The sequence below is a fragment of the Pantoea sp. B65 genome, assembly GCF_047308185.1.
Classification (GTDB): Bacteria; Pseudomonadota; Gammaproteobacteria; order Enterobacterales; family Enterobacteriaceae; genus Erwinia.
In genome coordinates this window covers 461,371-514,557 of the sequence record NZ_JAHXPU010000015.1, presented here as the reverse complement: position 1 = coordinate 514,557, position 53,187 = coordinate 461,371, and the positions used below count along the sequence as shown (strand labels likewise).

The following is a 53,187-nucleotide window of genomic DNA, read 5'->3' as shown; positions in this document are numbered from 1 at the left end:
GTCACCAGCGCGGAAGCCACACTTCAGAATGCGAGTGTAACCACCGGCACGGCTCGCGAAACGCGGGCCCAGCTCGTTAAACAGTTTTGCCACGATCTCGTTATCACGAGTACGGGCGAATGCCAGACGACGATTAGCTACGCTGTCGGTCTTGGCAAGAGTAATCAGCGGCTCAACTACGCGACGCAGCTCTTTCGCTTTCGGCAGGGTCGTCTTGATGATCTCATGACGAACCAAAGAGCCAGCCATGTTGCGGAACATAGCCTGACGATGGCTGCTGTTGCGGTTCAGTTGACGACCACTCTTACGATGGCGCATGACCTTATCCTTCTCAGTGAAACCTTAACCTGTGATCGGGTTATTCATCAGCAATGCTAGCTGGTGGCCAGTTTTCCAGGCGCATGCCCAGAGACAGACCACGTGATGCCAGCACGTCTTTAATCTCGGTAAGAGATTTTTTACCAAGGTTAGGCGTTTTAAGCAGCTCAACCTCGGTACGCTGTACCAGATCACCGATGTAGTGGATAGCTTCTGCCTTAAGGCAGTTAGCAGAGCGGACAGTCAATTCCAGATCGTCAACAGGGCGCAGCAAGATCGGATCGAATTCTGGTTTCTCTTCTTTAACTTCCGGCTGACGAACATCACGTAAGTCAACGAAAGCTTCAAGTTGTTCTGCCAGGATGGTGGCCGCACGGCGGATCGCTTCTTCAGGATCAATAGTGCCGTTGGTTTCCATTTCGATGACCAGCTTGTCCAGGTCAGTACGCTGTTCAACGCGCGCTGCTTCAACATTGTAGGCTATACGGTCTACAGGGCTGTAGCAAGCGTCGACTAACAGACGACCAATCGGGCGCTCATCTTCTTCCGAATGAATTCGGGCAGACGCCGGCACATAACCACGACCGCGCTGAACTTTGATACGCATATTAATAGCTGCGTTCTCATCGGTCAGATGGCAGATCACGTGCTGCGGCTTGACGATTTCGACATCACCATCATGGGTGATATCGGCTGCAGTCACAGGGCCAATGCCAGACTTATTCAAGGTGAGAATAACTTCATCTTTCCCCTGAACTCTTACCGCAAGCCCTTTCAGGTTGAGAAGGATTTCCAGGATATCTTCCTGTACGCCCTCTTTGGTGCTGTACTCATGCAGTACACCATCAATTTCAACCTCGGTCACCGCGCAACCCGGCATGGATGAAAGCAGAATACGGCGCAGTGCGTTACCAAGAGTATGGCCAAAGCCACGCTCTAAAGGCTCAAGGGTCACCTTGGCGTGCGTCGAACTGACTTGCTCGATATCTACCAGGCGCGGTTTTAGAAACTCTGTCACAGAACCCTGCATTGTGTCCTCTCTTTGGTACTAAGCTTTACTTGGAGTAAAGCTCGACGATCAGGTGTTCGTTAATGTCCGCGGACAGATCAGTACGTTCAGGAATACGTTTGAACACACCTTCCATCTTAGTTGCATCAACTTCCAGCCAGGTTGGCTTTTCACGCTGCTCAGCCAGCTCCAGAGCGGCTTTAACGCGAGACTGCTTTTTGGCTTTCTCACGGATGCTAACAACGTCATTCGGAGTTACCTGATAAGAAGCGATGCTAACAACGCGACCGTTTACCAGTACAGATTTATGGCTAACCAACTGACGTGCTTCTGCACGAGTGGCGCCAAAGCCCATACGATAAACTACGTTATCCAGACGACCTTCCAGCAGGGCCAGCAGGTTTTCACCTGTGTTGCCTTTCAGACGAGCGGCTTCTTTATAATAGTTACGGAACTGGCGCTCCAGTACACCGTACATACGGCGAACTTTCTGCTTTTCACGTAACTGCACACCATAGTCAGACAGACGCGGTTTACGCGCACCGTGCTGGCCAGGAGCTTGTTCAATCTTACACTTGGTATCAATCGCGCGAACGCCAGACTTAAGGAACAGGTCTGTACCCTCGCGACGGCTCAGCTTGAGCTTAGGACCCAAATATCTTGCCATTTTCTTTCTCCAACATTCCTAAAAACGGGGCGTTATACGCGACGTTTTTTCGGCGGACGACAACCGTTGTGAGGGATCGGAGTCACATCAGTAATATTAGTGATGCGGAAACCAGCAGCGTTCAGAGCACGAATCGTAGATTCGCGGCCTGGACCTGGACCCTTAACCATAACTTCCAGGTTCTTAATACCGTAATCTTTCACGGCTTCTGCGCAACGTTCTGCAGCGACCTGCGCAGCGAACGGCGTAGACTTACGAGAACCACGGAAACCGGAACCACCGGCCGTTGCCCAACCCAGCGCGTTACCCTGACGATCGGTAATAGTCACGATGGTGTTGTTAAAAGAAGCATGGACATGAGCCACGCCATCAGAGACTTGTTTTCTTACACGTTTACGTGCACGAACTGGTGCCTTTGCCATTATTCAATCACCCCGATTATTTCTTGATCGGTTTACGCGGACCCTTACGGGTACGTGCGTTAGTCTTGGTACGCTGACCGCGAACCGGAAGACCACGACGATGACGCAAACCACGATAGCAACCAAGGTCCATCAGACGCTTGATGCTCAGGGTGACTTCACGACGCAGATCGCCTTCAACGACGAACTTAGCAACTTCATCACGCAGCGTGTCAATTTGTTCTTCAGACAGCTCACTGATCTTAACATTTTCAGCGATACCCGCAGAGGCGCAAATGGCCTGGGAGCGAGTCTTGCCGATACCGTAGATCGAAGTTAATGCGATAACGGTGTGTTTCTGATCAGGAATGTTAATGCCTGCTATACGGGCCACTATGCACTCCTACTATTTAAATATGCGCCCCATGCCGAAAAGCCCGTTTCAGGATACTCAAATGGCAGCGCATAGACATACAAAAGATTGGCTGGCTAATCTAGCCAGCTCAACCCGACTTTGCAAGAAAAATATGTGAAAATCAGCCTTGGCGCTGTTTATGCTTTGGCTCGGCACTACAAATCACACGAACGACACCTTCGCGACGCACGATTTTGCAGTTACGACATAATTTCTTGACGGAAGCACGAACTTTCATTTTTTCTCTCCGTAACTTCTTCAAGCGCCTGATTAACGGCCGTAGCCTTTCAGGTTTGCTTTCTTCAATGCAGACTCGTACTGACTTGACATCATCAGAGTTTGCACTTGAGCCATAAAGTCCATGATGACCACGACTACGATCAGCAGTGATGTACCGCCGAAGTAGAATGGAACTTTCATCGCATCACGCATGAACTCCGGGATTAGGCAGATGAAAGTAATATACATAGCACCGACCAAAGTCAGGCGAGTCATTACTTTATCGATATACTTCGCCGTTTGCTCTCCCGGACGAATTCCTGGTACAAATGCACCAGACTTCTTCAGGTTATCTGCTGTTTCACGAGGGTTGAAAACCAACGCGGTATAAAAGAAACAGAAGAAGATGATTGCAGTCGCATAGAGTAACACATACAACGGCTGACCTGGTTGTAAATACATCGAAATTGTCGTTAACCAGTTCCAACCGGTACCGCCCCCGAACCAGGACGCAATGGTCGCTGGAAACAGGATAATGCTGGAAGCAAAGATAGCCGGGATTACGCCCGCCATATTCACTTTCAACGGTAAATGCGTGCTCTGCGCAGCATAGACACGACGGCCTTGCTGACGTTTCGCATAGTTCACCACAATGCGGCGTTGACCACGCTCAACGAAAACAACGAAGAAGGTCACTGCAAATACGAGAACTGCAACCAACAGCAACAGGAGGAAGTGCAGGTCGCCTTGCCGCGCTTGCTCGATGGTATGGCCAATGGCCGGCGGCAATCCCGCAACAATACCAGCGAAGATAATGATCGAGATACCGTTACCGATACCTCGTTCAGTAATCTGTTCGCCCAGCCACATCAGGAACATTGTCCCGGTAACCAGACTCACAACAGCGGTAAAGTAGAATGCAAAGCCTGGATTTAACACCAGGCCCTGCATACCAGGCATATTCGGTAAACCGGTAGCAATACCGATTGACTGAAATACCGCCAGTACCAGAGTACCGTAACGGGTGTACTGGCTTATCTTACGACGGCCAGCCTCCCCTTCTTTCTTGATCTCTGCCAGGGCAGGATGAACCACCGTCAGCAGCTGGATAATAATCGATGCCGAAATATACGGCATGATACCCAGGGCAAAAATAGAAGCACGGCTCAGAGCACCACCAGAGAACATGTTAAACATTTCAATGATGGTGCCACGCTGTTGCTCAAGCAGTTTGGCAAGTACAGTGGCATCGATACCAGGGATCGGAATAAAAGAGCCAATGCGGAAGACAATCAGCGCACCAATCACAAACAGAAGTCTGCGTTTGAGTTCGCCAAAACCACCCTTGGCACTTTGAAAATCTAATCCCGGTTGCTTAGCCATCTGCTACTTATTCCTCAATTTTACCGCCAGCAGCTTCGATTGCAGCACGAGCGCCTTTAGTGACACGCAGACCACGAACCGTTACCGGAGCAGAAACTTCGCCAGACAGAATGACTTTAGCGAATTCAATCTGAATACCGATAATGTTGGCCGCTTTCAGCGTGTTCAGGTCGACGATCCCGCCTTCAACTTTCGCCAGGTCAGACAGACGAACTTCGCCTGTGATCATCGCTTTGCGAGAGGTGAAACCGAATTTCGGCAGACGACGGTACAGAGGCATCTGACCACCTTCGAACCCGCGACGTACGCCACCGCCAGAACGAGAGTTCTGACCTTTGTGACCACGACCACCGGTTTTACCGAGGCCAGAACCAATACCACGACCCAGACGTCTCGGTGCGTGCTTAGACCCTTCGGCCGGAGACAGAGTATTTAAACGCATCTGTTACTCCTCCACTTTAACCATGTAGGAAATCGCGTTAACCATGCCGCGTACAGCTGGCGTGTCTTCACGCTCTACGGTGTGGTTAATACGACGCAGACCCAGGCCAAGCAGCGTTGCCTTGTGTTTTGGCAGACGACCGATTGCACTGCGGGTTTGAGTAATTTTAATAGTCTTTGCCATGGTCATTACCCCAGAATTTCTTCAACGGATTTACCACGCTTGGCAGCGACCATTTCCGGGGAACTCATATTGGCCAGACCATCCAGAGTTGCACGAACCACGTTAATCGGGTTGGTGGAACCATAGGCTTTAGCCAGAACGTTATGAACCCCAGCGACTTCCAGGACGGCGCGCATTGCACCACCGGCGATAATACCGGTACCCTGGGAAGCTGGCTGCATGAACACGCGGGAACCCGTATGCACGCCTTTAACAGGGTGCTGCAGGGTGCCGTTGGTCAGCGCGACGTTAATCATATTGCGACGGGCTTTTTCCATCGCTTTCTGGATCGCTGCTGGAACTTCACGCGCTTTACCGTAACCAAAACCGATGCGACCGTTACCGTCACCTACCACAGTCAATGCTGTGAAGGAGAAAATACGACCACCTTTAACAGTTTTAGATACACGGTTTACCGCGATCAGCTTTTCCTGCAGTTCGCCAGCTTGTTTCTCGATGTGTGCCATCTTACACCTCTACCTTAGAACTGAAGGCCAGCTTCACGAGCAGCATCTGCCAGTGCCTGGACGCGACCATGATATTGGAAACCGGAACGGTCGAAAGAAACATCTTTGATGCCTTTTTCGAGAGCGCGTTCAGCCAGTGCTTTACCCACAGCAGCCGCAGCGTCTTTGTTGCCGGTATACTTCAGTTGTTCAGTGATAGCTTTTTCTACAGTAGAAGCAGCAACCAAAACTTCAGAACCGTTCGGAGCAATGACCTGTGCGTAAATATGACGCGGAGTACGATGTACTACCAGGCGAGTTGCACCCAGCTCTTTGAGCTTGCGACGTGCGCGGGTCGCACGACGGATACGAGCAGATTTCTTATCCATAGTGTTACCTTACTTCTTCTTAGCCTCTTTGGTACGCACGACTTCGTCGGCGTAACGAACACCCTTGCCTTTATAAGGCTCAGGACGACGGTAGGCGCGAATATCCGCTGCAACCTGACCGATCAGCTGTTTATCAGCGCCCTTGAGCACGATTTCAGTCTGAGACGGACATTCAGCAGTGATTCCCGCTGGCAGCTCGTGGTCAACAGGATGAGAGAAGCCCAGGGCCAAACTCACCGAGTTGCCTTTAACGGCCGCACGATAACCTACACCAACCAGCTGCAGCTTCTTAGTGAAGCCTTCGGTAACACCGATAACCATTGAATTAAGCAGCGCGCGAGAAGTACCCGCTTGCGCCCAGCCATCAACGGAACCTTCGCGTGGAGCGAAAGTGAGAACGTTGTCAGCATGTTTAACTTCAACAGCATCATTGATAGTACGAGTCAGCTCGCCGTTTTTACCTTTAATCGAAATTACCTGACCGTTGAGTTTTACCTCTACGCCGGCAGGAATCACGACTGGTGCTTTAGCAACACGAGACATTCTTTCCTCCGATTAAGCAACGTAGCAGATAATTTCGCCGCCAAGACCTGCCTGGCGCGCTGCACGATCAGTCATAACACCTTTAGAGGTAGAAACAACGGCGACACCCAGTCCTGCCATAACTTTTGGCAGTTCGTCTTTGCGTTTATAAATACGCAGACCTGGACGGCTTACACGTTGAATGCTCTCTACCACAGCTTTACCCTGGAAATACTTAAGAGTCAGTTCCAGTTCTGGCTTGGTGTCGCCTTCGATTTTAAATTCTTCAATATAGCCTTCTTCCTTCAGCACGTTGGCAATCGCCACTTTCAGCTTGGAGGAAGGCATGGTGACCGCAACTTTGTTCGCGGCCTGACCGTTACGGATACGGGTCAGCATATCCGCGATCGGATCTTGCATGCTCATCTGTCTTTACTCCCGTGATTCAATTGGTGACAATTACCAGCTAGCCTTTCTAAGACCCGGAATTTCACCGCGCATAGCGGCTTCACGGACCTTGATACGGCTCAACCCGAACTTCCGCAGGAAAGCGTGCGGACGACCAGTTTGGCGGCAGCGGTTACGCTGACGTGACGGGCTGGAATCACGCGGCAGAGTCTGCAGCTTAAGAACAGCATCCCAACGTTCTTCGTCGGATGAGTTCACACTAGAGATAATAGCTTTCAATTCCTCGCGTTTAGCGCGGTATTTATCAGCCAGTTTTACGCGAACGACTTCGCGTGCCTTCATCGATTGCTTAGCCATGAAGTAACCCTACCTTACTTGCGGAACGGGAAGTCAAAGGCAGCCAGCAGAGCACGGCCTTCATCGTCAGATTTCGCAGTAGTGGTAATGGTAATATCCAAACCACGAACGCGATCGACTTTGTCATAGTCGATTTCTGGGAAGATGATCTGCTCACGAACGCCCATGCTGTAGTTACCACGGCCATCGAATGACTTAGAGGACAAGCCACGGAAGTCACGGATACGTGGAACAGCAATAGAGATCAGACGCTCAAAGAACTCCCACATGCGCTCGCCACGCAGAGTTACTTTACAGCCGATCGGATAGCCCTGACGGATTTTGAAGCCTGCAACAGATTTGCGTGCTTTGGTGATCAACGGCTTTTGACCGGAGATTGCTGTCAGATCAGCTGCTGCATTGTCCAGCAGTTTCTTGTCAGCGATCGCTTCACCCACACCCATATTCAGGGTGATCTTCTCGACCCGAGGGACTTGCATGACAGAATTGTAGCCAAACTCAGTCATGAGTTTTTTGACTACCTCGTCTTTGTAGTAATCATGCAGTTTCGCCATCGTACTACTCCAAATTACTTGATAGTTTCGCTGTTAGACTTGAAGAAACGGACTTTTTTGCCGTCTTCGAATCTAAAGCCTACACGGTCTGCCTTACCGGTAGCCGCATTGAAGATCGCAACGTTAGAAACCTGCACAGCAGCTTCCTTTTCAACGATGCCACCTGGTTGGTTCAGGGCCGGAACAGGCTTCTGATGTTTTTTAACCAGGTTGATACCTTCAACAATGACCTTACCAGAAGTCAGGACATTCTTAACTTTACCGCGCTTACCTTTATCTTTACCGGTCAGCACGATAACTTCGTCATCGCGACGGATTTTAGCTGCCATTGCTCGCTCCTTAGAGTACTTCTGGTGCCAGAGAGATAATTTTCATGAACTTTTCATTACGAAGTTCACGAGTTACCGGCCCAAAAATACGCGTACCGATTGGTTGCTCGCTGTTATTATTTAAAATAACGCATGCATTACCATCGAAGCGAATGACAGAACCGTCCGGGCGACGAACACCCTTCCTGGTGCGCACCACTACCGCTTTCAGCACATCACCCTTCTTAACCTTACCGCGAGGAATTGCTTCCTTGATGGTAATTTTGATGATGTCGCCTACGCCTGCGTAGCGACGGTGCGAGCCACCCAGAACCTTGATACACATTACGCGACGTGCACCGGAGTTGTCGGCGACGTTCAGCATAGTCTGTTCTTGGATCATTTTAGTGCTCCGCTAATGTCAACTACTACTTCGGGACCTGATACAGGTCGTTAGAAAGCCCCATAATTGAGGGCGCGGCATTATAACACCGGTTCCCGCATATGGGTAGAAAAAATAAACGGCTCGACCAGGCCGAGCCGTTTATCTTATTTTTTTACCGTTCATCATTCAGGCTACAGAAGTGTTGTTTCCCGCACCCTGAAATCTGTTGGGTAAATAAGAGGGCAGATTCTATTACAGAATCGCTTTCTCTACAACGCGAACCAACGTCCATGACTTTGTCTTGGACAGTGGACGGCATTCGCGGATTTCAACCACGTCGCCGATACCACATTCGTTGTTCTCGTCATGTACGTGCAGTTTGGTCGTACGTTTGATGAACTTACCGTAGATAGGGTGTTTCACAAAACGTTCAATCGCAACAACGATGGATTTCTCCATTTTGTCACTCAGGACACGACCTTGCAGAGTACGGATTTTATCGGTCATTACGCACCCGCCTTCTCAGTCAGTAAAGTCTTAACGCGTGCAACATCACGACGTACCAGCTTCAACAGATGAGTCTGTTGCAGCTGGCCGGATGCTGCCTGCATGCGCAGGTTAAACTGCTCACGCAGCAGATTAAGCAGCTCAGTGTTAAGCTCTTCAACGCTTTTTTCACGCAGCTCTGTTGCTTTCATTACATCACCGTCTTAGTTACAAAGGTGGTTTTGATAGGCAGTTTTGCTGCTGCCAGCTTGAATGCTTCACGGGCCAGCTCTTCTGATACGCCGTCCATTTCATACAGGACTTTACCAGGCTGGATCAAGGCAACCCAATACTCCACGTTACCTTTACCTTTACCCATACGCACTTCCAGCGGCTTCTCGGTGATCGGTTTGTCCGGGAATACACGGATCCAGATCTTACCTTGACGCTTAACTGCACGGGTCATAGCACGACGTGCTGCTTCGATCTGACGGGCAGTCAGACGACCACGGCCAACAGCTTTCAGACCGAAAGTACCGAAGCTAACATCCGTACCCTGCGCCAGACCACGGTTGCGGCCTTTGTGCACTTTACGGAATTTCGTACGCTTTGGTTGTAACATCAGCGACTCTCCTTACTTACGGCCTTTACGCTGCTGCTTTTTAGGTTGAGCAGCCGGTTCCGGTTGTTCAACAGCAGCCATACCACCCAGGATCTCACCTTTGAAGATCCATACCTTAACGCCGATTACACCATAAGTGGTGTGCGCTTCAGAGGTGTTGTAGTCAATGTCAGCACGCAGGGTGTGCAATGGCACGCGGCCTTCACGGTACCATTCAGTACGCGCGATTTCTGCACCGCCCAGACGGCCACTAACTTCAACTTTAATCCCTTTAGCGCCCAGACGCATTGCGTTCTGTACAGCACGCTTCATAGCACGACGGAACATCACACGACGCTCCAGCTGTGAAGTGATGCTGTCAGCAACCAATTTAGCGTCCAGTTCCGGTTTACGGACTTCGGCGATATTGATCTGTGCAGGAACGCCAGCGATATCCGCTACGACCTTGCGCAGTTTTTCTACGTCTTCGCCTTTCTTACCGATAACGATGCCAGGGCGAGCGGTGTGAATAGTCACACGGATGCTCTTAGCCGGACGCTCGATAACGATACGAGATACGGACGCTTTGGCCAGTTCTTTAGTCAGGAACTGACGCACTTTAAAATCGCTGTCCAGGTTGTCAGCGAATTCAGCGGTATTTGCGAACCAGGTAGAGTTCCAGGGTTTAACAATACCCAGTCGAATACCATTAGGATGTACTTTCTGACCCATTGCTAGTCTCCAGAGTCTCAGCGATCGGACACAACCACAGTAATGTGGCTGGTGCGCTTCAGGATGCGATCTGCACGACCTTTCGCACGCGGCATAATGCGCTTCATGCTTGGGCCTTCGTCGACGAAAATTTTCGTCACTTTCAGATCATCAATGTCAGCGCCATCGTTGTGTTCGGCGTTAGCAATGGCAGATTCCAGGACTTTCTTAACCAGTACAGCCGCTTTCTTATTGGTGTAGGTCAGAATATCCAGAGCCTGCGACACTTTCTTACCGCGTACAAGGTCAGCCACCAGGCGAACCTTTTGAGCAGAAGAACGAGCGTGGCGATGTTGAGCTAAAGTTTCCATCTCTTCCTCCTGCCTTAGCGTTTCTTGGCTTTTTTGTCGGCCGCGTGTCCGCGATAAGTACGAGTCGGCGCAAATTCACCCAGTTTGTGACCAACCATTTCGTCGGAAACAAAGACTGGAACGTGCTGACGACCATTATGGACAGCGATGGTCAAACCGATCATGTTAGGAAAGATCGTTGAACGACGGGACCAAGTGCGCAGGGGCTTCTTGTCACCGCTTTCCACCGCTTTCTCTACCTTCTTCAGCAAGTGCAGGTCAATAAAAGGACCTTTCTTGAGAGAACGTGGCATGGCTTATCCTCTAAAATTATTTGCTACGGCGACGTACGATAAATTTATCGGTACGCTTGTTGCTACGGGTCTTCTTACCTTTGGTCTGAACGCCCCACGGGGTTACCGGGTGCTTACCAAAGTTACGACCTTCACCACCACCGTGCGGGTGATCGACTGGGTTCATCGCAGTACCGCGAACGGTAGGACGAACACCACGCCAACGAGTTGCACCAGCTTTACCCAGAACGCGCAGCATATGCTCAGCGTTACCGACTTCGCCCAGCGTTGCGCGGCAGTCTAATTCGACTTTACGCATTTCACCAGAACGCAGACGCAGGGTAGCGTAGGAACCTTCACGCGCAACGATCTGCACGTAAGCACCAGCGGAGCGAGCAATCTGACCGCCTTTGCCTGGTTTCATTTCTACGTTATGTACGGTAGAACCCACTGGAATGTTACGGATCGGCAGAGTGTTACCTGCTTTGATCGCAGCATCAACGCCAGATTGAATCTGATCGCCAGCTTTCAGGCCTTTAGGGGCCAGGATATAACGGCGTTCGCCATCTTTGTACACAACCAGCGCGATATTCGCGGAACGGTTAGGATCGTACTCAAGACGTTCAACAACTGCCGGGATACCATCTTTGTTGCGTTTGAAGTCAACAATACGGTAAGCCTGCTTGTGACCACCACCGATATGACGGGTAGTGATACGACCATTGTTGTTACGGCCACCGGTTTTGCTTTTCTTCTCAACCAGCGGGCCGAAAGGCTTGCCAGTATGCAGCTCTGGGTTCACCACTTTAACTACGTGACGACGACCCGGAGATGTCGGTTTACATTTAACAATTGCCATTGTTCTTCTCCTCCGACTTACTCAGCGCCGCCGACGAAGTCCAGATTCTGGCCTTCTTTCAGGGTGACGTAAGCTTTTTTCCAGTCGCTACGACGACCAATACGCTGTCCGTGACGTTTAGTTTTACCCTTAACAACCAGGGTATTAACGACTTCGACTTCAACTTCGAAAAGTTTCTGCACAGCGGCTTTGATTTCTGCTTTGGTCGCGTCTTTAGCAACTTTGAGAACGATGGTATTGGTTTTTTCCATCGCAGCAGATGCTTTTTCAGATACGTGCGGCGCGCGCACTACTTTCAGCAGACGTTCTTCACGGATCATGCCAGCATCTCCTCAACTTGCTTAACTGCATCAGCAGTCATAACGACTTTGTCGAAGGCGATCAGGCTAACTGGGTCGATACCGGCTGCATCACGAACGTCAACCTTGTACAGGTTACGTGCGGCCAGGAACAGGTTCTCTTCCAGTTCGCCAGTGATGATCAGCACATCTTCCAGAGCCATGTCTTTCAGCTTCTCTACCAGCAACTTAGTTTTCGGTGCTTCCAGAGAGAACTGCTCGACAACGATCAGACGTTCCTGACGTACCAGTTCGGACAGAATGCTTTTCAGCGCGCCGCGGTACATCTTTTTGTTTACTTTTTGACTGTGGTCCTGTGGCTTCGCAGCGAAGGTTACGCCACCAGAACGCCAGATCGGGCTCTTCACAGTACCTGAACGCGCACGGCCGGTACCTTTCTGGCGCCACGGCTTTTTGCCGGAACCAGTTACTTCAGCACGAGTCTTCTGAGCACGGGTACCTTGACGGGCACCTGCTGCATAAGCAACAACAACCTGGTGTACCAGCGCTTCGTTGAAATCACGACCGAAGGTAGTTTCGGAAACAGTCAGCGCGCTTTGCGCGTCTTTCAATACTAATTCCATGGCTATCCCCTTACGCCTTCACAGCTGGTTTAACGATCAGGTCGCTACCGGTAGCACCGGGAACTGCACCTTTAACCAGCAGCAGGTTGCGCTCAGCGTCAACACGCACAACGTCGAGGCTCTGAACGGTTACGCGCTCATTACCCATCTGCCCTGCCATTTTCTTGCCTTTGAACACTTTGCCCGGAGTCTGGTTCTGACCGATAGAACCCGGAACACGGTGAGACAAGGAGTTACCGTGGGTAGCATCCTGAGTACGGAAGTTCCAGCGCTTAACAGTACCGGCAAAACCTTTACCCTTGGACGTACCAGTCACGTCAACTTTTTTCACGTCAGCGAAAATATCGACATTAATGCTCTGACCTACGGTGAATTCATCGCCTGAAACAGTGCGGAATTCCCACAGACCACGGCCAGCTTCAACACCAGCTTTAGCAAAATGACCTGCTTCAGGCTTAGTTACACGGTTTGCTTTTTTAGCACCGGTAGTTACCTGAACAGCAGTGTAACCTTCGTTTTCCAGGCCTTTGACCTGAGTAACGCGGTTTGCTTCAATTTCGATCACGGTTACTGGGATAGAAACGCCATCTTCAGTGAAGATACGGGTCATGCCCACTTTTTTACCGACTAAACCAATCATTGTTTCAACCTCTCAATCGCTCAATGACCTGATTAACCCAGGCTGATCTGCACGTCAACACCGGCAGCCAGATCCAGACGCATCAGAGCATCAACCGTTTTTTCGGTTGGCTCAACGATGTCAACCAGACGCTTGTGAGTGCGAATTTCATACTGATCGCGCGCGTCTTTGTTAACGTGCGGGGAGATCAGAACGGTAAAGCGCTCTTTGCGGGTTGGCAGCGGGATTGGACCACGAACCTGCGCACCAGTGCGCTTGGCAGTCTCAACGATTTCCGCAGTTGATTGATCGATCAGACGATGATCAAACGCTTTAAGACGGATACGGATTCTTTGGTTCTGCATGAGACCAGAGCTCCAATTATTTATAAACGAAAAGAATTACTACCCACATCCATTACGATTGATGGAGGAGTGTAATCGTCGGTACGTAACTCCCCAATCGGGAGTATTGTCTGGCCAGATGCGTTAACATCCGCCGTGCGATTCCAGTTGAATCGCGCCTGACATAAATGACAGGCCCGCGCATTATACGTAAATCTGCTCAGGAAGCAACCCATATTCACCATTCGGCGCTAAAACGCGGATAACTGGGATCGACCGCAAAGCTGCTGCTGTAATCATGGCGGTTATCATCTGCCGCTGTGTGCGGTATTCGCGTTACGCCATCTCGCCGCTATCACCGCGTGACAAGCCCTTTTCTGCTGTTTTATGCTGCCCGGCAGTGTACCGGGAGGCATTTATGGATAAGTGGCTGGTGATCCCCGCGCTGCTGGGTGGCGCCCTGCTGGGCAGTTTTCTCTGTCTGGTGATTGAACGTTTTCCTGCCGGCGTCAATGGCCGTTGCTGGCTACAGCGTATCTGCCGGCCCCCTTCCCGCTGCGGCTCCTGTGGCCATCGGCTCCGGCTGGCGGACCTGCTGCCGCTACTCAGCTGGCTGTGGCTGCGTGGCCGCTGCCGCTATTGTCAGCAGCTGATTACCCGCTACCCCTGCTATATCGAGCTGACCAGCGCACTGTTGCTGGCGGTACTGGTGTGGCATTGCTATCAGCGCCCTGCCCTGCTGGCATGGCTTACGCTCTTCAGTGCGGTGGCGCTGGTACTCAGTGAAATCGATCGGCGGCATCTGCTATTACCTGACGCCCTGACGCTACCGCTGGTGTGGTGCGGCCTGCTATTTAATCTGCACCTCTCTCTGCACCAGCTGCAACAGGCGGTTCTGGGGGCGATGTTTGGCTATCTCACGCTGGCTTCGCTCTGGTGGCTCTACTATTTACGCCGGCAGCGCGAGGGGATCGGATGGGGGGATATCAAATATTTCGCCGCGATTGGCGCCTGGACTGGCCTGTCTGCTTTGCCGCTGGTGGCAACGCTGGCAGCAGTGCTGGGGATTGCCAGCTGGCTGGCGGGGCAGGCACGGCGAGAAAAAACCATCCAGCAACCGTTCGGGCCATGCCTGTCGATTGCCGGATGGTGGGTTCTTCTGCTGCAACATGGGGAGACTGACTGGTTTAACTGGCTTCTTTGATCTGTGACTGCAAATAGTTCTGAACACCTATTTTCCCGATAAGATCGAGTTCTGTCTCGAGAAAATCGATGTGATGCTCTTCATCCGCAAGGATTTCGATCATCATATCGCGACTGACATAATCATAAACCTTATCTGCGTAAGCAATTGCCTCGCGCAGATCCTTAGCCCCTTCCAGCTCGAGCGCCAGATCGGATTTCAGTATCTCTTCCACATCCTCACCAATGCGTAACCGGCCAAGATCCTGCAGGTTGGGAATGCCTTCGAGAAACAGGATGCGTTCAATATATTTGTCCGCATGCTTCATTTCATCAATTGACTCGTGGTACTCAACGTCATTCAGGCGCATCAGTCCCCAATTTTTGAACATCCGCGCATGCAGGAAATACTGGTTGATGGCTACCAGTTCATTTCCTAATAATTTGTTGAGATGATTTATGATTTTACTATCGCCCTTCATTTTGCTTCCTCCGCTTCCAGTTAATATCAGCGTAGATGCGGATTGAAGGATGTCAAAATTCCACGACTAAATTCAGGGTTATTATCAGGCGATCTCTTTGTACTGCGGGGAGTGCTGTAGCTCTTCATCCATAATTTCGCGCGCGGCGCGAATGCATTTACCGCACTGCTTACCGACCGGGACTAACTGGCGAAGATGCTGAATAGATTTGGGCTGATAACGACGAACCGCTTCACGGATGGTTTTATCACTGACGGCATTACACAAACAGACGTACATTTAAGCACTCCAGTACAATTTCTGATCAATAGTGTAAATGCGAATCGTTTTTATTTCAATGGTTAGTACAGCAATTCGTTGCGGTCAATCAGCCGTCTGACAGGCAAAAAAAAAGAGCACCGAAGTGCTCTTTCTTATTGCTGTGGCAGGTTACCCAACCACGTTAAAGCATCAGCAATTAAGCGATAACTTTAGCAACAACGCCGGCGCCTACAGTACGGCCGCCTTCACGGATTGCGAAACGCAGACCGTCATCCATCGCGATTGGGTGGATCAGGGTAACAACCATTTTGATGTTGTCACCAGGCATTACCATCTCAACGCCTTCTGGCAGTTCGATGGTACCGGTCACGTCAGTAGTACGGAAGTAGAACTGTGGACGGTAGCCTTTGAAGAACGGAGTATGACGGCCGCCTTCGTCTTTAGACAGGATATAAACTTCAGACTCGAACTGAGTGTGAGGTTTGATAGAACCTGGTTTAGCCAGAACCTGACCACGTTCGATATCTTCACGTTTGATACCACGCAGCAGAACACCAACGTTCTCACCAGCACGGCCTTCGTCCAGCAGTTTGCGGAACATTTCAACGCCGGTACAGGTTGATTTCGCGGTAGGTTTGATACCAACGATTTCAACTTCTTCACCAACTTTAACGATACCGCGCTCTACACGACCGGTAACAACTGTACCACGACCGGAGATGGAGAATACGTCTTCGATAGGCAGCAGGAAAGGCTTATCAATCGCACGTTCTGGTTCAGGGATGTAAGAATCCAGGAAGCCAGCCAGTTCGATGATTTTAGCTTCCCACTCTGCTTCGCCTTCCAGCGCTTTCAGAGCAGAACCGTGAACGATTGGCGTGTCGTCGCCTGGGAAGTCGTACTGTGACAGCAGGTCACGTACTTCCATCTCAACCAGTTCCAGCAGCTCTTCGTCATCAACCATGTCGCATTTGTTCAGGAACACGATGATGTAAGGAACGCCAACCTGGCGACCCAGCAGGATGTGCTCACGGGTCTGAGGCATTGGGCCGTCAGTCGCAGCAACAACCAGGATAGCGCCGTCCATCTGTGCAGCACCAGTGATCATGTTTTTGACGTAGTCGGCGTGTCCCGGGCAGTCAACGTGCGCGTAGTGGCGAGACGGGGTGTCATATTCAACGTGAGAAGTGTTGATGGTGATACCACGAGCCTTTTCTTCCGGCGCGTTATCGATCTGGTCGAATGCACGAGCAGAACCGCCGTAGGTTTTAGCCAGTACGGTGGTGATAGCTGCAGTCAGGGTAGTTTTACCGTGGTCAACGTGGCCGATAGTACCAACGTTAACGTGCGGTTTTTTACGTTCAAATTTTTCTTTAGCCACGGCGATATTCCTTACTTGCTGTGCTCTCCCCTGTGGAAAGGAGAGCACGGGATCAATTGTTTAAACCCGAAACTTATTTACCACGGGCTTCGATAACGGCCTGAGCGACGTTATTCGGCGCATCATCATACTTCAGGAATTCCATGGAGTAAGATGCACGGCCTTTGGTGATAGAACGCAGCTGCGTTGCGTATCCAAACATTTCAGACAACGGAACTTCAGCATGGATCACAACGCCAGTGACGTTGGTTTCCTGACCGCGCAGCGTACCACGACGACGGCTAAGGTCACCGATAACATCACCAGTGTTCTCTTCTGGCGATTCAACTTCAACCTTCATGATTGGCTCAAGAAGCACAGGTTTTGCTTTCTTAAAGCCATCTTTGAAGGCGATAGATGCTGCCAGTTTAAACGCCAGCTCAGAGGAGTCAACGTCATGGTAAGAACCGAAGTGCAGACGCACGCCGAGGTCAACTACCGGATAACCCGCCAGAGGACCAGACTTCAGCTGTTCCTGAATACCTTTATCAACCGCAGGGATGTATTCGCCAGGAATAACACCACCTTTAATGTCGTTGATAAATTCGTAACCTTTCGGGTTTGAACCCGGCTCAAGTGGGTACATGTCGATAATGACATGACCATACTGACCGCGACCACCAGACTGCTTGGCGTGTTTACCTTCGATATCGGTAACTTTCGCACGAATCGCTTCACGGTAAGCAACCTGAGGTTTACCTACGTTCGCTTCAACGTTGAATTCACGCTTCATACGGTCAACGATGATGTCGAGATGCAGCTCACCCATACCAGCGATAATAGTCTGGTTAGATTCTTCGTCAGTCCATACGCGGAAAGACGGGTCTTCTTTCGCCAGACGACCCAGAGCCAGACCCATTTTTTCCTGGTCAGCTTTGGTTTTTGGTTCTACTGCGATGGAGATTACCGGTTCAGGGAATTCCATACGCTCCAGAATGATCACGTGGTCTGGATCACACAGGGTATCACCAGTGGTCACGTCTTTCAGACCGATTGCCGCTGCGATATCGCCTGCACGAACTTCTTTAATCTCTTCACGTTTGTTGGCGTGCATCTGAACGATACGACCAAAACGCTCACGTGCTGCTTTCACGGAGTTCACTACGGTATCACCGGAGTTAACCACGCCTGAGTACACGCGGAAGAACGTCAGGTTACCCACGAATGGGTCGGTAGCAATTTTGAACGCCAGTGCAGAGAAGGGTTCTTCATCAGAAGCGTGACGAACTGCCGGGGTATCTTTACCATCGTCCAGCATACCATTGATCGCCGGAACGTCAGTTGGTGCTGGCAGGTATTCAACAACCGCATCCAGCATCGCCTGAACGCCTTTGTTCTTAAATGCAGAACCACAGGTGACCAGAATGATTTCGTTGTTCAGCACGCGCTGACGCAGTGCGCCTTTGATCTCTTCTTCAGTCAGTTCTTCGCCGCCGAGGTATTTCTCCATCAGCTCTTCAGAAGCTTCCGCTGCAGATTCGATCAGGTTCTGATGCCATTCTTCAGCCAGATCGGCCAAATCAGCTGGGATCTCTTCGTAAACGAAGGTCACGCCGGCATCATCATCGTTCCAGTTGATCGCTTTCATTTTCACCAGGTCAACAATACCGGTGAATTTTTCCTCTGCGCCAATTGCCAGCTGCAATGGAACAGGGTTAGCGCCCAGACGAGATTTAATCTGACCAACAACTTTCAGGAAGTTCGCACCCATACGGTCCATTTTATTAACGAACGCGATACGTGGAACTTTATATTTGTTTGCCTGACGCCATACGGTTTCAGACTGTGGCTGAACGCCACCAACTGCACAGTAAACCATTACTGCGCCGTCGAGAACACGCATGGAACGTTCTACTTCGATGGTGAAGTCAACGTGTCCAGGGGTGTCGATAATGTTGATGCGGTGTGGCTCAAACTGCTTCGCCATACCAGACCAGAATGCTGTGGTCGCTGCGGAGGTGATGGTAATACCACGCTCCTGCTCCTGCGCCATCCAGTCCATGGTGGCCGCGCCATCATGCACTTCACCGATTTTGTGGTTTACACCGGTGTAGAACAGAATACGTTCGGTAGTTGTGGTCTTACCGGCGTCGATATGTGCACTGATACCAATGTTACGATAGCGTGCAATAGGTGTTATACGAGCCATTTGATTCCTCTGATTCTCAGACGTTCATGGTTAGTTAACCCAAGCGGGTTGGCCAGTTCAGGCGCCCGCCTGGTTAGCTTAACTACTACCTGGCGATTACCAGCGGTAGTGCGCGAACGCCTTGTTAGCTTCAGCCATACGGTGAACGTCTTCACGTTTCTTCACTGCAGTACCTTTGTTCTCTGCAGCATCAGAAAGTTCGTTCGCCAGGCGTAAAGCCATAGATTTATCACCGCGTTTACGAGCAGCTTCAACGATCCAACGCATTGCCAGAGCATTACGACGAACCGGACGGACTTCAACTGGTACCTGATAAGTAGAACCACCAACGCGGCGAGACTTAACTTCTACAGTCGGGCGCACGTTGTCGAGAGCGACTTCGAAAGCTTCCAGTTCGTTTTTACCAGAACGCTGAGCCAGGGTCTCCAGCGCGGTATAGACGATTGCTTCTGCAGTAGATTTTTTACCATCTACCATCAGGATATTTACAAATTTAGCCAGCAGCTCTGATCCGAACTTAGGATCCGGCAGAATTTTACGCTGACCAATAACGCGACGACGTGGCATGGAAATACTCCGTTGTTAATTCAGGATTGTCCAAAACTCTACGAGTTTATTTTGACATTTAGTTTAAAACGTTTGGCCTTACTTAACGGAGAACCATTAAGCCTTTGGCTTCTTCACGCCATACTTGGAGCGAGCCTGCTTACGGTCTTTAACACCTGAGCAGTCAAGCGCGCCACGAACGGTGTGGTAACGCACACCTGGCAAGTCTTTAACACGACCGCCACGGATCAGGATCACGGAGTGTTCCTGCAGGTTATGACCTTCACCACCGATGTAGGAGGTAACTTCAAAACCATTGGTTAAGCGAACACGACATACTTTACGCAGTGCGGAGTTCGGTTTTTTAGGAGTAGTAGTATATACGCGAGTACATACACCACGTTTTTGCGGGCAGGCTTCCAGCGCAGGCACGTTGCTCTTTGCAACTTTGCGTACGCGTGGTTTGCGAACCAGCTGGTTAACTGTTGCCATTAAATAGCTCCTGGGGTTTGCTTTTGCTTCGTAAACACGTAATAAATCGCCTCGTAGTATCACGAGGACGCAGAATTTTAGGGCTGAGCTTAAAAGGTGTCAAGAAATAACCAGGATTACCGTACTTACCAGGTTATTTGCTGTGGGTGTTTCACCGCCAGCGCAACGAAATCATTATAGCTTACTGGCGTCACTTTGGCGGAGATTTGCGCAAAAAGGCCGCGTGCGTCAACGTCCTCGCGCAAAACGTAGAGTGTAACGGGCGCCGCTAATAGCGCGGTCAACGGCTGGCTTCCTTCCAGCGCGGCCAAAACCCCATCCTGCAGCAATAACAGCTCATCGCCGGTTTTCAGCATGCGCAGCATCAGCGCGAAGTCGCACTGAAAGGGAGAATTCATCAGCGTATGCAGCATCGCTGTTCCTTAAAAGGTCAAAACGTCACGATCCGATCAAATTGCCCAAGGCGCTCACGCAGTGCGGCGCTGCTTAATACTTCAGCTGGCAGCACGCGCGGGTCCTTAGCGGATAAGCCACGCTCGGCAAGCGAATCGGCGCAAAGATAGCACTGCCCGACATCATACAACGACAATATACCGAAGGTGGCGATATAGTTGCGGGCGAGGATCTTTTCCGGCTGCTGACCCGCAGTTAACTGCAGTACGCCATCGCCGATAAAAAACAGCGCAATATTGTCGCTCAGCGCCGAGGTCGCCAGCACCGCATCCAGCCCCTCGCGTCCGGCGCTGGTGCCATGCGGCGCATGGGAAAAGATAAAGGCGATCGAATTCATCAGAATTGCACCAGCCGTTCACAACTTAACGCCGCTTCCGCCAGCGAACCTAATCCGGTCAGTTGAAAGCCCGGCTGCAGATTGGCGCCGGGCAATGCCAGACTTTGCGCCTGCTGCTGGTCAGTCACCCCACGCCGCAACGCCGCCGCCACACAAATATGCAGCGCCGTACCCTGCTCCGCCTGTAACTGCTGCCAGCCGCGCACCAGATCAAACTCATCACTGGCCGGCGCCGTCAGCTGATTCGCATTCAGCACGCCTTCACGATAGAAGAAGACGCTGCTCAGCGTATGTCCCGCAGCAAGTATGGCTCTGGCAAACAGCCATGCGCTGCTGGCTTGCTGGGTGCCGTAAGCCGGACCGGTGACCAGTAAAGTAAACTGCATTAGCGGTCATGCCCCTGAAAATCGCCGCTTTTGAACTGGCGAATGTAGAGGTAAACCGTGTGCTTAGAGATATTCAGGCGATCAGCCACCTGATTAATCGCATCTTTAATATCGAAAATACCTTTCTCATACAGATTGAGCACAATCTGACGGTTCTTGGCATTGTTCGATACATTACGATCCGCACTCACCTCTTCAATGGTGAACTCCAGTGTTTGCATCACCAGATCATCAACCGAAGAGGCAAAGTTGACCGATGACGCCACCTCTTTGATTTCCGGCGGCATAAACGTCGACATAATCTGCGAGAAGGGCACATCAAGGTTCATATTAATACACAGCAGCCCGATTACCCGCTCATCGCGATTGCGAATCGCAATGGTCACCGATTTCATCAGCACCCCGCTCTTGGCGCGGGTAAAATAGGCTTTGGAGACATTACTGTCAGCGCCGGTCATATCATGCAGCATACGTAAGGCGAGGTCGGTAATCGGCGAGCCGATTTTGCGTCCGGTATGTTCACCATTGGCAATCCGCACCGCTGAGCATTTTAAATCTTCCAGCGAGTGCAGCACGATTTCACAATGCGAGCCGATCAGCATCGCCAGACCATCAACTACTGCTTCATATGACTGCAGAATATCGTGATCGGTCTGCACGAATGGCCGTCGCTCCAGTAAGTCTGATTCGATCATCTCACTGGGACTGAATGGATTAGACATGGAAGAGACACCCTAATATTGGCTGGAGCCTGTCTCAGCGCGGCCTGGGCAGACTCATCATACAGAATTTTGCGCGATCGATAGTTTAGCAAATCCGGGAAAGCTGTGTCCCGACCTTTGTTGCTAATTGCGGAGAATGATGAAAAGTGATGACGCAGAACAGTAATAACAGAACCGCCGCAGTGATTGCGGCGGCTTTTCCCGCTGATTGCGGGGGATGATAAACCTGCGTCAGGTAATTACTGCGCGGGTTTCTCAGTTGCCGGCGCTTCAGCCGGAGCCTGAGCATCAGCTTTTGGCGCTGGTTTGATATCCAGCAGCTCTACGTCAAATACCAGCGTGGAGTTAGCCGGAATACCCGGCACGCCATTTTTGCCGTAAGCCAGTTGCGGTGGGATCACCAGCTTAATTTTGCCGCCTTTCTTCACGTGCTTCAGACCTTCGGTCCAGCCAGGGATCACGCCATCAAGACGGAAAGAGAGCGGTTCGCCACGGGTGTAGGAGTTATCAAACTCAGTTCCGTCGATCAGCGTACCTTTGTAGTTGACGACTACGGTATCGCTATCTTTTGGCGCATCGCCGGCACCCTCTTTCTCAACCTGATACAACAGGCCAGACTCGGTTTTCTTCACGCCTTTCTCTTTGGCGAATTTCGCCGCGTAAGCGTCGCCTTTACCGGCATTCTCTTTCGCGTCTTTTTCCATTTTCGCCTGAGCGGCGCCCTTCACACGGCCTTCAAAAGACTGCAGGGTTTGCTCAATTTCCTGATCGGTGAGTTTGCTTTTACCGGCAAACGCATCCTGAACACCGGCGATCAGCTGATCTTTATCCAGCGCGATGCCCAGCTTCTCTTGTTCCTTCAGAGAGTTTTCCATATAGCGGCCCAGCGATGCGCCCAGCGCATAAGCCGACTGCTGGTCATCATTTTTGAATGCGGCATTCTTAGGAGCCTGAGGCGCGGCCTGTTGAGCAGGTGCAGTTTCTGCAGCCATTGCCAGCGGTGCATTCAGCGCTACGGCCATGGTGGTGGCTAACAATGTAACTTTAAACAGTGATTTCATCCATTTCTCCAAAACCGAAGCCTCTCACCTCGGGAATAATTTTTAACCTTGCGGTCAGTACTATAACTGTGTGCGAAGAAACTACCTACTCCCGCAACAAAATTACTAAGTTAACCTACGACTACTGCAAGCGCGTTAAGTTTCAAACAGTACGTATAGCCAACATAACTCTTTTTCAATCGTTCTGGCGAAATTAGCCGCTTTTACCTGGTGAATACTATGCTTTTACCGGTAGAATCAGAGAATTCGCCGCAATGTGGTTCGCATGCGGTAACAAGAGGAAATAGTATGCAACAATCATTGTTTGAACAGCGACTGGAAATACTGGAAAGCAAGCTGGCTTTTCAGGAGCACACCATTGATGAGCTGAATCAGACGGTGGTGCAGCATGAATTAGAAATGGCGAAAATGCGTGAACAGTTACGTCTGATGCTGGATAAGCTAAAAGCCGCAGCGCCATCAATGATTGCCTCGCAATCGGAAGAGACACCGCCTCCGCACTACTGATTTTCAGCATGGCTGCGTTGCTGTCGCTTGCACATTCTTCGTATGAAAAATCCATAAAAACAAAAAGGCCGCATTAAGCGGCCTTTTTTAATCAGCATCGAATACTTAGTGGTGACAACCACAACCACCGTTACCACCGCAACCACCTTTACCATGGTCGTGATCATGGTCATGGTCATGGTCGTGATCATGGTCATGATGATGGCCATCTTCGCCGTGAACGTGGCCATGGGCCAGCTCTTCAGCGGTCGCTTCACGAATCGCCATAACTTCAACGTTGAAGTTCAGGTTCTGACCCGCCAGCATATGGTTACCATCAACCACAACATGCTCATCTTCAACTTCGGTGATTTCTACCGGTACCGGACCCTGATCGGTTTCTGCCAGGAAACGCATACCAACCTGCAGCTCATCGACGCCCATAAATACGTCTTTCGGTACACGCTGCACCAGATTGTCATCATACTGACCATAGGCATCATTTGACGCGATATGCACATCAAATTTATCGCCAACCACATGATCTTCCAGTGCCTTTTCCAGACCAGAAATCAGGGAACCATGACCGTGCAGATAGTCCAACGGTGCGCTCACCGGAGACTCATCAACCAATACACCGTCTTCTGTACGTACCTGATAGGCCAGGCTAACCACCAGGTCTTTTGCTACTTTCATGATATCTCCTAACCGTTGAGAACTGAGATCCTGCCTCATTGGTCTATTTTTGCGTGCAATAATACCAACCAGAAAGGTTCTTAATTGCGCCGATTGTAACGGAATTCAACCCCGCTGTACGCTTAAGCTTAAAAAAAGCTGGGGTATTACGCTAGTCAGGATGAAAAATACCGATCACTTGCTCGTTAGTGCGAACCTGATCGCGTACCTGCTTATCCGCTTCGCGCATTTGATGGCCGCACTTCACACACTCAACGACATCAACATTGTTTTCGCGCCACAGCGCGAGTGTATCTTTTTGCTGGCAATGCGGACAAACCGCACCGGCGATAAAGCGTTTACGCATTATGTCTACCCATCAACATTTTTTGGCGTCAGCCAACATTATTCAAAGCCGTCCCAGCCGTCATACTGCCGCTTCTCATGCTGCATCTCCATCTGGAAAATATCCTCCAGCTCGCGCCTTGCTTCTTTCACGCGGGAAATTTGCGCGCTGTCGCCATGGTTCGGCATCAGTTCGCGCAGCATGCGCATATCCAGACGGCGAAAGTGTAACTGCGCGCGATGCGCCTGATGCGGATGCATACCGACAGTCATCAACGCTTTACGCCCTAACTCCAGCGCACTGGAGAAGGTTTCACGGGAGAATTGCGTCACCCCCGCCTGCAACAGTTCATGCGCTTCTACGCGCCCACGCGCCCGGGCAAGAATTTGCAGATGCGGGAAATGTTGCTGACACAGATGCACAATCGTCATCGCATCTTCCGGCGCATTGCAGGTAATCACTATCGATTGCGCACTTTCCGCCCCGGCCGCCCGCAACAGCTCCAGTTCCGTGGCATCCCCATAGTATACTTTATAGCCATATTTGCGCATCAGACTTACGGCGCTGATATCACGTTCCAGCACCGTAATCCGCTTTTTATTCGCCATCAGCAGACGAGCAACCACCTGACCAAAGCGGCCGAAACCCACCACAATCACCTGTGGCTTATCATCTTCAACAAAGGGTTTCTCATCGTGGTCATCCACTTCATTAAAGCGGCGCATCAGGATGCGGTCGATCCCCTGCATCAGTAGCGGCGTAGTCATCATCGACAGGGTGACCGTCACCAACAGCAGTGGCAGCTGGTCGCCGCTAAACAGCCCGGCTGACGAAGCCGCCGAAAACAGCACAAAGGCAAACTCCCCACCCTGGCTTAACACGCCGGAAAACTGCAGACGTTCCGAACTGCGCAGGCCGTAAATACGCGATAACAGATACAGTACGGCAATTTTCACCGCCACCAGCCCGATAACGCCAAGCAGGATCTCAATAATATGGGTATAGAGCACCCCGAGATTCAGCGCCATGCCGACTGAAATAAAGAACAGGCCAAGCAGCAATCCTTTAAACGGCTCAATGGCGATCTCCAGCTCATGGCGGTATTCACTCTCCGCCAGCAGGATCCCGGCGATAAAAGTGCCGAGTGCCATAGAGACGCCAAGCAGATCCATAAACAGCGCCGAGCCCAGTACCAGCAGCAACGCGGCGGCGGTAAATACTTCACGTACCCCGGAAGCGGCAATATAACGGAAGATCGGCCGCAGTAAATAGCGACCGCCGATCAGCATGCCGACAAATGCCAGCACCTTCATGGCGACTTTTATCCAGTCGATATGACCACTGTCGCCGCCTGCCAGCAGCGGCACCAGCGCCAGCGCCGGGATCACCGCGATATCCTGAAATAACAGCACCGAAAAGCCGAGCTGCCCGGATTCACTACGGTTCATCCCTTTGTCGCGCATCAGTTGTAACGCCATCGCCGTTGACGACATTGCCAGACCAATACCGCCAATCATCGCCGCCTGCCAGGAAAAATGGGTCAGCCACAACAGACCGCCGAGTACCGCGGCGCTGAAAATCACCTGCGCCGCGCCTACGCCAAAGATCGAGCGGCGCAGTTGCCACAGCTTGGCGGGGTTCAGCTCCAGGCCAATGATAAACATCAGGAACACCACGCCGAGTTCCGAGAAGTGCAGGATCTCATCAACATCGCTGATAAATCCTAATCCCCAGGGGCCAATGGCAATGCCGGCCAGTAAATAGCCCAGTACAGCGCCAATCCCCAGTCGCGCGGCAATCGGCACCGCGACTACGGCGGCAAACAGATAGAGAACGCCGGCAGTCAGAAGGGTTTGTCCTTCCATTTATAAACCTCCGTGCGGCAACGGTGACGCCAGCCAGTCACCATAAGCACGCGCATAATTTTTCATCATATCTGGCGTTTGACGACGCGCCCAATAGATGATCATCGGCGTCATCCAGTGCATACGGCACAGCTGTGCCGTCAGCTCAAAGGGACGCATAATTTCGGACATCGGATAGCGGTTCAGCCCATCCTGATGATAGGCCGCTTCTGGCTCACCGGTGGTAATCACGCTACGCCAGTATTTGCCCTCCAGCACGTTGCCATCAACGCCGCTGGCGAAGCCACGCGATAAAACGCGATCCAGCCACTCTTTTAACAGCGCCGGGCAGCTGTAGGTATACAGCGGATGCTGAAAGACTATCACCTGATGTTCACGCAGCAGTTGTTGTTCGTAATTCACATCAATAAAAAAATCAGGATAGTGTGCATAGAGATCGTGCACGGTGACATTGGCTAACTGCCTGGCCGGCTGCAACAAAACACGATTGGCAATCGAATCTTGTGATTCCGGGTGGGCATAAAGCAGCAAAACTTTAACTGGCTGCGACATCTATTCCCCTCCAGTCGTCGTCATGGTGCGCGTTTTCCGCTACCATGCACGTCGCAACGGAATTGGTCATTCCGAAATTATGATTATACCCGTGATACTTCGGGCTGCAGGTACGCTGGCTTCAGCCGCTCTCATAGTTATCTGCAACCCGCGGCATTTAGGGTTTAGATGCAATAATTTAACATATTCTGACGATACGGCGCTTATGATTGTATTCTCCTCGTTACAAATTCGCCGCGGCATCCGCGTGCTGCTGGACAATGCTACTGCCACCATCAATCCGGGCCAAAAAGTCGGGCTGGTGGGTAAAAACGGCTGCGGAAAATCTACCCTGCTGTCGCTGCTGAAGAACGAGATTAGCGCCGATGCAGGTAACGCCAGCTTTCCAACTAACTGGGCGCTGGCCTGGGTAAACCAGGAAACACCGGCACTGAACGTGCCGGCAATTGAGTATGTTATCGATGGCGATCGTGAATATCGTCAGCTGGAATCTGAATTACAACAGGCTAACGACATCAATGATGGCCATGCTATCGCTACCCTGCATGGCAAACTTGATGCGATTCAGGCCTGGACTATTCAGTCGCGCGCTTCCAGCCTGCTGCATGGTTTAGGCTTCAGTCAGGAGCAGCTACAGCGCCCGGTCAGCGACTTTTCCGGTGGCTGGCGGATGCGTCTGAACCTGGCGCAAGCCCTACTGTGTCGTTCCGACCTGCTGCTGCTCGATGAACCAACCAACCACCTCGATCTCGACGCGGTGATCTGGCTGGAGCGCTGGCTGAAAAGCTATCCCGGCACACTGATTCTGATTTCGCACGACCGTGATTTCCTCGACCCGGTGGTGGATAAAATTCTGCATATCGAACAGCAAACTCTGTTTGAATACACCGGCAACTACAGTTCGTTTGAACGTCAGCGCGCCACCAAGCTGGCGCAACAGCAGTCACTGTTTGAGCATCAGCAAGAAAAAGTGGCGCACTTGCAGAGCTATATCGACCGTTTCCGCGCCCAGGCCACTAAAGCCAAACAGGCGCAGAGCCGTATCAAGATGCTCGAACGCATGGAGCTAATCGCCCCGGCCCACGTCGATAACCCCTTTACTTTCAGCTTCCGCGCCCCGGAGAGCCTGCCTAATCCGCTGTTAAAGATGGAAAAGGTGAGCGCCGGTTATGGCGAACGGGTCATCCTGAACTCCATCAAGCTCAATCTGGTGCCCGGTTCGCGCATCGGTTTACTGGGGCGCAACGGCGCGGGTAAATCGACGCTAATCAAAATGCTGGCCGGTGAACTGGCGCCACTGCAGGGTGATATCGGGCTGGCTAAAGGTATTAAGCTTGGTTACTTCGCTCAGCATCAACTGGAATTCTTACGCGCAGATGAATCTCCGTTACAGCATCTGGCGCGTCTGGCGCCGAAAGTGCTGGAACAACAGCTGCGTGACTATCTCGGTGGCTTTGGCTTTCAGGGCGATCAGGTGACGGAAATCACCGAACGCTTCTCCGGCGGCGAAAAAGCGCGGCTGGTACTGGCGCTGATTGTCTGGCAGCGCCCTAACCTGCTGCTGCTTGATGAACCAACCAACCATCTCGATCTCGATATGCGTCAGGCGCTGACCGAAGCGCTGATCGACTTCGAAGGCGCGCTGGTAGTCGTCTCGCACGATCGTCATTTACTGCGTTCGACGACTGACGATCTGTATCTGGTGCATGACGGTAAGGTGGAAACCTTCGAAGGCGACCTGGAAGATTATCAGCAGTGGCTGAGCGACCTGCAAAAACAGCAGGCGCAGCAGGATGCGGCGCCGAAACTGGATAACACCAATAGCGCCCAGGCGCGTAAAGATCAGAAGCGGCGCGAAGCGGAATTGCGTAGCCAAACGCAGCCGCTGCGCAAGCAGATTACTCAACTGGAAAAGCAGATGGAGAAGCTGAACGCCCGGCTGGCTGCCGCCGAACAGCAACTGGCTGACGCCGCCATTTACGAACAAAGCCGCAAAGCGGATTTAACCGCCGCGCTGCAAAGTCAGGCAGAGAGCAAATCAGCGCTGGAAGAGTGTGAAATGGCGTGGCTGGATGCCCAGCAACAGCTGGAAAATATGCTGGCATCATAGTCGTAGGGGCGCGATTTATTCCGCCCACCGTCTTATGCAGTATGGGAGCCATCACTGGCTCCCATACTGATGATTTTCACTCGCCCTTCGGTACGAAATGCCGCAGCTACGCAGTCGCAGCCCGGTACGGACATTTTAATAAGGTTTATCGCCGACAATCGTCGCCCGATGCATAACCCGCCTTTGCGGCAAATAATCCGCGTTGGCGTAATGCTGTGTCACCCGATTATCCCAAATCGCCACATCATCCTTTTGCCAGCGCCAGCGCACCTGAAACTCCGGTTTGGTAATATGCGCGAACAGAAAATTTAGCAACGCATTGCTCTCTTTCCGGGTTAAATCAACGATACGGGTGGTGAACCCCTCATTGACAAACAGGGCCTTTCTGCCACTTACCGGATGGGTACGCACCAGCGGATGCAGTACCGGCGGGTTGCTGGCCACCGCTTTTTTCCAGCGCGCATGCTCCTCTTCGCTACCCTGATATTTATACTCCGGGAACGCTTTGGTGAAGTCATGTTCCGCCTGCAAACCCGTCAGCAGCGTCTTCAGCGGAGCGGAAAGGGCCTCATACGCCGCAATACCGCTGGCCCAGAGAGTATCCCCGCCGGTTTCTGGCAGCTGTTTCGCCGCCAGAATCGCGCCGGCTGGCGGCGTGGCGATAAAAGTGACGTCAGTATGCCAGTTATCGTTATCTGGCGGATTATCGTTATGGGTATCCAGTACGATAATCTCCTCCACACCTGCTGCCTGAGGATAGACCGGATGAATATGCAGGTCGCCAAAACGCATCGCCAGCGCCCGCTGTTGTTGCGGTGTTAACGGCTGATCGCGGAAAAACAGCACCTGGTGACGGATCAGTGCATGATAAAGCTGCTCGAACTGACCGTCACCCAGCGGACGGCTCAGATGCAGATTACTGACCAGCGCCCCGATATAAGGGCCCAGTGCGGTGATAGTCAGACGTTCGTTCATTGCGTAACTCCATGCCAGGGCGTCAGGCGGCGCTGTAGCGCACGCAGACCCAATTCTAAAGTAAAGGCGATCACGGCAATCACCGCGATACCTGCCAGCACCACATCAGTGGCGAGAAATTCGCCGGCGGATTGCACCATAAAACCCAGCCCGCGCGTGGCCGCAATCAGTTCCGCCGCCACCAGCGTCGACCAGCCGACGCCCAGCCCGATACGTAACCCGGTAAGAATTTCCGGCAGCGCCCCCGGCAATACCACATACCACAACACCTGCCAGCGGCTGGCCCCCAGCGAACGCGCCGCGCGCAGTCGCACCTGTTGAGCGCTTTTGACCCCGGCCAGCGCCGACAGCGCTACCGGAGCAAAGATCGCCAGATAAATCAGTAAAATTTTCGAGGTTTCGCCAATCCCAAACCAGATCACCATCAGCGGCAGATAGGCCAGCGGCGGCACCGGACGATAGAGTTCAATTAGCGGGTCGAGAATGCCGCGCACCGTGGCATTGAGCCCCATGGCAATCCCAATCGGAATACCGAACAGCGCAGCGGCAAACAGTGCAATCAGAATACGCGTCAGACTGGCGCCAAGATGCTGCCACAGCGTGGCATCCATAAAGCCCTGCGCGCTGGCCACCACCAATAATTGATGCAGCACCTGCTGCGGCGCCGGCAGGAACAGCGGGCTAATCAGCTTCAGGGCGGTAACGCCCCACCAGATGGCTAACAGCACCAGTAAGGTGGCGATACTGAGGGTCAGCTGACGCGACAAAGGCCAGCGCCAGCGCGACGCGCGTGCCGCAGGCTGATCATTAATCAATGCGCTCATATAAACACCTCGCGCTGCCGGAACACCCGGCTCAACACATATTCCCGCCGCTCGATAAAACGCGGGTCGGATTTAATCGCCCGGCAGGATTCGCCAGCAGCGTAGCGACGACCAAAATCCAGCGACAGCCGTTCGATAATGCGCCCCGGCCCTGGCGACAACAGCACCAGTTCGCTGGCCAGAAACACCGCCTCTTCAATATCATGAGTGATCAGCAGTACCTGTTTGCCGCTATCGCGCCACAGCGTCAGCAGTAACTCCTGCATCTGTTCGCGGGTAAAAGCATCAAGGGCGCCAAAAGGTTCATCGAGCAATAGCAACTGCGGATCGGCAGCCAGCGCGCGGGCAATGCCGACCCGTTGCCGCATACCGCCGGAAAGCTGCCAGATAAAGCGCTTTTCCGCCCCCTCCAGCCCGACTTTCTTTAGCATCCGTTGCGCAATGGCGCGTCGCTCGACTTTACCTGTACCCGCCAGTTGCAGAGCAAAAGCCACGTTATCCAGCACGTTGCGCCATGGCAGTAATCCTTCGTGCTGGAATACCACGCCCCGTTCAGCGCCGGGACCGCTGATGGCTTTGCCATCCAGTATGATGCTGCCGGACTCTGCCGGTAAAAAACCGGCGATCAGATTCAGCAACGTGGTTTTGCCACAGCCTGATGGCCCCAGCACCACCAGCAGCTCGCCGGAATCAATCGACAGATTGATATCCTGTAGCGCCAGCAGGCCGTCGTAGCGGGCATGCAAATGAGAGACGGATAGCACGAGCGCGCCTTACTGTTCAGCCAGAGGTTTAACAAAACGATCGGTGACGTAATCACGATAATCACTGGCGACCTGCGGCACCTTACCCTGCTGTTTCAGAAACTGCGCGGTGTCGAGAATCGCTTTATCGACCGGTTGCGCCAGCTGGGTAACCTGCTGGGCAGCGGTCAGATAGGTATTGCCTTTCACTAAATCCGGCACTTGCTCATTAGGTACCCCGCTCAGGCGCGACAACTTGCTGAGGTTATCCTGCTGCTGCAGCCACTGTTCCGGGTTATCCAGATAGGCCTTCTGCGCCGCCAGCGCACTACGGGCAAAAGCGGCCACCACTTCCGGGTGTTGTTGGGCAAAGTCTTTGCGCACCACCCAGACATCCAGCGTCGGCGCGCCCCACTGTCCCACCTGCGCCGAGTCGGTCAGCACATGGCCCTGTTTCTCCAGTTCATTCACCGCTGGCGCCCAGACATAGGCGCCGTCGATGTCGCCACGCTGCCAGGCGGCGGCAATCGCTGGCGGTTGCAGGTTGATGATCTGCAGCTGATCCGGTTTGATCCCCCAGTGCTTCAGGGCCGCCAGCAGGCTGTAGTGGGTGGTGGAGATAAAGGGCACCGCAATGCGCTTGCCGATCAGATCCTGCGGTTTGGTAATGGTTTTTTTCACCACCAGCGCTTCGGAATTACCCAGCTGAGAGGCCAGCAGGAACACCTCAATCGGCACCTGCTGACTGGCGGCAACCGCCAGCGGGCTGGAGCCGATATTGCCAATCTGCACATCGCCGGAGGCCAGCGCACGCACCACGCCGGAACCGCTGTCGAATTTACGCCAGTCAACCTTTGCCCCACTCTCTTTGGCAAAGGTATTGTCGGCCTGCGCGACTTTGGCCGGTTCAGCCGAGGTCTGATAAGCGACTGTGACATCGACGGCCTGCGCATTCAGCGCTGCCAGAGACAATGCTGCCGCAACTAAAGATAAACGCCATTTTCCCGCCATGTTTCACTCCGCTGATTGTGGTTAACTGCTCACTGACAGCCAGTTTTAACCGACAGAGCCAAAGGCTAAAAGTAATTAAAAATTATTTTTAATCACAAAATCACCTAAGAAATAATTCGGCTTTCTACATGCGAAAAGTGAAAAACAACAATGGTGAAAAAACTCGCCAAAGCGCCGGCGTGATCGGACTGCCGCGGGGATAAAAAAACCACCGCGAAACGGTGGCTGATAAAGGACGTGGCGGAGTGCCGGAGGAACCTGGTACGCCTGACTCAGTGCCAGATCAATAGCACGCAGGCGGCAGTGAGCATCCCCATCGAGATATTAAATATCGCCCAGGCGCGACGGCTGCGTAAGATGCGGCCAATCAGCGTGCCGAAACCCAGCCAGATCGCCCCGGAAATAATATTCACCGTCACAATGCCAATACTGATGGCCATTACCGAACTGCGATAGGCATCACCGGCGAGACTAAAGCTGGCCACTGCGCCCAGTGCCATCAGCCAGGCTTTCGGATTGATCAACTGCAGTAAGCCCCCCTGCCAGAATGGCATCGGCGCCAGCGGCACATCCCCGGTTTCCAGCTTTTCGTAACTCGCCGAACCAATTTTCCACGCCAGCCATAACAGGTAGAGGCTACCGGCGATTTTCAGGATAAGATGCAGCGCAGGATAGAGCAGCAACAAGCCGCCGACGCCAAACGCCACCAGCAACAGCATCACCTGCATACCGATCATAATGCCAATCATCAGAGGCAGGGAGCGCAGAAAACCGAAATTGGCGCCGGAAGCGGTGAGTAACATATTATTAGGGCCTGGGGTAATCGCGGCGACCCATAAAAATCCCAACATTGACAAAAAAAGACTCAGTTCCATGAAACGGGTGCTCCTCACCCCCCAAACAATTGCAAACGCATCGAAGCTAACAGTGTGATATGGATCGTACAAGCCCCCTGAAGATAAATATTGATCACCACGGTGATGATGCGTTTGTCCCGCTATCCGGCATGGCCAATCCGCATCTGCAGACGCTGCTACCGCGCCTGATTCGGCGACGGATTACCCTGCAACCCCACTGGCAACGGCTGGAATTGCCCGATGGCGATTTTGTCGATTTAGCCTGGAGTGAAGATCCGGCCGCAGCGCGTGATAAACCACGCGTCGTATTATTCCACGGCCTCGAAGGCAGTTTTCACAGCCCCTATGCCCACGGTTTGTTGCAGGCATGGAAAGCGCGCGGCTGGCTCGGGGTAGTGATGCATTTTCGCGGCTGTAGCGGAGAACCTAACCGCATGCCGCGCATTTACCATTCTGGCGAAACCAGCGACGCCAGCTACTTTCTGCAGTGGCTGCGCGATAACTGGGGCAAAGTGCCGACCGCCGCCGTCGGAGTATCGCTCGGCGGTAATATGCTGGCCTGCCTGATGGCGCAACAGGGCGATGCGTGCCTGCTGGATGCCGGCGTGGTGGTCTCGGCGCCGCTGATGCTGGAACCCTGCAGCGCCAGGCTGGAGCAGGGGCTCTCCCGGCTGTATCAGCGCTATTTACTTAATCTACTGAAACAGAATGCCGAACGTAAATTACTGCGCTGGCCCGGTACATTACCGGTGGATCTGGCACAGCTGCGGGCGTTAAAAAAACTACGGGATTTCGATGACGTGATTACCGCCCGCGCCCACGGTTTTCTCGACGCCAGCGACTATTATCAACGCTGTAGCGCATTGCCACGACTAACCGGCGTGCGCAAACCGCTGCTGATTATTCATGCCAAAGACGACCCGTTTATGACCGGCGAAGTGATCCCCGATCTCACCACGCTACCTGCTAATATTGAGTATCAACTGACGGAAAATGGCGGCCATGTCGGCTTTGTCGCAGGCACCCTGCGCAAACCAACAATGTGGCTGGAACAGCGTATTCCGCACTGGCTCTCTCACTATCTGGATAACTAAGCTGTGATTATTCCCTGGCAAGACCTGACGCCTGAGGCGCTGGACAATCTGATTGAATCCTTTGTATTACGCGAAGGCACCGATTACGGCGAACAGGAGCGCTCGCTGGCAGGCAAAGTGGAAGATGTGCGCCGCCAGCTGAAAAGCGGTGAAGCGGTGCTGGTATGGTCCGAGCTACATGAGACGGTGAATATCATGCCGCGCGGAAGGTTACGCGATGAATAGCGTCGTTAAAAGGCTGACGACAGACCATCCCGGTTAACTGCGGCTGTCCGCTGTGTGAGTTCCGGAATATCAGCTTACCAATACCGTCCCCAGCGGCCGCACCCACCCGTGCCGGCAAATGGGGGTCGTGCTGTTCACCAGCGGTGACGATGGCATATTCATTGCTAACCTCCTGAATGATTTTTTTCAGTCTCGCCAATTATGCGCTGAGATTGAAGCAACAAAATTGTGGCAGAGCGTTGCTTTTTTGGCACCGGCAAGCGGTACAGATGACTTTACGGTACAAATCGTGCTAACAATGCACATCGCCCGCAATCTTCCCAGGGAGCTTATTATGTCAGCCAGGCATCCGATTATTGCCGTTACGGGTTCGAGTGGTGCGGGCACCACCACGACCAGCCTCGCCTTTCGTAAAATTTTCCAGCAGTTAAACCTGCACGCCGCTGAGCTTGAAGGCGATAGCTTTCACCGTTTTACCCGGCCAGAAATGGATATGGCGATTCGTAAAGCGCGTGATTTAGGGCGTCATATCAGCTATTTCGGTCCGGAAGCCAATGATTTCGGCCTGCTGGAACAGACTTTTACCGAGTATGGGCGTAACGGCAGCGGGAAATCACGTAAATACCTGCATACCTATGATGAAGCGGTACCCTGGAATCAGGTGCCGGGCACCTTTACGCCATGGCAGCCGCTGCCGGAACCGACTGATATCCTGTTTTATGAAGGGCTGCACGGCGGTGTGGTCACTCAGCAGAATAATGTCGCCGGGCAGGTTGATCTGCTGGTGGGCGTGGTACCGATTGTCAACCTTGAGTGGATTCAGAAGCTGGTGCGCGATACCAGTGAACGCGGCCATTCACGCGAAGCGGTGATGGACTCGGTCGTGCGCTCAATGGAAGACTATATCAACTACATTACCCCGCAGTTCTCACGCACCCATATAAACTTCCAGCGCGTGCCGACGGTGGATACCTCCAACCCGTTTGCCGCACGTGATATTCCGTCGCTGGATGAAAGCTTTGTGGTGATTCACTTCCGCGGGCTGGAAGATATCGACTTCCCTTATCTGCTGGCGATGTTGCAGGGCTCGTTTATCTCGCATATTAATACTCTGGTGGTACCGGGCGGCAAAATGGGGCTGGCGATGGAACTGATTATGGCGCCGCTGGTAAAACGCCTGATGGAAGGGAAAAAGATCGAATAACGCAGCCGGTGAACTCCTGATTAGCGGGGTTCACTTAATTATTTTAAATTAAATAAACCCCTAATATTTTCAGACGATGGCTTTATTATTTTGTGAAGTCACAGGTATTTTTTGCAATATCCTCTTCCAGCCACCAAAAGCAACCTTTACTATCTATCAACAACGGAATCAATTTATAACAGGATGTTATTTATGGATAACCCAGTTCGGCTTCCCACCCGTCTGTTTGCCACGCAAAAAAAGATGGATGGCTATTATGCAGCCGATATGCGCTATGGCGATCTGTCGCAGCACTGTCTGCAACAGCACTTCGGATTAAGGGATATTTCGACCCGCATTAATCCTTTTACTTATAAAGATCGCGATCATAGTGCGCGCGTTCTATTTGATGAATTTCGCCAGTTATCCGATACATTCTCTTTTATCGGTGAGTATCAACTGATTATCCGTAAAATGATTAATCATATGCAATATTGTTATGGGGAAAAGTTTACCGACCCGTTACTGGATCAGGCACTGGCCGGGCATAGTTCGATGGAGAGTTCTTTAGGAAAGATAAGAGAGGCTTTCACCAGTAATACTGACTGGCAGCAGGGATATTTTCCCCGAACAGGATTTGAGGATTTAACACTCAGGATTAGCGACTCAGCTTTACCAAAATTTAATAACTGGATGGATCGTATTAACGGCCTTACCATCAGCGTACATGATACCAGTGCCACACATATTACTCTGGAATCACTGAAAATTAACGCTAATGACTATAAAGCAACGGTTTATTACCGCATCCAGGATCATTTTGGTCTTGATGACAATGACATTACCCATCTGTTATACCGTCAGTTCCGTATTTTCCGCATCTGGTTTGTTCTGCAACGCTGGGAAGGTTATGGTTTTCGCCCGTTTATCAGTGAAATGAGCGCCAGCAAAATGCTGGAGGGTAGCCGTTTTGATAAAATATAAAGGGTTATCTGCAATATTAATAATTATTAGCATTGTGGTTATCTGGCGCTTACTACAGCCAACAGAAATTATCTCCATCCATGCCAATGAAAGAAGATCGAATTTTAATGCCATTATCAGACGCCCTCCTCTCACTGATAAAGGGATGATGCAATGGTGGCAGAATAACAAGGTAACATTAAAAGAAAAATATCATGTTCCACTGGATGAAAGAGATTATGCCATTAACTTTTGGGTTGCTGATTACCAAACGGATTCGGGGGGTGACCTGCTCTGTTTTGAGGATATGCCAACCAGCGCCAACTGTATTGACAAAGAGAATAATCCATTAACCGTATGGTATCGCCATGATGTGCATCATATGGTGTTTTTTCTTAATAACGGCAAAACAAAATACTATAAAAATACGCAGACAGGCCAGATACGGCAGGTGAATTAACCGTAACGCAGAGAAAAGATAAGGAGCATGGATGAGCAGCGAAATATATCTGAAAATCGATGGTATTCAGGGTGAGTCGCAGGATGCTAATCATAAAGGCTGGATTAATGTCAGTTCATTTTACTGGGGAGCCTTGCAGCCAACCACCAGCCACCAGGGTGGCAGCAGCGGGCGGGTGGAATACGAGGATATGCAGGTGCATACGCTGGTGGATAAAGCCACACCGGCGATTATGCGCTATCTGTCGAACGGCAAGCCGATAAATAAAGTGGAGCTCGCCGCCTGTCACGCTTCGGATGGACAAGCTGAATATCTGCGCATCACGCTGGAAGAAGTACTTATTACCGCCGCCAGTTATCAGGGCGCCAGCCAAATCGGTAAAATTGCCATAAATTACAAATTTCAGGCAGCAAAAGTCAGACAGCAATACTGGGAGACCCAGGCCGGAGGCGGAAAAGGTGCGGAAACCGCCTCGGGCTGGGATCTTAAACAGCATCGTGAAACCTGAGTCGTTAACTGCAGGGTCGCGCCGAGGCCCTGCTTATGCCAACTATGGACGAATCATAAAAACAGGATGTTATTTATGAATAACCAGCAACAAGCGCAATCCCTGCGGCTTCCCACCCGTCTGTTTGCCACGCAAAAAAAGATGGATGACTATTATGCAGCCGATATGCGCTATGGCGATCTGTCGCAGCACTGTCTGCAACAGCACTTCGGATTAAGGGATATTTCGACCCGCATTAATCCTTTTACTTATAAAGATCGCGATCATAGTGCGCGCGTTCTATTTGAGGAATTTCGCCAGTTATCCGATACATTCTCTTTTATCGGTGAGTATCAACCGATTATCCGCAAAATGATTAATCATATGCAATTTTGTAATGGTGAAAAATTTACCGATTATTTATTGAACAAAGCGCTTGCCGAACACCTCTCAATAAACAACTCATTAAATAAAATCAGAGAAACTATCATTTCACATTCACATTGGGATAAAAAATATTATCCCCGAGACAATTTCAATCAATTCGGCGTAGCTATAAATGCATCATATTTACCAAAATTTAACCGCTGGATAGATAATATTAATGGGCTAACTATTAGTGTGCATGACACCTGGGCAACACACATCACTCTTGAGTCACTGGGAATTAATGGTGATCGCTACCATGCAAAATTGCAATACCGCATACAGGATCACTTCGGTCTTGATGACAGTGATATTATTCACCGATTATACCGTCAGTTCCGTATTTTCCGCATCTGGTTTGTTCTGCAACGCTGGGAGGGTTATGGCTTTCGCCCGTTTATCAGTGAGATGAATACAATAAAAACTATTGAGGGCAGCCGTTTTGACAAAATTTAAATGGCTGATTATGACAGTGAGTATCTCAACAGGTATGCTCACTTGGTGGCTGATACTACCGACTAAAATCATTGACGTACATTACAAAAGTGACATCAGGAGCTACTACATTATTGTTAAAAATCTTCCATTCACCGATCGAAGAAAAATTCAATGGTGGGAAAATAATAAGCCACATTTTAAACAGCTATTCCATATCCCTGTTGATGAAAATGGCTATGCCATAAACTTTTGGATTGGGAAGTATAGGTCTGATTCAGGGACAGCCCAGGATAGTGACTTGTTGTGTTTTGACGATATGCAAAGTAAGGACAACTGTATAGCTAAGGATAATCAACCAATGACCATTTGGTTTTCAAAATATACAGATGAAACTATTTATCTCCTGAATAACTGGGATAATAAATATATCAAAGACAATAAAAGTGGCGCTATCCGAAAGCTTCGCTAGCCTGCGGACAGCATCTGAACGCAACAGGACCTGAAGAAGGTCCTGTTCACTTCGCAGGGCCTGGAGAACAGCTTACAGCGCGATAACCTCGTAGCTGTGAGTAATCTCGACGCCTTTGCCCAGCATAATCGCCACCGAGCAGTACTTCTCCGCGGACAGATCAACGGCGCGCGCGACTGCTTTGTCGGATAATGCTTTCCCGCTGACCACAAAATGCAGGTTGATATGGGTAAAAATGCGCGGCGCCTCTTCACGACGGGCAGAAGTCAGTTTCACTTCGCAGTCCGTCACATCGTTACGCCCTTTCTGCAGAATGGAAACCACATCAATTGCGCTGCAGCCCCCCGCCGCCATCAATACCATTTCCATCGGACTTGGCGCTTTATCACCGGAATTGCCGTCCATCAGCACCTGGTGACCGGATGCGGATTCTCCTAAAAATGTTAGCCCTTCTACCCACTTAACTCGCGCCTGCATAACATTATCCCCTAATTCATTCAGTTAACTTCAGAGTACGCTGTAAGCGGAAAAACGGCAACGGCGAGCGATTCACATCATGCTGAAGCGAGACAACAGGAGACACTTGCTGCAAGCTGTGCTACAAACAAAGCTGTAATATTTTCGTCGGCATCGATAAGCACGACGGAAGCGGGACGACATTATGAGCTAAGCTCTGAACAGAAGCCCGGACAACTTTCCTGATGGGAAAACGCTTGAATATTTCAACGCCTGCAGGGAACGAATCCCCCTGTTTTTAGGGCACGATTACAACAGAGGATAAAAGCGAATGGTTCTCGGCAAACCGCAAACAGACCCTACTCTCGAATGGTTCCTGTCACATTGCCATATTCACAAATATCCATCCAAAAGTACGCTGATTCACCAAGGTGAAAAGGCTGAAACGCTCTACTACATCGTAAAAGGCGCTGTAGCTGTGCTGATCAAGGATGAAGAAGGCAAAGAGATGATCCTCTCCTATCTTAACCAGGGAGACTTCATCGGCGAACTTGGCCTGTTTGAAGAGGGTCAGGAACGTAGTGCCTGGGTGCGGGCAAAAACTGCCTGTGAAGTGGCTGAAATTTCTTATAAAAAATTCCGTCAGCTGATTCAGGTTAACCCGGATATTTTGATGCGTCTCTCCTCTCAGATGGCTCGCCGTCTGCAGGTAACCTCAGAGAAAGTCGGCAATTTAGCTTTCCTTGATGTCACTGGCCGCATCGCACAAACCCTGCTTAATCTGGCGAAACAGCCGGATGCGATGACTCACCCGGATGGGATGCAGATTAAAATCACCCGTCAGGAAATCGGCCAGATCGTTGGCTGTTCACGTGAAACCGTCGGTCGTATTCTGAAAATGCTGGAAGATCAGAACCTGATTTCCGCACACGGCAAAACTATTGTCGTGTATGGCACTCGTTAAGCCAGCCTGAAACCACGGCGTGATGCAGTCGCGATCGCGCCGTTTTTTTATGTTGTGATCATCTGATGTGGCGGAGAATTATCTATCACCCGGAAGTAAACTACGCGCTGCGGCAAACGCTGGTGCTGTGCTTACCTGTGGCGGTTGGTCTGCTGCTTGGCGGTTTACAACAGGGTTTACTGTTTTCGTTAGTGCCTGCCTGCTGCAATATTGCTGGTCTTGATACCCCCCATAAACGCTTTTTCAAGCGTCTGATTATCGGTGGCAGCCTGTTTGCCCTCAGCAGCTTTCTGATTCAATGGATGTCGCAACACAGCATCCCGTTGCCGGCGATCCTGTTTGCTATGGCGATGCTGCTTGGCGTCACCGGTGAAATTAGCCCGCTACATGCCCGCCTGCTGCCAGCCTCACTGATTGCCGGGATTTTTACCCTGAGCCTTGCCGGTCATATGCCGATGTGGCAGCCGCCATTACTCTATGTGCTGGGCACCATCTGGTATGGGGTATTTAACTGGTTCTGGTTCTGGCTGTGGAAAGAGCAGCCGCTGCGCGAGTCACTGAGTTTGCTGTATCGCGAGCTGGCAGACTACTGCGATGCCAAGTATAGCCTGCTGACCAAACTGACCGACCCGGAAAAAGCGCTGCCACCGTTGCTGGCGCGTCAGCAGAAAGCTGTCGACCTGATCACTACCTGCTATCAGCAGATGCATATGCTGGCGGCCAACCGTGATAACCACCATAAACGCCTGACGCGCGCCTTTCAGGTGGCGCTGGATCTGCAGGAACATATCTCGGTCAGTCTGCATCAACCCGAAGAGGTGCAGAAACTGGTGGAGCAGAGTCATGCCGAAGCCGTCATCCGCTGGAATGCGCAGGTGATCGCCGCACGCTTGCGCCAGCTGGCCGATGACATCCTTTACCATAAACTGCCCGACCGCTTCAGTATGGAGAAGCAATTGCAGGCGCTGGAGAAAATCGCGCGCCAGCACAGCGATAACCCGGTAGGTAACTTTTGCTATTACCATTTCAGCCGTATTGCACGGGTGCTGCGTACTCAGCGCCCACTCTATCAACGCGACCTGATGGCCGATCGACAACGCCGCCTGCCGCTGATCCCGGCGCTGAAAAGCTATCTGTCATTCAAATCATCGGCGCTGCGCACTGCCGGACGCTTCGCGGTCATGCTGATGTTTGGCAGCTCGATGGCGCTATTTTTTAATATTCCTAAACCGTACTGGATCCTGATGACAATTATGTTTGTCAGCCAGAATGGCTACAGTGCAACGCGCGTGCGTATTCAACACCGTGCCTTAGGCACGCTGGCGGGACTGGTCATCGCCGCGGCAACCTTGCGTTTCAGCGTGGCGGAAGGTTGGGTGTTACTGGCGATGCTGGTGATTACCCTAGTGAGCTATCTGTTTATCCGCAAATTTTACGGCTGGGCCACCGTCGGTTTTACCGTGACTGCCGTCTATTCATTACAGCTGCTGACGCTGAATGGCTCGCAGTTCCTGCTACCACGCTTAATGGATACGGTGATGGGTTGCCTGATCGCCTTTGGCGGTATGGTCTGGCTGTGGCCGCAGTGGCAGAGCGGCTTAATGCGGCGCAACGCCCACGACGCGCTGGGCGCCTATCAGGATGCATTACAAATGCTGCTTGGCAGTCAACACAGCGCGGATAAACTGGCTTATCAGCGTATCCGGGTAAATCAGGCCCATAATGCGCTGTTTAACTCGCTCAATCAGGCAATGCAGGAACCCGGGTTTAATGACCGTTACCTGGCGGATATGAAGCTGTGGGTAACGCACAGTCAGTTTATCGTCGAGCATATTAACGCCATGACTATTCTGGCGCGTGAACATACCATGCTGACGCCAACGCTGGCTGAACGCTGGCTGCAATCCTGCGAGATTGCACTGCAACGCTGTCAGCAGCGACTGGAGTATGACGGTCCGGGGTCGGATAGCAATATTCTGGAAGAGCAGGAGGGACTGCAGCAGGGGCCGGAGACCATTATGGAGCGCCACGTAAAGCGCATTCTCGGCCATCTGAGCGTAATGCATACCATCTCATCGCTGGCGTGGAGCCAGCGACCACAGCACGGACAGTGGCTGGTGAGGAAATTGCGCAAACCGTCATAATATCAGGGTGACAGTTATGCCACCCGGTTAATGCCGCTGGGAAGTTATTTACCCAGCACCTTTTCAACTGCCAGGGCAAAACGCGCCATACCTTCAGTGATATCGGTCGGTTCGATAACCAGTGACGGCGCCAGACGAATCACGTTAGTCCCGGCATTCAGGATCATCACCCCTTCGGCCGCCGCCGCATTCAGGATATCGCGAGCCTTCCCGGCGTGCTGCGGTTTCAGCTCAGCACCAATCAGCAAACCTTTACCACGGATATCGCTGAATACATCCAGCTTCGCATCAATTGCTTTCAGTGCGGCAACAAACTGCTGACGACGGCTTTCGACGCCAGTCAGTACTTCCTCGGTATTGATAATATCCAGTGCGGTTTCGGCAATCGCACAGGCTAACGGGTTGCCGCCATAGGTGGTGCCATGAACGCCAGGCGCCATGGTTGAAGCAATCTCGTCGGTAGTCAGCATGGCGCTGATCGGGAAGCCGCCACCCAGCGCTTTCGCGGTAGTGAGAATATCCGGCGCCACCCCGTAGTGCTCATAAGCGAACAGCTTGCCGCTGCGTCCCATACCGCTCTGCACTTCATCAAATACCAGCAGCGCTTTATACTCATCACAGAGTGCGCGCAGCCCCTGAATAAATTCAGCGGTAGCCGGCATCACGCCGCCTTCCCCCTGAATCGGCTCCACCACAATGGCGCAGGTATGATCGTCGATCACCGCTTTTACCGCCGCCAGATCGTTAAAAGGCACATGCACGATATCAGCCGGTTTCGGGCCAAATCCGTCGGAATATTTTGGCTGACCACCGACAGAAACGGTGAACAGCGTACGGCCATGGAAAGCATTATGGAAAGCGATAATCTTGCTTTTGTACGGGCTGTGACGGGAGGAAGCATAATAACGCGCCAGTTTAAATGCGGCTTCGTTAGCTTCCGCACCAGAGTTAGCGAAGAATACACGCTCAGCAAAAGTAGCGGCAATCAGCTTGCTGGCAAGGCGCAGTGCCGGCTCGTTAGTAAAGACGTTACTGGTGTGCCACAGGGTTTCGCCCTGGGTTTTCAGCGTTTCAACCAGCGCCGGATGGCAGTGACCCAAAGCGGTTACCGCGATCCCACCGGAAAAGTCGATATACTCTTTACCCTGCTGATCCCACACGCGGCTGCCTTTACCTTTCACCGGCACAAACTGCGCTGGTGCATAAATAGGCAAAATAACCTTATCAAATGTTGCGCGTGTTACCGCCATTTTTTCCGCTGACATTCACTACCTCGTCTGATTCTACGTTATGGATACGTGAAATAATAATCACAAAATATGCATAAAAAATCACGCAAAGGCAAATATAAACTTACTGTTTAAGGAAATTAGCCAGTAGCTGATGCCCTTGCTCACTGAGAATACTTTCCGGGTGAAACTGCACCCCTTCCAGCGGCAACGTCTTATGACGAAACCCCATAATCTCGTCCGGCTGCTGGTCACGCAGGCTCCAGGCAGTAATGTCAAAACAGTCCGGCAGCGAGTGCCGCTCGACAATCAGCGAGTGGTAGCGGGTCACCGTCAGCGGATGATTTAAACCAGCAAAAACACCAGCGTCATTATGTTCGATGGCCGAGGTTTTACCGTGCATCACCTGCCGTGCACGTACCACCCGGGCGCCAAATGCCTGGGCGATGGCCTGATGTCCGAGACAGACACCGAGAATCGGCAGTCGTCCGGCAAAATGGCTGATAGCCGCCAACGAGATACCCGACTCATCCGGAGTACAGGGACCGGGCGAGATCACCAGATAGTCCGGCTGCAGTGCGGTAATTTCGCTCAGGGTAATCTCGTTATTGCGGCGGACACAGACCTCACTGCCCAGTTCACAGAAATATTGGTAGAGATTCCAGGTAAAGGAATCGTAGTTATCGATAAGCAGCAGCATTCTGGTTCCGGGCCGGATGGCGAAATTGCGACGCCGCCATTCTAGCATCTTACGCCGGGGTGCTTACCACCCTGCCGAAGATATCGATTAATCCGCGCAGATCGCCACTCACCCCATCACGGTTAGCCTTTAGCCAGCTCTCACGATCCACCGGTTGCCAGTTAATCAGATAGCCCGCATGCAGCGCCAGTTGTTCAAAGAACAGTCGCTGCGCACGCCCGTTACCGTGGCGAAATGGGTGCAACATATTGATCTCACAATAGTAGTGCGCCAGGCGGGCCACAAATTGATCCGCGGGTAAGCCGGCAAGGCCATTTTCCGCTTCCAGTGCCGCCATCAGGGCATTGCCCTCTTTTTCGATATACTCAAAATGGCAGAATGGCGTATCGTCCAGCCAGATATCAATACGGCGTAACTCACCGGCCCAGTCATAGAGGTCCTGAAATAGCGTATGGTGCAGCGCGCGCAGATGCGGAAAACCCGGGTTGGGCACGCCAGGGCCAATGGTCGCCGCACGCAGCGCGGTAAACTCCAGCTCAGCCTGATGCAGACGATGGGCTTCGCGGATCTGCAAACGGTTCTTCAGTACCTTAATATCCTGCCAGAAATAGGGGTCGTGTTCGGACATGGCATTAGCGCTCATAATGCCTCCTCAGCGCCCTGAGGCGTTCCGCCACCTCTTGTGGGGCGAGATTGACCTGCTCTATTTCATCGCCTTCAAGACGGCTGCTGGCCTGAAAATTGGCATTGTGATACTGCGACCACAGCGCCGCTTTCTGTTTGTCGGTCAGTTTCTGCTTCATAGCGCCTCCGTCGTCCGTCGCCGCACGCTTCTTCCCTTAGTATATGCAAAATAATTCAGGTTGCAGGGAGACGGCAGGCAAACCGCCGCCGGGCGGCGGCGGCAGAGGCATTAAGGCAGAATTTTAGCGGAAAGGATCACCACCGGTTTACTTGGCACATTTTGATAAGGGCCAACGTTATCGGTTTTAACCTGGGAAATCTTATCGGCAACATCCATGCCTTTAATCACTTTACCGAATACCGCATAACCGAAATCACGCTGACCATGATCGAGGAAGGCATTATCCGCGACATTAATAAAAAACTGACTGGTCGCGCTATCTTTCTCGGCGGTGCGCGCCATGGCAATTGAGCCACGTACGTTACGTAAACCGTTATCGGCTTCGTTTTTAATCGGGGCATTCACGGGTTTCTGCTGTAAATCAGCCGTAAAGCCGCCCCCCTGCACCATAAAGCCAGGGATCACACGGTGGAACGTGGTGTTGTTATAGAAACCATTATTGACGTAATCAACAAAGTTCTTCACCGACACCGGGGCTTTTTGGTTATCAAGTTCGAGTTCAATATTGCCAGCCGACGTGGTTAACAGCACGTGTGTATCGCCTTTAGCGGCAAACGCCGAGGCCGAAATAGTGGACAGCGCGAAAACGGTCGCAACCGCTGTCAGAGTACGTTTCAACATGAAAGATTCCTTACTGGGGGCCACAAGCTTAAAAATCGAGATTGATTGTAAAGAGGCTGTTATGTAAGAGCCAGCGTTTTACCTATATTTACTTAGCCCACAGAGTCAATCAGACGCGTTGTAACAGCAATGAATAGTGATATTAATCACATTTCAACTGCAATAGATTTCATATATTTCAATATATGTTTAAACCGGTCACATATAACTTTACAATTCAGCCGTCTCCCTGGGCTAACGGGCTACAGGATCCATTGACTCACAGGTTTCCAAAATGACAAATCGCAATCGAATCGTGCTTACCTGGATCAGCTTTTTCTCCTATGCACTAACCGGTGCACTGGTGATTGTCACCGGGATGGTGATGGGCAATATCGCAGAGTATTTTCAAATGCCGGTATCGCAAATGAGCAATACCTTTACTTTTCTCAATGCCGGTATTCTGGTCGCTATCTTCCTGAACGCCTGGCTGATGGAAATTATTCCGCTTAAACGTCAGCTGATTTTTGGTTTTGTGCTGATGATCCTCGCGGTTGCCGGCCTGATGACCAGCCACAGCCTGAGCATCTTCTCGCTCTGTATGTTTGTGCTGGGCGTGGTCAGCGGTATCACGATGTCGATCGGCACCTTCCTGATCACCCATCTGTATGAAGGGCGTCAGCGTGGCTCGCGCCTGCTGTTTACCGACTCCTTCTTCAGCATGGCGGGGACGATCTTCCCGATTATTGCCGGGGTGCTGTTGGCTCGTCATCTGCCATGGTACTGGGTATACGCCTGTATTGGTCTGATTTATGTAGCGATTTTCCTGCTGACGCTGAACACTGAGTTCCCGGCGCTGGGCAAACAGGCGCAGATCAATAAGCCAGTGGCGAAAGAGAAATGGGGTGTTGGCGTGCTGTTCCTGTCAATTGCCGCCCTCTGCTACATTCTCGGTCAGCTGGGCTTTATCTCCTGGGTACCGGAATACGCCACCAAAACGATGGGTATGGATATCGTCAGTGCTGGTCAGCTGGTAGGCAACTTCTGGACCGCCTATATGGTAGGCATGTGGGTATTTAGCGTGGTGCTACGTTTCTTTGATCTGCAACGTATTCTGATGGTGCTGGCTGGCCTGGCCACGCTGCTGATGTACTGGTTTGTCAGCAGTAACGATGCCTCAATGCTGAAGTGGATCATTATGATTCTGGGCTTTAGCTCCAGCGCGATTTACACCACCATCATCACTCTTGGCTCCCTGCAGACCCGGGTTTCCTCACCGAAACTGGTCAACTTTATCCTCACCTGCGGTACCGTCGGCACCATGCTGACCTTTGTGGTCACCGGTCCGATTGTCGCCCAGGGCGGCGCCCATGCCGCGCTGGCCACCGCAAATGGTCTGTATGCGGTGGTGTTTGTCATGTGTCTGCTGCTGGGCTTTGTGACTAAGCACCGCAGCCATGGACATGTCACGCATTAAGCGGTAATAAGCGGGCGGCATTCAGGGACCTTTATGCCGCCCCGCTGAGATTCAGCGCCTGAAATTTACCGCTTCCGGCTCATGCAGAAAGATCTCACTCTGCGCGGGTTTGGTGGCGGCGATCACCCGCCCGTGACGTACCGAATAGCGCGTGGCAACCTGCCGCCGCACCGCATCGAAGCCGCTGTCCGCAGCCAGAATCACCAGACTGGCGCTGTTGCCGATCTGAATACCGTAATCGTCCAGCTGCAGGGTTTTTGCACTGTGATGGGTGATCAGGTTAATACCGGCATCAATCTGGCCGTATCCCATTAGCTGACAAACATGCAACCCCATATGCAGCACCTGCAACATATTGGCCGTGCCGAGAGGGTACCAGGGATCAAAGACATCATCATGGCCGAAACAGACATTAATATCCGCCTCCAGCATCTCTTTCACCCGCGTAATGCCGCGGCGCTTCGGATAGCTGTCAAAGCGTCCCTGCAGGTGGATATTGACCAGCGGATTGGCAACAAAATTGATGCCGGAAAGTTTTAGCAGGCGAAATAAGCGCGAAGTATAGGCGCCATTATAGGAGTGCATGGCGGTGGTATGACTGGCGGTCACCCGCGCGCCCATCTGATCACGCAGCGCCAGCGCGGCGACGGTTTCAACAAAGCGCGACTGCTCATCGTCGATCTCATCGCAATGCACATCCACCAGCCGCTGGTACTTATTTGCCAGCGCAAAGGTTTTATGCAGCGACTCAACGCCATATTCGCGGGTAAATTCAAAGTGCGGGATCGCGCCAACCACATCAGCGCCCAGGCGCAAAGCCTCTTCCAGCAGCGCTTCGCCATTCGGGTAAGAGAGAATACCCTCCTGGGGAAACGCCACAATCTGCAGCTCGACCCACGGCGCCATTTCGGCTTTCACCTCCAGCATCGCTTTCAGCGCGGTCAGCGTCGGATCGGAAACATCAACATGGGTACGCACATACTGAATACCATTGGCGATCTGCCATTTAAGGGTCTGCTTCGCCCGCTGTTTAACGTCTTCATGGCTCAGCGTAGCCTTGCGCTCGGCCCAGCGCTCAATACCTTCAAATAACGTGCCGGACAGGTTCCATGCCGGTTCACCCGCGGTCTGGGTGGTATCCAGATGAATATGCGGTTCGACAAACGGCGGATACGCCAGCCCGCCTGCCGCATCCAGCACATCGGCGCCTGCATCAGTGTTATGCGGCTGCGGCGTAATATGCGTGATTTTGCCGTCGTTGATGGCAATGTGCCACAGGCCGTCATGCCCCGGCAAACGCAGATTATTAATCCCTTTCAGCTGACCAGAGCGCATGTAAAATCTCCTGAGGAAATAGAAATAAGCGGACAGATTTTTATCCTGGCATAAATTGCCGCAGACCGTCGCAGAAATAATAAAGCCCGGTATTCACCGGGCTTTATTTTGCTATCCGTGGAGCTTACGGCTGGGCGACAAAACCTACCGCTTCATACACTCTCTTCAGCGTTGGCTGCGCCAGCGCACGGGCTTTGCTTGCGCCCTCACGCATCACCTGCTCAAGGAAGGCTTCATCGTTACGGAACTTATAGAAACGATCCTGTAACTCAGTCAGCATGCCGGAAACAGCATCCGCTACCGCGCCTTTCAGATGACCATACATTTTGCCTGCAAACTCCTGCTCCAGTTCAGCAATAGTTTGGCCGGTCACACCCGAGAGAATATCCAGCAGGTTGGAAACCCCCGCCTTCTGTTTAATGTCATAACGCACCACTGGCGGCTCTTCCGAGTCGGTTACCGCACGCTTAATCTTTTTCACCACCGCTTTCGGATCTTCCAGCAGGCCGATCACGTTATTACGGTTATCGTCGGATTTGGACATCTTTTTGGTGGGTTCCAGCAGCGACATTACGCGCGCACCAGATTTGGGAATAAATGGCTCAGGCACCTGAAAGATATCGCCGTACAGGGCGTTAAAACGGCTGGCAATATCGCGGCTCAGTTCTAAATGTTGCTTCTGATCTTCGCCCACCGGCACCTGGTTGGTCTGATACAGCAGGATATCTGCCGCCATCAGTACCGGGTAATCAAACAGACCGGCATTGATGTTCTCTTCATAGCGCGCGGATTTATCCTTAAATTGCGTCATGCGGCTTAACTCACCGAAATAGGCGTAACAGTTCAGGATCCAGCTCAGCTGCGTGTGCTCCGGCACATGGGACTGAACAAAAATGGTGCTTTTCTTCGGATCGATACCGCAAGCCAGATACAGCGCCAGCGTATCCAGCGTGGCTTTACGCAGGGCTTGCGGATCCTGACGAACGGTAATGGCGTGCAGGTCAACGATACAGTAGATGCAGTGGAAATCATCCTGCAGCTGTACCCACTGACGTAGCGCACCCATGTAGTTACCAATGGTCAGTTCACCTGAAGGCTGTGCGCCGCTAAATACGATGGGTTTGCTCATGCTTTGCTATCCTGATATTTACAGCCCTAATGCGGGCAGAAGATCGTTAAAATCGTCCAGAGCGAGCCCCGGATTGCTGGTGGTGATCGACTCACCATAGTTATAACCGAAGGTCATGCCAACGCAGGGGCAGCCCGCCGCCTGCGCCGCCAGAATATCATTGCGCGAGTCGCCGACAAACAGCAACTGCTGCGGCAGTAGACCAAAGTGGCCCAGCACTAAAAATAGCGGCGCCGGGTGCGGTTTTTTCGCGACCACATCATCACCGCCGATAATCAGCGAGAAATGTTGGGCAATGCCCAGAGAACGCAGTAATGGGGCAATAAAAGGCGTCGGTTTATTGGTCACCACCGCCAGCGGAATATTGCGCGCCGCCAGTGCCGCCAGTACCGTGGCGACATGGGGAAATAGCGTACTGCCGCTTTCCACCGTGTCTGCGTAATATTTATCAAACAGGGCGCGCGCATCACGGATCTGATCCGCTTCCGGCTGACGGTTTAACGCCCAGCTCAGCGCACGTTCGACCATAATATCCGCGCCATTGCCGATCCAGGTGCAGACTCGTCCGACGCCCGGCGCCGGCAGCTGCATCGCCTGCAAAGCCTGATCGAGCGCGCTTGCCAGACCCGGCGCACTGTCTACCAGCGTGCCGTCGAGATCGAACGCCAGCGCGCGAATATCAGTGAAATGAGCCATGGTGCGATTTCTCCAGTTCGTTGCGCATATCATCGATCACTTTTTTGTAATCAGGATGACCGAAAATGGCCGAACCGGCGACAAACATATCCGCGCCCGCGGCAGCGATTTCGGCGATATTATCGATTTTCACGCCGCCATCCACTTCCAGACGAATATCGTAACCACTGTTATCGATCAGCTTGCGCGCCTGGCGCAGTTTATCCAGCGTCGCCGGAATAAACGACTGACCGCCAAAGCCCGGATTTACCGACATCAGCAGAATGATATCCACCTTATCCATCACGTAATCAAGGTAGCTCAGTGGCGTGGCGGGATTGAACACCAGCCCGGCTTTACAGCCATGCTCTTTGATCAACTGCAGTGAGCGGTCGACATGTTCCGAGGCTTCAGGATGGAAAGTGATGTAACTGGCGCCGGCTTTGGCAAATTCCGGGATCAGGCTGTCCACCGGTTTCACCATCAGATGCACATCGATTGGCGCAGTAATGCCGTAATCGCGCAGTGCTTTCAGCACCATGGGTCCCATCGTCAGATTGGGTACGTAGTGATTATCCATCACGTCGAAATGCACTACATCACCACCCGCAGCCAATGCTTTCGCGGTATCTTCCCCCAGACGGGCAAAGTCCGCGGCCAGAATTGATGGGGCCAGCAAAAATCGTTTCATCCGTTTCTCCCAATTTGTGCGCCTGTGGCAGGCACAGACAGACAGACAGCGTTAATTCCCAGGTCGCGGACGAAATAACCTAACTGTATAGCGCCAGTATTTCGTCCACTTTACTGCGACCACTAATACTGCGACTGATTGACCGCCGCGCTTTTACGACATGCAGTTCGGCATCCTGATACCAGAGACGCGTCAGCGCCGTATCATGATTCGAGATAAGCACCGGGATACCATTTTCCTGCGACAACTTTGACGCCAGCTCTGCCAGATGCTGCTGCTCACGCAAACTGAAGCTGTTGGTATGGTACGCGGTGAAATTCGCGGTGGCCGACAGCGGCGCGTACGGCGGGTCACAATACACCACCGAACCCGCCCCTGCGTTATTCAGGGTAACATCGTAAGATTCACAGACAAAGGTGGCTTTTTGCGCACGCTCGGCAAACCAGTACAACTCATCTTCCGGGAAGTAAGGTTTGCGATAGCGACCAAAAGGCACATTGAATTCGCCACTGAGGTTATAGCGGCACAAGCCGTTGTAACAATGGCGGTTCAGATAGGTAAACAGCAGCGCGCGGCGATAGGGATCCTGGCTGAGATTAAACTCGCTGCGCCGGGCATAGAAAAACTCCGCGTCATTAGCTTCCGCAGTAAACAGCTGGCGCGCGTCATTGATAAACTCAACCGTGCGGGTTTTAACAATATTATACAGATTAATCAGGTCACTGTTGATATCCGCCAGGATATAGCGCTCATAATCGGTATTCAGAAACACCGAACCAGCGCCAACAAATGGCTCAACTAAACACTCTCCCTGCGGAAGATGGCGTCGAATATCGTCCAGCAGCGGGTACTTCCCCCCCGCCCATTTCAAAAAAGCGCGATTTTTTTTCATGCCGTCGTTATTTTTGTACTCTTCTGGCTGTGGATTGATAGCCGTTATACTTCAGGTTGCATCTGTCCTGGCTGCCGGGCGGCATGAATGCCGCCCCTACGTTGCGATATCTGCAACACCGTAGGGGGAGCCCCGCTCAGCAGAATTGCGTTCTGCCACCTTGCTACAACCCGAATTATTCAGGATTTACCGACAGCATATCTGCGCTTGAATTTGATCCAGGGGCCATGTCATCACGGCCCCAACAGATTAATTAACGGATTCTTTTTTCACCTGACTGACTGGTTTCACCCATGGACTTTGGGCGCGAACCTCAGCGGGTAGCGAAGCGACAGCACGTTTAGCATCCGCCGGCGTGGCGTACGAGCCACTCACCAGCACATACCACGGCTGACCGTTGCGCGTGGTTTTATACACGTGATAGCCCGTCAGACTCTGTTTTTTCGCCCAGGCATTCAAGGTATCAGAACGTGAAGCGCTGCTTAGCTGCAGCGTATAATTGCCACCAGGGGTGGCAGCGCTGGCGCTGCTGGCAGCAGACGCTGCCGGAGCTGACGGCGCGTGACTGGCAGTGGCGGCTGGTTTGCTGCTTTGGATTACCGCAGGTTTGGTCACTACCGGTTTATGGATGGTCGGTTTATGCGACGGCGCGCTGTTAGTGGCCTGATGCTGAGCAGATTTGCCGGCGGCCGGCGTATTCAGCTGACCGCTGACCGTTGC

General features: G+C 52.0%; 74 protein-coding genes (2 of these 74 cut by a window edge). 14 read left to right on the top strand and 60 right to left on the bottom strand.

Annotated features, from left to right (window positions below):
• The 28 genes from rplQ to rpsJ form a co-directional block, all read right to left on the bottom strand.
• Positions 1-318 carry the 5' portion of a 50S ribosomal protein L17 gene (gene rplQ, locus JWF83_RS05290; protein WP_413649144.1) on the bottom strand. 69 nt of this gene lie to the left of the window's left edge, so only the first 318 of its 387 coding nucleotides appear in the window; the start codon lies at positions 316-318; the stop codon falls past the left edge of the window.
• A 40-nt stretch (positions 319-358) separates the two neighbouring features.
• Complete coding sequence (locus JWF83_RS05285) at positions 359-1,348, bottom strand: DNA-directed RNA polymerase subunit alpha (RefSeq protein WP_017799035.1); 990 nt, start codon at positions 1,346-1,348, stop codon at positions 359-361.
• Between the two features lie 25 nt (positions 1,349-1,373).
• A complete protein-coding gene (gene rpsD, locus JWF83_RS05280; protein WP_413649143.1) occupies positions 1,374-1,994 on the bottom strand; it encodes a 30S ribosomal protein S4 in 621 nt (206 codons plus the stop codon).
• Positions 1,995-2,026: 32 nt separating this feature from the next.
• Entirely contained in the window at positions 2,027-2,416 is a 390-nt protein-coding gene (rpsK, locus tag JWF83_RS05275; RefSeq protein ID WP_004160563.1) for a 30S ribosomal protein S11, read from the bottom strand.
• 16 nt (positions 2,417-2,432) lie between these two features.
• The gene (gene rpsM, locus JWF83_RS05270; protein WP_267140863.1) at positions 2,433-2,789 is read right to left on the bottom strand and encodes a 30S ribosomal protein S13; all 357 of its coding nucleotides are present in this window, start codon (positions 2,787-2,789) and stop codon (positions 2,433-2,435) included.
• Between the two features lie 142 nt (positions 2,790-2,931).
• The gene (gene rpmJ, locus JWF83_RS05265; protein ID WP_013204118.1) at positions 2,932-3,048 is read right to left on the bottom strand and encodes a 50S ribosomal protein L36; all 117 of its coding nucleotides are present in this window, start codon (positions 3,046-3,048) and stop codon (positions 2,932-2,934) included.
• Between the two features lie 32 nt (positions 3,049-3,080).
• Positions 3,081-4,412: a preprotein translocase subunit SecY gene (gene secY, locus JWF83_RS05260; RefSeq protein ID WP_413649142.1), complete on the bottom strand. Its 1,332-nt coding sequence runs from the start codon at positions 4,410-4,412 to the stop codon at positions 3,081-3,083.
• A gap of 7 nt (positions 4,413-4,419) precedes the next feature.
• On the bottom strand, positions 4,420-4,854 hold the full coding sequence (rplO, locus tag JWF83_RS05255) for a 50S ribosomal protein L15 (RefSeq protein ID WP_413649141.1): 435 nt from the start codon (positions 4,852-4,854) through the stop codon (positions 4,420-4,422).
• Positions 4,855-4,857: 3 nt separating this feature from the next.
• Positions 4,858-5,037: a 50S ribosomal protein L30 gene (rpmD, locus tag JWF83_RS05250; RefSeq protein WP_024966590.1), complete on the bottom strand. Its 180-nt coding sequence runs from the start codon at positions 5,035-5,037 to the stop codon at positions 4,858-4,860.
• A gap of 5 nt (positions 5,038-5,042) precedes the next feature.
• Complete coding sequence (gene rpsE, locus JWF83_RS05245; RefSeq protein WP_017799041.1) at positions 5,043-5,543, bottom strand: 30S ribosomal protein S5; 501 nt, start codon at positions 5,541-5,543, stop codon at positions 5,043-5,045.
• Between the two features lie 14 nt (positions 5,544-5,557).
• The gene (gene rplR / locus JWF83_RS05240) at positions 5,558-5,911 is read right to left on the bottom strand and encodes a 50S ribosomal protein L18 (RefSeq protein WP_052902743.1); all 354 of its coding nucleotides are present in this window, start codon (positions 5,909-5,911) and stop codon (positions 5,558-5,560) included.
• A 9-nt stretch (positions 5,912-5,920) separates the two neighbouring features.
• On the bottom strand, positions 5,921-6,454 hold the full coding sequence (rplF, locus tag JWF83_RS05235; RefSeq protein ID WP_413649140.1) for a 50S ribosomal protein L6: 534 nt from the start codon (positions 6,452-6,454) through the stop codon (positions 5,921-5,923).
• 12 nt (positions 6,455-6,466) lie between these two features.
• Positions 6,467-6,859, bottom strand: a complete 393-nt coding sequence (rpsH, locus tag JWF83_RS05230; protein WP_413649139.1) for a 30S ribosomal protein S8 — start codon at positions 6,857-6,859, stop codon at positions 6,467-6,469.
• 33 nt (positions 6,860-6,892) lie between these two features.
• Entirely contained in the window at positions 6,893-7,198 is a 306-nt protein-coding gene (gene rpsN / locus JWF83_RS05225) for a 30S ribosomal protein S14 (RefSeq protein WP_413649138.1), read from the bottom strand.
• A 14-nt stretch (positions 7,199-7,212) separates the two neighbouring features.
• Positions 7,213-7,752, bottom strand: coding sequence for a 50S ribosomal protein L5 (gene rplE / locus JWF83_RS05220; protein ID WP_413649137.1), 540 nt, complete (start codon positions 7,750-7,752; stop codon positions 7,213-7,215).
• Positions 7,753-7,766: 14 nt separating this feature from the next.
• Entirely contained in the window at positions 7,767-8,081 is a 315-nt protein-coding gene (rplX, locus tag JWF83_RS05215; protein WP_413649136.1) for a 50S ribosomal protein L24, read from the bottom strand.
• Between the two features lie 10 nt (positions 8,082-8,091).
• The gene (gene rplN, locus JWF83_RS05210; RefSeq protein ID WP_020322771.1) at positions 8,092-8,463 is read right to left on the bottom strand and encodes a 50S ribosomal protein L14; all 372 of its coding nucleotides are present in this window, start codon (positions 8,461-8,463) and stop codon (positions 8,092-8,094) included.
• A gap of 234 nt (positions 8,464-8,697) precedes the next feature.
• Complete coding sequence (gene rpsQ, locus JWF83_RS05205) at positions 8,698-8,952, bottom strand: 30S ribosomal protein S17 (RefSeq protein WP_017799048.1); 255 nt, start codon at positions 8,950-8,952, stop codon at positions 8,698-8,700.
• Positions 8,952-9,143 (bottom strand): 50S ribosomal protein L29, encoded by a 192-nt coding sequence (gene rpmC, locus JWF83_RS05200; protein WP_413649135.1) that lies wholly within the window; start codon positions 9,141-9,143, stop codon positions 8,952-8,954. Before rpmC ends, rpsQ begins: the two co-directional genes overlap by 1 nt.
• Positions 9,143-9,553, bottom strand: a complete 411-nt coding sequence (gene rplP / locus JWF83_RS05195; RefSeq protein WP_015962145.1) for a 50S ribosomal protein L16 — start codon at positions 9,551-9,553, stop codon at positions 9,143-9,145. Before rplP ends, rpmC begins: the two co-directional genes overlap by 1 nt.
• A gap of 12 nt (positions 9,554-9,565) precedes the next feature.
• Positions 9,566-10,264 (bottom strand): 30S ribosomal protein S3, encoded by a 699-nt coding sequence (gene rpsC, locus JWF83_RS05190; protein ID WP_413649134.1) that lies wholly within the window; start codon positions 10,262-10,264, stop codon positions 9,566-9,568.
• Between the two features lie 17 nt (positions 10,265-10,281).
• Positions 10,282-10,614, bottom strand: coding sequence for a 50S ribosomal protein L22 (gene rplV / locus JWF83_RS05185; protein WP_052902732.1), 333 nt, complete (start codon positions 10,612-10,614; stop codon positions 10,282-10,284).
• 14 nt (positions 10,615-10,628) lie between these two features.
• Entirely contained in the window at positions 10,629-10,907 is a 279-nt protein-coding gene (gene rpsS, locus JWF83_RS05180) for a 30S ribosomal protein S19 (protein ID WP_004929772.1), read from the bottom strand.
• A 16-nt stretch (positions 10,908-10,923) separates the two neighbouring features.
• Complete coding sequence (rplB, locus tag JWF83_RS05175; protein ID WP_413649133.1) at positions 10,924-11,745, bottom strand: 50S ribosomal protein L2; 822 nt, start codon at positions 11,743-11,745, stop codon at positions 10,924-10,926.
• 17 nt (positions 11,746-11,762) lie between these two features.
• Positions 11,763-12,065 (bottom strand): 50S ribosomal protein L23, encoded by a 303-nt coding sequence (gene rplW / locus JWF83_RS05170; RefSeq protein WP_413649132.1) that lies wholly within the window; start codon positions 12,063-12,065, stop codon positions 11,763-11,765.
• On the bottom strand, positions 12,062-12,667 hold the full coding sequence (gene rplD / locus JWF83_RS05165) for a 50S ribosomal protein L4 (RefSeq protein WP_413649131.1): 606 nt from the start codon (positions 12,665-12,667) through the stop codon (positions 12,062-12,064). Before rplD ends, rplW begins: the two co-directional genes overlap by 4 nt.
• A gap of 10 nt (positions 12,668-12,677) precedes the next feature.
• A complete protein-coding gene (gene rplC, locus JWF83_RS05160; RefSeq protein WP_413649130.1) occupies positions 12,678-13,307 on the bottom strand; it encodes a 50S ribosomal protein L3 in 630 nt (209 codons plus the stop codon).
• Between the two features lie 32 nt (positions 13,308-13,339).
• Entirely contained in the window at positions 13,340-13,651 is a 312-nt protein-coding gene (rpsJ, locus tag JWF83_RS05155) for a 30S ribosomal protein S10 (protein ID WP_001181005.1), read from the bottom strand.
• A 397-nt stretch (positions 13,652-14,048) separates the two neighbouring features.
• Here rpsJ and JWF83_RS05150 point away from each other — a divergent pair, with 397 nt between their 5' ends.
• Positions 14,049-14,834, top strand: a complete 786-nt coding sequence (locus tag JWF83_RS05150; RefSeq protein WP_413649129.1) for a prepilin peptidase — start codon at positions 14,049-14,051, stop codon at positions 14,832-14,834.
• Here JWF83_RS05150 and bfr read toward each other — a convergent pair.
• From bfr to fkpA, 11 genes are all read right to left on the bottom strand, one after another.
• Positions 14,818-15,294, bottom strand: coding sequence for a bacterioferritin (gene bfr / locus JWF83_RS05145; RefSeq protein WP_413649128.1), 477 nt, complete (start codon positions 15,292-15,294; stop codon positions 14,818-14,820). The two genes, JWF83_RS05150 and bfr, sit on opposite strands and share 17 nt — an antisense overlap.
• Before the next feature lie 84 nt (positions 15,295-15,378).
• Complete coding sequence (bfd, locus tag JWF83_RS05140) at positions 15,379-15,573, bottom strand: bacterioferritin-associated ferredoxin (protein ID WP_413649127.1); 195 nt, start codon at positions 15,571-15,573, stop codon at positions 15,379-15,381.
• Positions 15,574-15,751: 178 nt separating this feature from the next.
• Complete coding sequence (gene tuf, locus JWF83_RS05135) at positions 15,752-16,936, bottom strand: elongation factor Tu (RefSeq protein WP_413649126.1); 1,185 nt, start codon at positions 16,934-16,936, stop codon at positions 15,752-15,754.
• Positions 16,937-17,009: 73 nt separating this feature from the next.
• Complete coding sequence (fusA, locus tag JWF83_RS05130; RefSeq protein ID WP_413649125.1) at positions 17,010-19,124, bottom strand: elongation factor G; 2,115 nt, start codon at positions 19,122-19,124, stop codon at positions 17,010-17,012.
• Between the two features lie 96 nt (positions 19,125-19,220).
• Complete coding sequence (rpsG, locus tag JWF83_RS05125) at positions 19,221-19,691, bottom strand: 30S ribosomal protein S7 (protein ID WP_017803037.1); 471 nt, start codon at positions 19,689-19,691, stop codon at positions 19,221-19,223.
• 96 nt (positions 19,692-19,787) lie between these two features.
• Entirely contained in the window at positions 19,788-20,162 is a 375-nt protein-coding gene (gene rpsL / locus JWF83_RS05120) for a 30S ribosomal protein S12 (protein ID WP_003852912.1), read from the bottom strand.
• A 125-nt stretch (positions 20,163-20,287) separates the two neighbouring features.
• Entirely contained in the window at positions 20,288-20,575 is a 288-nt protein-coding gene (gene tusB, locus JWF83_RS05115) for a sulfurtransferase complex subunit TusB (RefSeq protein ID WP_413649124.1), read from the bottom strand.
• Positions 20,576-20,592: 17 nt separating this feature from the next.
• Complete coding sequence (gene tusC, locus JWF83_RS05110; protein WP_413649123.1) at positions 20,593-20,952, bottom strand: sulfurtransferase complex subunit TusC; 360 nt, start codon at positions 20,950-20,952, stop codon at positions 20,593-20,595.
• Positions 20,952-21,338: a sulfurtransferase complex subunit TusD gene (gene tusD / locus JWF83_RS05105; RefSeq protein ID WP_413649122.1), complete on the bottom strand. Its 387-nt coding sequence runs from the start codon at positions 21,336-21,338 to the stop codon at positions 20,952-20,954. The genes tusC and tusD overlap by 1 nt, the downstream gene beginning before the upstream one ends.
• Positions 21,338-22,060, bottom strand: coding sequence for a transcriptional regulator (locus JWF83_RS05100; RefSeq protein ID WP_413649121.1), 723 nt, complete (start codon positions 22,058-22,060; stop codon positions 21,338-21,340). Before JWF83_RS05100 ends, tusD begins: the two co-directional genes overlap by 1 nt.
• A 239-nt stretch (positions 22,061-22,299) precedes the next feature.
• On the bottom strand, positions 22,300-23,121 hold the full coding sequence (gene fkpA / locus JWF83_RS05095) for an FKBP-type peptidyl-prolyl cis-trans isomerase (RefSeq protein ID WP_413649120.1): 822 nt from the start codon (positions 23,119-23,121) through the stop codon (positions 22,300-22,302).
• A 288-nt stretch (positions 23,122-23,409) separates the two neighbouring features.
• Here fkpA and JWF83_RS05090 point away from each other — a divergent pair, with 288 nt between their 5' ends.
• Positions 23,410-23,628, top strand: a complete 219-nt coding sequence (locus tag JWF83_RS05090) for a protein SlyX (RefSeq protein WP_413649119.1) — start codon at positions 23,410-23,412, stop codon at positions 23,626-23,628.
• Positions 23,629-23,733: 105 nt separating this feature from the next.
• Here JWF83_RS05090 and slyD read toward each other — a convergent pair whose 3' ends face one another.
• The 4 genes from slyD to kefG all read right to left on the bottom strand — a co-directional run bounded on the left by slyD (position 23,734) and on the right by kefG (position 27,045).
• Positions 23,734-24,303 (bottom strand): peptidylprolyl isomerase, encoded by a 570-nt coding sequence (gene slyD, locus JWF83_RS05085; protein ID WP_413649118.1) that lies wholly within the window; start codon positions 24,301-24,303, stop codon positions 23,734-23,736.
• A gap of 151 nt (positions 24,304-24,454) precedes the next feature.
• Complete coding sequence (locus tag JWF83_RS05080) at positions 24,455-24,649, bottom strand: YheV family putative zinc ribbon protein (protein ID WP_413649117.1); 195 nt, start codon at positions 24,647-24,649, stop codon at positions 24,455-24,457.
• A gap of 38 nt (positions 24,650-24,687) precedes the next feature.
• Positions 24,688-26,493, bottom strand: a complete 1,806-nt coding sequence (kefB, locus tag JWF83_RS05075) for a glutathione-regulated potassium-efflux system protein KefB (RefSeq protein ID WP_413649116.1) — start codon at positions 26,491-26,493, stop codon at positions 24,688-24,690.
• On the bottom strand, positions 26,494-27,045 hold the full coding sequence (gene kefG, locus JWF83_RS05070) for a glutathione-regulated potassium-efflux system ancillary protein KefG (RefSeq protein ID WP_413649115.1): 552 nt from the start codon (positions 27,043-27,045) through the stop codon (positions 26,494-26,496).
• Positions 27,046-27,250: 205 nt separating this feature from the next.
• Here kefG and JWF83_RS05065 point away from each other — a divergent pair, with 205 nt between their 5' ends.
• Positions 27,251-29,155, top strand: a complete 1,905-nt coding sequence (locus tag JWF83_RS05065; RefSeq protein ID WP_413649114.1) for an ABC transporter ATP-binding protein — start codon at positions 27,251-27,253, stop codon at positions 29,153-29,155.
• A 135-nt stretch (positions 29,156-29,290) separates the two neighbouring features.
• On the opposite strand, the gene tauD is transcribed toward JWF83_RS05065, so the two are convergent.
• From tauD to JWF83_RS05040, 5 genes are all read right to left on the bottom strand, one after another.
• On the bottom strand, positions 29,291-30,130 hold the full coding sequence (tauD, locus tag JWF83_RS05060; protein WP_413649113.1) for a taurine dioxygenase: 840 nt from the start codon (positions 30,128-30,130) through the stop codon (positions 29,291-29,293).
• Positions 30,127-30,954, bottom strand: a complete 828-nt coding sequence (gene tauC / locus JWF83_RS05055) for a taurine ABC transporter permease TauC (RefSeq protein ID WP_413649112.1) — start codon at positions 30,952-30,954, stop codon at positions 30,127-30,129. Before tauC ends, tauD begins: the two co-directional genes overlap by 4 nt.
• Positions 30,951-31,718, bottom strand: coding sequence for a taurine ABC transporter ATP-binding subunit (gene tauB, locus JWF83_RS05050; protein ID WP_413649111.1), 768 nt, complete (start codon positions 31,716-31,718; stop codon positions 30,951-30,953). The genes tauC and tauB overlap by 4 nt, the downstream gene beginning before the upstream one ends.
• Positions 31,719-31,727: 9 nt before the next feature.
• A complete protein-coding gene (gene tauA, locus JWF83_RS05045; RefSeq protein ID WP_413649110.1) occupies positions 31,728-32,708 on the bottom strand; it encodes a taurine ABC transporter substrate-binding protein in 981 nt (326 codons plus the stop codon).
• 272 nt (positions 32,709-32,980) lie between these two features.
• Positions 32,981-33,583: a LysE family translocator gene (locus JWF83_RS05040; protein WP_413649109.1), complete on the bottom strand. Its 603-nt coding sequence runs from the start codon at positions 33,581-33,583 to the stop codon at positions 32,981-32,983.
• Positions 33,584-33,642: 59 nt separating this feature from the next.
• Between JWF83_RS05040 and JWF83_RS05035 the strand changes: the two genes are divergently transcribed.
• From JWF83_RS05035 to JWF83_RS05000, 8 genes are all read left to right on the top strand, one after another.
• Entirely contained in the window at positions 33,643-34,659 is a 1,017-nt protein-coding gene (locus JWF83_RS05035) for a hydrolase (protein WP_413649108.1), read from the top strand.
• A 3-nt stretch (positions 34,660-34,662) separates the two neighbouring features.
• Complete coding sequence (locus JWF83_RS05030) at positions 34,663-34,884, top strand: YheU family protein (RefSeq protein ID WP_413649107.1); 222 nt, start codon at positions 34,663-34,665, stop codon at positions 34,882-34,884.
• Positions 34,885-35,218: 334 nt separating this feature from the next.
• Entirely contained in the window at positions 35,219-36,088 is an 870-nt protein-coding gene (locus JWF83_RS05025; protein ID WP_413649106.1) for a phosphoribulokinase, read from the top strand.
• A gap of 192 nt (positions 36,089-36,280) precedes the next feature.
• On the top strand, positions 36,281-37,051 hold the full coding sequence (locus JWF83_RS05020; RefSeq protein ID WP_413649105.1) for a DUF3289 family protein: 771 nt from the start codon (positions 36,281-36,283) through the stop codon (positions 37,049-37,051).
• Positions 37,038-37,490: a DUF943 family protein gene (locus JWF83_RS05015; protein ID WP_413649104.1), complete on the top strand. Its 453-nt coding sequence runs from the start codon at positions 37,038-37,040 to the stop codon at positions 37,488-37,490. The genes JWF83_RS05020 and JWF83_RS05015 overlap by 14 nt, the downstream gene beginning before the upstream one ends.
• Before the next feature lie 31 nt (positions 37,491-37,521).
• A complete protein-coding gene (locus tag JWF83_RS05010) occupies positions 37,522-37,998 on the top strand; it encodes an Hcp family type VI secretion system effector (protein WP_413649103.1) in 477 nt (158 codons plus the stop codon).
• A gap of 75 nt (positions 37,999-38,073) precedes the next feature.
• Complete coding sequence (locus JWF83_RS05005) at positions 38,074-38,859, top strand: DUF3289 family protein (protein ID WP_413649102.1); 786 nt, start codon at positions 38,074-38,076, stop codon at positions 38,857-38,859.
• Positions 38,846-39,310: a DUF943 family protein gene (locus tag JWF83_RS05000; protein WP_413649101.1), complete on the top strand. Its 465-nt coding sequence runs from the start codon at positions 38,846-38,848 to the stop codon at positions 39,308-39,310. Before JWF83_RS05005 ends, JWF83_RS05000 begins: the two co-directional genes overlap by 14 nt.
• A gap of 72 nt (positions 39,311-39,382) precedes the next feature.
• Here the strand turns inward: JWF83_RS05000 and JWF83_RS04995 are convergent, their stop codons facing one another.
• Positions 39,383-39,787 (bottom strand): OsmC family protein, encoded by a 405-nt coding sequence (locus tag JWF83_RS04995; protein ID WP_413649100.1) that lies wholly within the window; start codon positions 39,785-39,787, stop codon positions 39,383-39,385.
• Positions 39,788-40,097: 310 nt separating this feature from the next.
• Here JWF83_RS04995 and crp point away from each other — a divergent pair, with 310 nt between their 5' ends.
• Together crp and JWF83_RS04985 are read left to right on the top strand one after the other, a co-directional pair.
• A complete protein-coding gene (gene crp, locus JWF83_RS04990) occupies positions 40,098-40,730 on the top strand; it encodes a cAMP-activated global transcriptional regulator CRP (RefSeq protein ID WP_017803012.1) in 633 nt (210 codons plus the stop codon).
• 65 nt (positions 40,731-40,795) lie between these two features.
• Positions 40,796-42,874 carry a YccS/YhfK family putative transporter gene (locus tag JWF83_RS04985; RefSeq protein WP_413649099.1) on the top strand — a complete coding sequence of 693 codons (2,079 nt, stop codon included), beginning with the start codon at positions 40,796-40,798 and terminating at the stop codon, positions 42,872-42,874.
• A gap of 44 nt (positions 42,875-42,918) precedes the next feature.
• On the opposite strand, the gene argD is transcribed toward JWF83_RS04985, so the two are convergent.
• The 5 genes from argD to ppiA all read right to left on the bottom strand — a co-directional run bounded on the left by argD (position 42,919) and on the right by ppiA (position 46,289).
• Entirely contained in the window at positions 42,919-44,139 is a 1,221-nt protein-coding gene (gene argD, locus JWF83_RS04980) for a bifunctional acetylornithine/succinyldiaminopimelate transaminase (protein WP_413649098.1), read from the bottom strand.
• A gap of 88 nt (positions 44,140-44,227) precedes the next feature.
• Positions 44,228-44,803 carry an aminodeoxychorismate synthase component II gene (locus JWF83_RS04975; protein ID WP_413649097.1) on the bottom strand — a complete coding sequence of 192 codons (576 nt, stop codon included), beginning with the start codon at positions 44,801-44,803 and terminating at the stop codon, positions 44,228-44,230.
• 49 nt (positions 44,804-44,852) lie between these two features.
• On the bottom strand, positions 44,853-45,446 hold the full coding sequence (locus JWF83_RS04970; protein WP_413649096.1) for a putative adenosine monophosphate-protein transferase Fic: 594 nt from the start codon (positions 45,444-45,446) through the stop codon (positions 44,853-44,855).
• Complete coding sequence (locus JWF83_RS04965; RefSeq protein WP_413649095.1) at positions 45,436-45,606, bottom strand: YhfG family protein; 171 nt, start codon at positions 45,604-45,606, stop codon at positions 45,436-45,438. The genes JWF83_RS04970 and JWF83_RS04965 overlap by 11 nt, the downstream gene beginning before the upstream one ends.
• A 110-nt stretch (positions 45,607-45,716) precedes the next feature.
• Positions 45,717-46,289, bottom strand: coding sequence for a peptidylprolyl isomerase A (gene ppiA / locus JWF83_RS04960; protein WP_413649094.1), 573 nt, complete (start codon positions 46,287-46,289; stop codon positions 45,717-45,719).
• Between the two features lie 274 nt (positions 46,290-46,563).
• Here ppiA and tsgA point away from each other — a divergent pair, with 274 nt between their 5' ends.
• The gene (tsgA, locus tag JWF83_RS04955) at positions 46,564-47,745 is read left to right on the top strand and encodes an MFS transporter TsgA (RefSeq protein WP_413649093.1); all 1,182 of its coding nucleotides are present in this window, start codon (positions 46,564-46,566) and stop codon (positions 47,743-47,745) included.
• A 51-nt stretch (positions 47,746-47,796) separates the two neighbouring features.
• Here the strand turns inward: tsgA and JWF83_RS04950 are convergent, their stop codons facing one another.
• The 6 genes from JWF83_RS04950 to JWF83_RS04925 all read right to left on the bottom strand — a co-directional run.
• Positions 47,797-49,080 carry a cytosine deaminase gene (locus JWF83_RS04950; protein WP_413649092.1) on the bottom strand — a complete coding sequence of 428 codons (1,284 nt, stop codon included), beginning with the start codon at positions 49,078-49,080 and terminating at the stop codon, positions 47,797-47,799.
• A 124-nt stretch (positions 49,081-49,204) separates the two neighbouring features.
• Complete coding sequence (gene trpS / locus JWF83_RS04945; protein ID WP_413649091.1) at positions 49,205-50,209, bottom strand: tryptophan--tRNA ligase; 1,005 nt, start codon at positions 50,207-50,209, stop codon at positions 49,205-49,207.
• Positions 50,210-50,227: 18 nt separating this feature from the next.
• Positions 50,228-50,905, bottom strand: coding sequence for a phosphoglycolate phosphatase (locus tag JWF83_RS04940; protein ID WP_413649090.1), 678 nt, complete (start codon positions 50,903-50,905; stop codon positions 50,228-50,230).
• Positions 50,889-51,575: a ribulose-phosphate 3-epimerase gene (gene rpe / locus JWF83_RS04935; RefSeq protein WP_413649089.1), complete on the bottom strand. Its 687-nt coding sequence runs from the start codon at positions 51,573-51,575 to the stop codon at positions 50,889-50,891. Before rpe ends, JWF83_RS04940 begins: the two co-directional genes overlap by 17 nt.
• 79 nt (positions 51,576-51,654) lie before the next feature.
• The gene (dam, locus tag JWF83_RS04930) at positions 51,655-52,467 is read right to left on the bottom strand and encodes an adenine-specific DNA-methyltransferase (RefSeq protein ID WP_413649088.1); all 813 of its coding nucleotides are present in this window, start codon (positions 52,465-52,467) and stop codon (positions 51,655-51,657) included.
• A gap of 249 nt (positions 52,468-52,716) precedes the next feature.
• Positions 52,717-53,187 carry the 3' portion of an SPOR domain-containing protein gene (locus tag JWF83_RS04925; RefSeq protein WP_413649087.1) on the bottom strand. Its footprint extends 537 nt past the window's final position, so 471 of the gene's 1,008 nt are visible here — the last part of the coding sequence; the start codon falls outside the window, past its right edge; it ends in the stop codon at positions 52,717-52,719.

Excerpts from the sequence above, each read along its gene's own strand:
- rpsC (WP_413649134.1), bottom strand. The coding sequence starts at position 10,264 with ATGGGTCAGAAAGTACATCCTAATGGTATTCGACTGGGTATTGTTAAA.
- JWF83_RS04975 (WP_413649097.1), bottom strand. The coding sequence starts at position 44,803 with ATGCTGCTGCTTATCGATAACTACGATTCCTTTACCTGGAATCTCTAC.
- bfr (WP_413649128.1), bottom strand. The coding sequence starts at position 15,294 with ATGAAGGGCGATAGTAAAATCATAAATCATCTCAACAAATTATTAGGA.
- dam (WP_413649088.1), bottom strand. The coding sequence starts at position 52,467 with ATGAAAAAAAATCGCGCTTTTTTGAAATGGGCGGGGGGGAAGTACCCG.
- rplD (WP_413649131.1), bottom strand. The coding sequence starts at position 12,667 with ATGGAATTAGTATTGAAAGACGCGCAAAGCGCGCTGACTGTTTCCGAA.
- fusA (WP_413649125.1), bottom strand. The coding sequence starts at position 19,124 with ATGGCTCGTATAACACCTATTGCACGCTATCGTAACATTGGTATCAGT.
- rpsH (WP_413649139.1), bottom strand. The coding sequence starts at position 6,859 with ATGAGCATGCAAGATCCGATCGCGGATATGCTGACCCGTATCCGTAAC.
- rplC (WP_413649130.1), bottom strand. The coding sequence starts at position 13,307 with ATGATTGGTTTAGTCGGTAAAAAAGTGGGCATGACCCGTATCTTCACT.
- JWF83_RS04995 (WP_413649100.1), bottom strand. The coding sequence starts at position 39,787 with ATGCAGGCGCGAGTTAAGTGGGTAGAAGGGCTAACATTTTTAGGAGAA.
- JWF83_RS04965 (WP_413649095.1), bottom strand. The coding sequence starts at position 45,606 with ATGAAGCAGAAACTGACCGACAAACAGAAAGCGGCGCTGTGGTCGCAG.
- rplR (WP_052902743.1), bottom strand. The coding sequence starts at position 5,911 with ATGGATAAGAAATCTGCTCGTATCCGTCGTGCGACCCGCGCACGTCGC.
- rpmJ (WP_013204118.1), bottom strand. The coding sequence starts at position 3,048 with ATGAAAGTTCGTGCTTCCGTCAAGAAATTATGTCGTAACTGCAAAATC.
- JWF83_RS05065 (WP_413649114.1), top strand. The coding sequence starts at position 27,251 with ATGATTGTATTCTCCTCGTTACAAATTCGCCGCGGCATCCGCGTGCTG.
- JWF83_RS05285 (WP_017799035.1), bottom strand. The coding sequence starts at position 1,348 with ATGCAGGGTTCTGTGACAGAGTTTCTAAAACCGCGCCTGGTAGATATC.
- bfd (WP_413649127.1), bottom strand. The coding sequence starts at position 15,573 with ATGTACGTCTGTTTGTGTAATGCCGTCAGTGATAAAACCATCCGTGAA.
- JWF83_RS04950 (WP_413649092.1), bottom strand. The coding sequence starts at position 49,080 with ATGCGCTCTGGTCAGCTGAAAGGGATTAATAATCTGCGTTTGCCGGGG.
- JWF83_RS04985 (WP_413649099.1), top strand. The coding sequence starts at position 40,796 with ATGTGGCGGAGAATTATCTATCACCCGGAAGTAAACTACGCGCTGCGG.
- JWF83_RS05020 (WP_413649105.1), top strand. The coding sequence starts at position 36,281 with ATGGATAACCCAGTTCGGCTTCCCACCCGTCTGTTTGCCACGCAAAAA.
- rpmC (WP_413649135.1), bottom strand. The coding sequence starts at position 9,143 with ATGAAAGCAACAGAGCTGCGTGAAAAAAGCGTTGAAGAGCTTAACACT.
- rpsL (WP_003852912.1), bottom strand. The coding sequence starts at position 20,162 with ATGGCAACAGTTAACCAGCTGGTTCGCAAACCACGCGTACGCAAAGTT.
- JWF83_RS05100 (WP_413649121.1), bottom strand. The coding sequence starts at position 22,060 with ATGTCTAATCCATTCAGTCCCAGTGAGATGATCGAATCAGACTTACTG.
- kefB (WP_413649116.1), bottom strand. The coding sequence starts at position 26,493 with ATGGAAGGACAAACCCTTCTGACTGCCGGCGTTCTCTATCTGTTTGCC.
- rplN (WP_020322771.1), bottom strand. The coding sequence starts at position 8,463 with ATGATCCAAGAACAGACTATGCTGAACGTCGCCGACAACTCCGGTGCA.
- JWF83_RS05010 (WP_413649103.1), top strand. The coding sequence starts at position 37,522 with ATGAGCAGCGAAATATATCTGAAAATCGATGGTATTCAGGGTGAGTCG.
- tusC (WP_413649123.1), bottom strand. The coding sequence starts at position 20,952 with ATGAATTCGATCGCCTTTATCTTTTCCCATGCGCCGCATGGCACCAGC.
- rpe (WP_413649089.1), bottom strand. The coding sequence starts at position 51,575 with ATGAAACGATTTTTGCTGGCCCCATCAATTCTGGCCGCGGACTTTGCC.
- JWF83_RS05025 (WP_413649106.1), top strand. The coding sequence starts at position 35,219 with ATGTCAGCCAGGCATCCGATTATTGCCGTTACGGGTTCGAGTGGTGCG.
- JWF83_RS05080 (WP_413649117.1), bottom strand. The coding sequence starts at position 24,649 with ATGCGTAAACGCTTTATCGCCGGTGCGGTTTGTCCGCATTGCCAGCAA.
- slyD (WP_413649118.1), bottom strand. The coding sequence starts at position 24,303 with ATGAAAGTAGCAAAAGACCTGGTGGTTAGCCTGGCCTATCAGGTACGT.
- fkpA (WP_413649120.1), bottom strand. The coding sequence starts at position 23,121 with ATGAAATCACTGTTTAAAGTTACATTGTTAGCCACCACCATGGCCGTA.
- rplB (WP_413649133.1), bottom strand. The coding sequence starts at position 11,745 with ATGGCAATTGTTAAATGTAAACCGACATCTCCGGGTCGTCGTCACGTA.
- rplV (WP_052902732.1), bottom strand. The coding sequence starts at position 10,614 with ATGGAAACTTTAGCTCAACATCGCCACGCTCGTTCTTCTGCTCAAAAG.
- rpsS (WP_004929772.1), bottom strand. The coding sequence starts at position 10,907 with ATGCCACGTTCTCTCAAGAAAGGTCCTTTTATTGACCTGCACTTGCTG.
- tauC (WP_413649112.1), bottom strand. The coding sequence starts at position 30,954 with ATGAGCGCATTGATTAATGATCAGCCTGCGGCACGCGCGTCGCGCTGG.
- JWF83_RS05040 (WP_413649109.1), bottom strand. The coding sequence starts at position 33,583 with ATGGAACTGAGTCTTTTTTTGTCAATGTTGGGATTTTTATGGGTCGCC.
- rplF (WP_413649140.1), bottom strand. The coding sequence starts at position 6,454 with ATGTCTCGTGTTGCTAAAGCACCAGTCGTGATTCCTGCCGGCGTAGAG.
- tauA (WP_413649110.1), bottom strand. The coding sequence starts at position 32,708 with ATGGCGGGAAAATGGCGTTTATCTTTAGTTGCGGCAGCATTGTCTCTG.
- trpS (WP_413649091.1), bottom strand. The coding sequence starts at position 50,209 with ATGAGCAAACCCATCGTATTTAGCGGCGCACAGCCTTCAGGTGAACTG.
- tusB (WP_413649124.1), bottom strand. The coding sequence starts at position 20,575 with ATGCTGCATACGCTGATGAATTCTCCCTTTCAGTGCGACTTCGCGCTG.
- rplE (WP_413649137.1), bottom strand. The coding sequence starts at position 7,752 with ATGGCGAAACTGCATGATTACTACAAAGACGAGGTAGTCAAAAAACTC.
- rpmD (WP_024966590.1), bottom strand. The coding sequence starts at position 5,037 with ATGGCAAAGACTATTAAAATTACTCAAACCCGCAGTGCAATCGGTCGT.
- kefG (WP_413649115.1), bottom strand. The coding sequence starts at position 27,045 with ATGTCGCAGCCAGTTAAAGTTTTGCTGCTTTATGCCCACCCGGAATCA.
- argD (WP_413649098.1), bottom strand. The coding sequence starts at position 44,139 with ATGTCAGCGGAAAAAATGGCGGTAACACGCGCAACATTTGATAAGGTT.
- JWF83_RS05090 (WP_413649119.1), top strand. The coding sequence starts at position 23,410 with ATGCAACAATCATTGTTTGAACAGCGACTGGAAATACTGGAAAGCAAG.
- tsgA (WP_413649093.1), top strand. The coding sequence starts at position 46,564 with ATGACAAATCGCAATCGAATCGTGCTTACCTGGATCAGCTTTTTCTCC.
- rpsK (WP_004160563.1), bottom strand. The coding sequence starts at position 2,416 with ATGGCAAAGGCACCAGTTCGTGCACGTAAACGTGTAAGAAAACAAGTC.
- rplW (WP_413649132.1), bottom strand. The coding sequence starts at position 12,065 with ATGATCCGTGAAGAACGTCTGCTGAAAGTAGTGCGCGCGCCGCACGTA.
- rpsG (WP_017803037.1), bottom strand. The coding sequence starts at position 19,691 with ATGCCACGTCGTCGCGTTATTGGTCAGCGTAAAATTCTGCCGGATCCT.
- rpsN (WP_413649138.1), bottom strand. The coding sequence starts at position 7,198 with ATGGCTAAGCAATCGATGAAGGCACGCGAAGTCGTTCGCGTAAAACTG.
- rplX (WP_413649136.1), bottom strand. The coding sequence starts at position 8,081 with ATGGCAGCTAAAATCCGTCGCGATGACGAAGTTATCGTGCTGACCGGT.
- rpsQ (WP_017799048.1), bottom strand. The coding sequence starts at position 8,952 with ATGACCGATAAAATCCGTACTCTGCAAGGTCGTGTCCTGAGTGACAAA.
- JWF83_RS04940 (WP_413649090.1), bottom strand. The coding sequence starts at position 50,905 with ATGGCTCATTTCACTGATATTCGCGCGCTGGCGTTCGATCTCGACGGC.
- JWF83_RS04970 (WP_413649096.1), bottom strand. The coding sequence starts at position 45,446 with ATGAGCGCTAATGCCATGTCCGAACACGACCCCTATTTCTGGCAGGAT.
- rpsD (WP_413649143.1), bottom strand. The coding sequence starts at position 1,994 with ATGGCAAGATATTTGGGTCCTAAGCTCAAGCTGAGCCGTCGCGAGGGT.
- crp (WP_017803012.1), top strand. The coding sequence starts at position 40,098 with ATGGTTCTCGGCAAACCGCAAACAGACCCTACTCTCGAATGGTTCCTG.
- secY (WP_413649142.1), bottom strand. The coding sequence starts at position 4,412 with ATGGCTAAGCAACCGGGATTAGATTTTCAAAGTGCCAAGGGTGGTTTT.
- rplO (WP_413649141.1), bottom strand. The coding sequence starts at position 4,854 with ATGCGTTTAAATACTCTGTCTCCGGCCGAAGGGTCTAAGCACGCACCG.
- JWF83_RS05150 (WP_413649129.1), top strand. The coding sequence starts at position 14,049 with ATGGATAAGTGGCTGGTGATCCCCGCGCTGCTGGGTGGCGCCCTGCTG.
- rpsJ (WP_001181005.1), bottom strand. The coding sequence starts at position 13,651 with ATGCAGAACCAAAGAATCCGTATCCGTCTTAAAGCGTTTGATCATCGT.
- rplP (WP_015962145.1), bottom strand. The coding sequence starts at position 9,553 with ATGTTACAACCAAAGCGTACGAAATTCCGTAAAGTGCACAAAGGCCGC.
- tauD (WP_413649113.1), bottom strand. The coding sequence starts at position 30,130 with ATGAACGAACGTCTGACTATCACCGCACTGGGCCCTTATATCGGGGCG.
- ppiA (WP_413649094.1), bottom strand. The coding sequence starts at position 46,289 with ATGTTGAAACGTACTCTGACAGCGGTTGCGACCGTTTTCGCGCTGTCC.
- JWF83_RS05005 (WP_413649102.1), top strand. The coding sequence starts at position 38,074 with ATGAATAACCAGCAACAAGCGCAATCCCTGCGGCTTCCCACCCGTCTG.
- tusD (WP_413649122.1), bottom strand. The coding sequence starts at position 21,338 with ATGCAGTTTACTTTACTGGTCACCGGTCCGGCTTACGGCACCCAGCAA.
- JWF83_RS05035 (WP_413649108.1), top strand. The coding sequence starts at position 33,643 with ATGGATCGTACAAGCCCCCTGAAGATAAATATTGATCACCACGGTGAT.
- rpsE (WP_017799041.1), bottom strand. The coding sequence starts at position 5,543 with ATGGCACACATCGAGAAACAAGCTGGCGAACTGCAGGAAAAGCTGATC.